Here is a 48,310-nt window from a genome sequence, read left to right on the forward strand (position 1 = left end):
TCAACGCCCAAAGCCAGCTCTACCAAACCAAGCGCGACCTGGCCCAGGCCCGCTACAACGTGCTGCTGGGCGGGCTCAAGCTGCGCCAGGCGGCAGGCACGCTGTCGCAGCAGGATATCGAAGCGGTCAACGCACTGCTGGTCAAGTAACGCTGGCGTTGCACCCCGTGCCGGGGTGCATCCCGTGTAATGAATTGCTGAAGCCTAGTGCAGGCCCCCCTCGGGCTGCACCATGGCCACAATCGCGCGGGCCGTGGCCTGCGCGGCACCCCGGTGTGTGGCGGCAAACCGGGTGGCGCGCTCACAGGCCTCCTGGTGCGCGTGGGCATCCTGCGCCAGCGCCGTGGCCTGCGCCATCCCTTGCGCCAGATCGGGCACCCGCTGTGCCGCCCCTGCCTTGCAGGCCAGTTCGGCCGCCTCGGCAAAGTTGAAGGTGTGGGGGCCCAGCACCACGGGGCAACCGCAGGCGGCGGCCTCGATCAGGTTCTGGCCGCCCAGCGGGGCAAAGCTCCCACCCAGCAAGGCCACATCGGCCAGGCCGTAGTACAGCGCCATCTCACCGAGCGAGTCTCCCAGCCACACGTCAGCAGCCGCAGGTGCTGCCGCCCAGGTGCTGCGGCGCGACACCGACAAGCCCGCGCGCTGCAGCAGCTGATGCACCTCGTCAAACCGCTGCGGATGGCGCGGCACGATGAGCCATTGCACGGCGGGCAGCGGCAGGTCAGACGCTTCACTATTGATAGCATCATCAGCATGATTTATTTGCGCCAGCGGCACTTTTGACCATATTTTCTGGATCTGCTCCAGCCACATGGCCTCTTCGCCCTCGCGGCTGCTGGCCAGCAAGACCACCGGGCGGCCCGTGCGGGCGCGCCACTCGCGGCCCCGCTCCAGCAACTGCGCATCGGGCACCACGTCGAACTTGAGGTTGCCCAGCACACCACGCACTGGCGCGCCGATGTCTGCCAGCCGTGTGGCGTCCTCCTGCGCTTGGGCCCAGACGGCCGTCAGCCCGCCATAGGCTGGCCGCGCCAGGGGCGACAGGCGCTTTGCCTTGCGCAGCGATGTCTCGTTGAGCCGCGCGTTGGCCAGTACCAGCGGAATGCCCCGTTGCTGGCAGCCCGCCACCAGGTTGGGCCACACCTCGGTTTCCATCAGGATGCCGATGGCCGGACGGAACTTGCGCAAAAACCGCCCCACGGCGCCGGGTGTGTCCCAGGGCTGCCACACCTGCACATCGCCGGGTAACAGCAGCTTTTCGCCCTCAGACCGACCTGTGGCCGTACCGTGGGTGAGCAACAGGCGCACACCCGGCAACTGCTCGCGCAACTGGGCCAGCAAGATGGCGGCTGCCCGGGTTTCGCCCAGCGACACGGCATGCACCCACACAAACCGGCCCAGCGGGTCAGTGCTGCTATGGGGCATGAGGCTGTCGATGGGGGCCGGGTATCGGCCAAAACGCTCGCCCACCGCGTAGGCGTACCCAGGCTCGGCCACCGCACGGCGGCGCAGCTTGCGGCGCAGCAGCGGCTGCGCACACCAGGTCAGCAGCGAATACAGGGCCCGCGCGGCGTTCATGCAGGCACAGGCAGGCTCAGCACACCACCCGCCCAGCCGCTGTCGCTGCGCGCCGCCCAGACGATGCAGGGCGCGCCATCGGGCGCAGCCACCACACAGCGGCCACCGGGCGCCCAGAAAGCGCTGCGCCCCGCACTCACGTAGCCGCCTGACGTGCCGCTGTAGTTGGCCGCAAGCACCGCCATGTCATGGTCGCGCGCATAGCCTTCCAACATCGCCGATTCCGCAGCGTAGGCCTTTTCAGAAATCAGCACACCGGCTGCATACAACGCGGCGCCAGCCCCCCGGGCGGCTTGTGCATGCTCGGGGTGGGTGATGTCGGCGCACACGGCCAGTGCCGTGGGCTCGCCCGCCACCAGTTGTACCTGCGCGTCCTGTGTGCCCGCACTGGCAAATTTTTCTTCACTGCCGTGCAAGTGGCGCTTGCGGTACAGCGCCACGCTGCCATCAGCCCCCAGCAGCCAGGCACCAATGGCGGGCAGTGCGCCCTGCTCCACGGGTTCAGCCGGAGCACCCACCACCAGGGCCATGCCATGGCTTTGTGCGGCCTGACTCAGAGCCGCCAGCGCGGGGTGGTCGGCTGTCAACACATGGTTGGCCATCAGCGTCGGCTCATATCCGATGAGCGACAGCTCCGGGAACTGCAGCAGTTGCACGCCCTGGTGGGCAGCCGCCCGCGCGCACGCCAGGTGCATTTGCAGATTGCGCTGCATGTCGCCAGGCGCCGACGGCGTCTGGGCGGCGGCTACGCGCAGGGGTGTGGAGAGCGAGAGCATCGTTCAGACAGTCCGCAATCAGTGGCTGGCTGCGCCCACATGGGCGTCGGGCTTAACCCGGTGCAGCAGCGCCAGCATGGCGGCCTCAATGCGGGCCAGAGCCTCGGGGGTATGGCCTTCAAAACGCAGCACCAGCACCGGCGTGGTATTGCTGGCGCGGATGAGGCCAAAGCCGTCCGGCCAGTCCACGCGCAGGCCGTCGATACTGCTGATGGCGGCAGGCGCGGCAAAGGTGTCTGCGGCCAGGGCCTGCAGCTGCGCCGTCAGGCGGTGCGGCTCGCCCTCGGTGCAGGCCACGTTCAGCTCGGGGGTGGAAAAGCTGGTGGGCAGCGCGTTCAGCACGGCGCTCGGGTCGCTGCTGCGGCTCAGAATCTCCAGCAGGCGGCAGCCTGCATAGGTGCCGTCGTCAAAACCGTACCAGCGCTCCTTGAAGAAGATGTGGCCGCTCATCTCGCCGCCCAGCGGAGAGTTGGTCTCCTTCATGCGGGCCTTGATGAGCGAGTGGCCGGTCTTGAACATCACCGGCACGCCACCGGCCGCCGCAATGGCGGGCGCCAGGCGCTGGGTGCATTTCACGTCGAAAATGATCTCGCCACCGGGCACGCGCGACAGCACGTCCTGGGCAAACAACATCATCTGGCGATCAGGAAAGATGTTGGTGCCGTCCTTGGTCACGATGCCCAGACGGTCGCCGTCGCCGTCAAACGCCAGGCCCAGTTCGGCATCGCTGGCCTTCAGGGCATCGATCAGATCGCGCAGGTTCTCGGGCTTGCTCGGGTCGGGGTGGTGGTTGGGAAAGTTGCCATCCACCTCCGAGAACAGCTCAATCACCTCGCAGCCCAGCGCACGGAAGATGGCAGGGGCCGAGGCCCCGGCAATGCCGTTGCCGCAGTCCACCACAATCTTGATCGGTCGGGCCAGCTTCACGTCGCCCACGATGCGTTCGCGGTACGCAGGCAGCACATCCACATGGCGCACCGAACCGCCGGACAGCAGTTGCCAGCTTTCCTGCTCCATGGTGCGTCGCAGGGCCTGGATCTCATCGCCATAGATGGCGCGGCCGTTCAGCACCATCTTGAAGCCGTTGTAGTCCTTGGGGTTGTGGCTGCCGGTGACCTGGATACCACTGGTGCACAGCGTGCTGGCTGCAAAGTACAAAAGGGGCGTGGTGACCAGGCCCACATCGATCACCTCGATGCCCGCCTCCACCAGCCCCCGGATCAGCGCCGCCGACATGGCGGGGCCCGACAGGCGGCCATCACGCCCCACCGCCACGGTGGTCTGCCCTTCGGCGCGTGCTGCCGTGCCAAAGGCCCGGCCCAAACCCAGGGCCACGTCTTCGTTCAGGGTGGACGGCACGATGCCGCGGATGTCATAGGCTTTGAAGATGGCGGGGGTCGGTTGCACGCAGGGGGGCCTTTCACGATGGGGTTGAAAAGTCCGCTGCATTGTAGGCGGCGCCCTTGGGGTGTTTGCCAGTCGATGCCTCAGGCGTGCGCCCTGCCCTTGCCAAAGGCACAGGTCCGAAAACGGCCAGTGGCACAGAGTCAGACTCCTATGATCTGGCCCATGACCCTGACCGCACCACCCTCGCCCACCACTGCCGATGCGGCGTCCGACGAAGGCCGCTACCTGGCGCTGCAGGCGCGCGATGCGCGGTTTGACGGGCATTTTTTTACCGGGGTGACCTCCACCGGCATCTACTGCCGCCCCGTTTGTGCCGTGCGCGCGCCCCGGCGCGAGAACTGCCGCTTTTTTGCGCTGGCGGCACAGGCCGAAAGCGCGGGGTTTCGCCCCTGCCTGCGCTGCCGCCCCGAGCTGGCCCCCCAGGCGATGGTGTGGTCGGTGCAGGACGCCAGCGGCATTCTGGTGCAGCAGGCCGTGCGCCTGCTCGATGCGCCCGACCTCTGGCCCACACCGGCCGCGCCTGGCGAAGGCAGCGCCACCGTGGCCCGGTTGGCCGAGCGCCTGGGCGTGAGCGACCGGCACCTGCGCCGCATTTTTGAGGCGGCCCTGGGTGTATCGCCGCTGCAATACCTGCAGACGCGGCGGCTGCTCACGGCCAAACAACTGCTCACCGACACCACCATGCCCGTGACACAGGTGGCACTGGCGAGTGGGTTTGCCAGTGTGCGGCGCTTCAATGCCGCCTTTGTGGGGCACTATGGCCTCAACCCCACGCAGCTGCGGCGCAACGGTGCAGGCAGCGCCGCAGCGGGCAAGGGGCGCACCAGCGCCGTGCGCCTGGCTTGGCGCCCGCCGCTGGATGTGGCTGCGCTGCTGGCCTTTTTTGAAAAGCGGCAGTTCCACGGTGTGGAGTGCGTCATGCATGGCGCGGACGGCCCCGGCCTGCGTCGCACCGTGCGGCTGCCCAGCGCTTGCACCGGCCTGCCGCAAGAGACCACCGGCTGGCTGAGTGCCCGTTTTGACCTGGCGCGCCACCAGGTGCTGCTGCAGACCAGTGACAGCCTGTACCCCGTGCTGCCGCTCGTCATCCGGCGCGTGCGCGCCATGCTGGACCTGGACGCCGACCCCACGGCCATCAACACCGTGCTGCACCCGCATTTCCCGGAGGGTGACGGCCTGCGTGTGCCCGGGGCGTTTGACGGTTTTGAGCTGGCCGTGCGCGCCGTGCTGGGCCAGCAGATCACCGTGGCAGCCGCCCGCACGCTGGGCCAGCGGCTGGTGGAGCGACTGGGCGAGCCCATCGCCACGCCCTGGCCCGAGCTGCACCGGCTGTTCCCCACCGCCGCCACCCTGGCCCGCGCCGATGGCGACACGCTGGGGCAGTTGGGCATCGTGCGCCAGCGGCAGGCGGCCATTGTGGCGCTGGCCCGCGCGGTGGACAGCGGCGCCCTGGCCCTGCATGCAGGCGCCGACGTGCCCAGCACCACCGCCGCCCTGTGCGCCCTGCCCGGCATTGGCGACTGGACGGCGCAGTACATCGCCATGCGGGTGCTGCGCTGGCCCGACGCCTTCCCGGCCGGAGACGTGGCGCTGCACAAGGCTCTGGGGGTGCAGCAGCACAAAAACCCGGCACGCGCGGCGCAAGAGGCCTCGCAAGCCTGGCGCCCCTGGCGCAGCTATGCGGTGCTGCGCGCCTGGGCCACCGGTGGCACCGGTAGTAGTGGCGTGGCGCCCACCCGGTCTTCCGAGATGCATCCACTACCAAAACAATAGCAACCTAGGAAATCAGTACCTGCGCTTGGTGCTGATTTCATTCAAAACCGACATCCCCATCTCTGGAGACCTCCCAGCATGCAGTTTCACCCCCTCACCGTGCAGGCACGGGCCGACACCCCGCTGGGGCCGGTGCGCCTGGCCGCCTCACCCGCCGGCCTGTCGGGCGTCTGGTTTGAAGGCCAACGCCACGAGCCCACCGCCTTGCTGTACGGCCCCGGTGCCTGGGCCTCGGGGCCGTGCAACCACCCTGTGCTGCAAGAGGCAGCGCACCAGCTGCAGCAGTACCTGGGCGGGCAACGCCAACATTTCGACCTGCCTCTGGACCTGTCGGGCGGCACGGCCTTTCAGCAATCGGTGTGGCGTGCGCTGCTGCAGATTGGCCGGGGCCAGACCACCAGCTATGGCACGCTGGGCCGCCAGCTGGGCAACCCCAGCGCCGTGCGGGCCGTGGGCGCCGCCGTGGGTCGCAACCCACTGAGCGTGGTGGTGCCTTGCCACCGTGTGCTGGGTGCCGACGGCAGTCTGACCGGCTATGCAGGCGGCCTCGACCGCAAGAGGGATTTGCTGACGCTGGAGAATGCACCCCTTTTTGCCACCGCAGCCCACCCCATGAAAGCCACCGCATGAACAGCCCCGCCACCCGGCCCGTCTCCACCTGGATCGGCGAATTCATCCTGCTGGCAGCACTTTGGGGCGCGTCGTTCCTGTTCATGCGCCTGGGGGCGTCCGACTTTGGCCCCTTGCCCACCGCCGGGCTGCGGGTGGCGTTGGCCACCGTGTTCCTGTGGCCCATCATGCTGCGCCAGGGCCACTGGCCCGCGCTGCGCCAGCACTGGCGGCCCATCCTGTTTGCGGGCGTCATCAACTCGGCGATTCCGTTTTCGCTGTTCTCCTGGGCGGTGCTGCACATTGCCACGGGCCTGACCTCAATCCTCAACGCCACAGTGCCTCTGTTTGGTGCGCTGGTGGCCTGGGTGTGGCTGGGCGACCGCATCAACCGCCTGCGCTGGGTGGGCCTGGCGCTGGGTTTTGTGGGCGTGGCCCTGCTGGCCTGGCGCGCGCCCGCAGGCACCGGGTTCAAGACCGACCACGCCCACTGGGCCATTGCAGCGTGCCTGCTGGCGTCGGCGTTCTATGGCGTGTCAGCCAGTTTCGCGCGGCGCCACCTCACGGGCCTGCCGCCACTGGCCACGGCTGCAGGCAGCCAGCTGGGTGCCGCGCTCGGCCTGGCCCTGCCCACGCTGTGGCTGTGGCCGGCCCAGATGCCGGGCCCGCGCGCCTGGGGGGCCATCGTGGCGATTGCCGTGCTGTGCACCGGCATTGCCTACATCCTGTACTTTCGCCTCATCGAACACGCGGGCCCCAGCCGCGCGCTGGCCGTCACCTTCATCACCCCGGTGTTCGCCGTTCTGTATGGAACGCTGTTTCTTGGCGAGACCATCACCCCCTGGATGATGGGCTGCGCACTGGTCATCGTGTGCGGCACGATGTTGTCAACCGGGCTTATCAGGACGGGGCGCGCCGCCGCCGCGCCGCCAGAACGGGCCTAAACTTGACACATGGTTTTTTTATCGGGTGCATGCCTTCTGACCACATGCGGCGCAGGTCGAGACATGACCTCGCTCCCGATTCCGGCCCACGCCCCCGTACCGCCAGACCGCAAAGCCGCCGCAGCCCCCCGTCCAGCCCAGGCCAACCAAGGAAAACGCCATGGGTAACAACACGCTGCTGGCAGGCACCGCAGTCATGCTGCTGCTGCTCGTGCCGGTCTGGCTCTCGCCGCAGGAGTCTCTGCACCCGTCCCGACGCACCCTGATTCTGCTGGGCGTGGCCGGGGGCATTGTCTCCATTGCCGCCTTCCAGGCCCTGCGCTGGAACGCGCCGGAGCTGAACATCGTGGCCTACCCCACCGCCACGGCCTTCATGGCGCTGTTTTTTGGTGTGCCCGCTGCGGCCATCACCGCCCTGCTGACCTTGCAAGCGGCGCTATGGACGGACACTTCGGTCGCCTGGCCCGCCATCGCCGTGTTGGGCAGCGCGCTCGCGGCGGGCTGGGGTTGGCGCAAGCTCGGCGCACGCTGGCGTTGGGCCGAATGGGCCCCGCTGGCCGGCCTGACCATCACGCTGCCGCTGGCAGTCTCGCTGGCCATGTGGGCCGCCAGCACTGGGGCAGAAAGCGCCAGCAACCTGCACTGGCACCACGGCGCCGGGGTGATGATGCTCGGCATAGGCTGGCTGGTGATTGCCAGCAGAGCCCGCGCTGAATTGGCGCGCAGCGAGATCCAGCAGACGCTGGGCGAGCAGGAGCGCCAGTTACGCCTTGCGCTGGATGCTCTTGGCGGTGGCCGCTGGGAATGGGATGTGGCCACGCGCCGTTTTACCTGCGAAGGCCGCTTTTACGAGGCCTACGGCATCACCAACGCAGACGCACAGTCCCCCGACCTGTGGCAACGCTGGTACGCCCGGCGCCACCCACAAGACGCCGAGCGCAATGCGGCCAAACTGGCACGCTCCATGGACGGGCTGGAGGAAAACTACGAGGCCGAATTCCGCGTGATGGATACCCAGGGCCAGTGGCGCTGGCTGCTGTCGCGCGGCACCGTCGCGCGTCGCGATGCCCAGGGCCACCCGGCCAGCCTGATCGGCATGGACCTGGACATCACCGCCCACCGCGAGGTCGAAGAGGCCCTGCAGTCGGCCGAGACCAAATACACCACCTTCTACCAAACGCTGCCCGACCCGGCGGGCATCACCCGCATTGCCGACGGGCGCTACATTGACGTGAACCCGGCGTTCTGCGAGCTGCTGGGGTATGCGCGAGAAGATGTGCTGGGCCGCACCTCATCCGAGCTGCACATCTGGGCCAATGAACAGGAGCGCAAGCGGCTGGTGGAAACCTACCAGCGCGACGGCAAGGTGGACCGGCTGCCCCTGATGGCGCAAAGCAAGGGTGTGCGCGTTCCGGGCCTGATGTCGGCACGCTCTGTGCTTGTCAATGGCGAAAACTGCTTTGTTTTCGTTTTCCACGACATGACCGAAGCCCAACGCACCAGCGACGAACTTCGGGCGCTCTATAACCAGCTGCAGCAAGCCGGCCGACTGGCCCGGCTGGGCGCATGGGAAGACGAGCGTGGCCGGGGCCTGGTGTACTGGTCGGACATGTGTTTTGACATTCACGGCCTGCCTCCCAACCAGCCCCCGCCCAGCGACTACATCAACCGCCACGTTGCTCCACAGTACCGCGAGCCGCTGCGCGAAAAATTCCGCCAGAGCATCCGTTCGCGCACCGAATGGAGCATGGAGATGGAGGTCTATCACGCCGATGGCCACTTGCTGTGGGTGCGCGCGCGCGGTGAGCCTGTGATCGAGAACGGCCGTGTGGTCAGGGTGCGCGGCGTGATGCAGGACATTGACGAGGCCAAGCGCGCCGAGCAGCGCCTGCGCCAGTCCGAAGAGCGCTTCTCGCGCATCTTCCAGCTCATGCCCTACCCCATGGGCCTGTCGCACCGCAGCGACGGCCGCTATGTGGACATCAACCCCGCCTGGGTAGAGATGCTGGGCATCCCCCGCGAAGAGGCCATTGGCCGCACCGCCGTGGAGTTGGGCATCTTCATGGCCGAAGACCGCCAGCGGCTCATGGACCAGGTCCGCCTCGCCGGGCAGCTCAGCGACTACGAAGTGACCCTGAACGTGCGCAACGGCCCCCGGCGCACCGTGCTGCAATCGATGCGCGCCACCGAGTTCGATGGCGAGCCCTGCTGGCTGTTCTCGGTGCACGACATCACCGACCGCAAGCGCAACGAGGTGCAGGTACGCGAGCGCGAGGCACTGCTTTCGCTCACCATCTCCGCCGCATCGCTGGGCCTGTGGGACTGGGACCTGCAGACGGGCCTGGTGACGGGCGACCGCCGCTGGCGTGCCATGCGAGGACTGCCGACGACGGGCGACACCTCGGCCGCCGTGCAATGGACGACCGCCGTCGCGCCCGACGATATCGACCGCATCACCACCGAGCTAGCGCGCCATACCTCCCACCTGGGCACCCCGTTCGACGCTACCTGGCGGCTGAACCAGCCCTCCGAGCCTGTGCGCTGGGTGCGCAACCTGGGCAAGATCGTGGGCTTTGATGAGCAAGGCCACCCGGCACGCATGCTGGGCGTGGCCATTGACGTGACCCCACAGCGCGAGCAGGAGGTGATGCTGCAGCGTCTGGCGCTGTACGACGCACTCACCGGCCTGCCCAACCGGGTACTGCTGGCGCGCAAGCTGCAGGAATGCATGGCCCAGGCCCGCGACACCGGCAAACAGCTGGGTGTGGCCTATCTCGACCTGGACGGCTTCAAGCCCGTCAATGACCGCCTGGGCCACGGCGCGGGTGACCGCCTGCTGGTCGTGGTGGCCGCGCGACTCACCCGCGCGCTGCAGCCGCTGGACACCGTGGCACGCCTGGGGGGCGACGAGTTCGTGATCCTCATGCCCGGCCTGAGCTCAGTGAACGACTGCGAACGCGCGCTGGAACGCGTGATGGAAAGCGTCTCGGCCCCCTACATGCTCGACATGGAACGCGTGGTCGTCACCGCCAGCATTGGCTACACCATCTTTCCGCAGGACGACGCCGACGCCGACACCCTGCTGCGCCATGCCGACCAGGCCATGTACGCCGCCAAGCAGGCTGGACGCAACCGCTTCCACCAGTTCGACGCCGCCCAGGAGCGCGCCATGCAACTGCTGCGCGCCCAGGGGCACTACCTGCGCGAGGCCCTGGCCCAGTCTCAGTTCACGCTGTACCTGCAGCCCAAGGTGGACATGCGCAGCGGTACCGTGGTGGGCGCCGAAGTGCTCTCGCGCTGGCGGCACCCCGAGCGGGGCCTGGTGCCGCCCAGTGAGTTCTTGCCGCTGCTGGAAGGCACCGAGCTGGAGATCGGCTTTGGCGAATGGGTGGCCGAGGCCGCGCTCACGGTGCTGGAGCAGTTGCAGGACCGGGGCATGCCCATGCCGCTGAGCATCAACATTGCTGCCCAGCACCTGCAACAACCCGGTTTTGCCGACTGGGTGGCCCAGTGCCTGAAGCGCCACCCCCGGGTGCCTGCGCACCTGGTCGAGATCGAGATCACCGAAAGCGCCGCCCTGTACGACTTGAGCGCCGTGGCCGACACCCTGAACGCCTTGCGCACCATGGGCGTGACCGTGGCGCTGGACGACTTCGGCACAGGTTATTCGTCGCTGACCTACCTGCGCCGCCTGCCCATGGACACGCTCAAGATCGACCAGAGTTTTGTGCACGGCATGATGGGCGATCCCGGCGACTTGGCCATCGTGCAGGGCGTGATCGGCCTGGCGCGCTCTTTCGGTTACCGCGTGATCGCCGAAGGGGTGGAAACCGTCGAACAAGGGCAGATGTTGCTGCAACTGGGCTGCCTGCAGGCGCAGGGCTACTGCATAGCCCGGCCTATGTCGCTGGATGACTTCATCGACTGGACGCCCACATGGCGGCCGCCTGCGGGGTGGCAACGGAACCGGCCCGTGTAGGTGGCAAAGAAGTGCGGATCTCCCGGATCGCAAGAATGCCAAGACGGAAGGAACAAATGGCGGATCTGTTTTCTGAGTACGTCCCACCCCACATCCTCAAACAGCTGGCGCATCCGCCAGCACCCGAGGGGCGTTTGTCCCGTGGACCCGTCGAATTCATTTTTGTGATGGCGCAGGGCCATGGCGACCACGACACGGCCGAACTCATCGGTGTCATCGCAGCCGATGCGAGCCATGCGGGTTGGATGGTCCAGGCCCTTCTGTGCAATCTGGTGGTGCTGGTTCGCGGCACAGTGCCGCAGCGCGAATCGCAGGTGCTGGAGCGCACGGCGCTGGTTCGCCAGCTCCTGGGCACTTACGCACCCAGAATCAAGGCCGTTCATGGCGCTGAACAGGCCTCGTTTGGAAACATTGGAAGCAGCGCCCGCAGGACCCACGGCGTGCTGCTGCCGTCTTTTTCTGACGCCATGGGCCAGCTTCTATCGCTCCCGCTGGGGCAGTCTCACGATCTAGGGGGCTGTGAGGCGGCAGCGCAAGAGCCCGCGCCGCGTGCGGGCCGCAGCCCCCGCTGACTCAACCCACCAGGTCCTTCACCTGCTGCAGCGCCGCCGGGTCTTCCATCGTTGTCAGGTCGCCTGGATCGCGCCGCTCGGCCACGGCTTGCAGTGCGCGGCGCAGCAGTTTGCCGCTGCGGGTCTTGGGCAGCACGGTGACGAAGTACACGCGCGACGGGCGGGCCACGGCGCCCAACTGGTGGTCCACCTGTTTCATCACCTCGCCTTCGAGCTTCAGGCGCGCAGCATCGTCCGTCAGGCCCGAAGCATCGCGCGCCACGGCAAAGGCCATGGCCACCTGGCCCTTCAGGCTGTCGGCCACACCCACCACGGCCACTTCGGCGATATTGGGGTGGGAGGCAATACTTTCCTCAATCTCGCGCGTGCCCAGGCGGTGACCGGCCACGTTGATCACATCGTCGGTGCGGCCCAGGATGAAGTGGTAGCCGTCAGCGTCGCGGATGCCCCAGTCAAACGTGCTGTAGATCAGGCGGCCGGGGATACTCTTCCAGTAGGTGTTCACAAAACGCGCGTCGTCGCGCCACACCGTCTGCATGCAGCCGGGGGGCAGCGGGCCTTCGATGGCGACCACGCCCTTCTGGTTGGGGCCGGTCAGTTCTTCACCGGTGGCCTCATCGATCAGCTTCACGCCGTAGCCGTACATGGCCTTGCCGGGGCTGCCAAAACGTGTGGTTTGCGGCTCCACGCCGTTGGCCAGGGTCAGGATAGGCCAACCGGTTTCGGTCTGCCAGTAGTTGTCGATGATGGGTACGGCCAGCGCGTCGCTGATCCACTGGGCCGTGGGTTCGTCCAGCGGCTCGCCCGCCAGCCACAGGGCCTTGAGGCTTTTGACGTTGTATTTGGCCAGGTAGGCCGGGTCTTGTTTCTTGAGCACCCGCACCGCCGTGGGGGCCGAGAACATGTGCGTGACCTTGTACTTTTCCACAATGCTCCACCACACACCCGCGTCGGGCCGGGTAGGCAGGCCTTCGTACATGATGGTGGTCATGCCGGCAATCAGCGGCCCGTAGACGATGTAGCTGTGCCCCACCACCCAGCCGATGTCGCTGGTCGCAAAGTACACATCCCCCGCCTTGGCGTCAAAAATGTGCTTCATGCTGGCGGCCAGCGCCACGGTGTAGCCGCCCGTGTCGCGCTGCACACCCTTGGGCTTGCCCGTGGTGCCGCTGGTGTACAGGGTGTAGCTGGGGTGGGTAGACTCCACCCATTCGCAGGGCACCACGGTGTTCAGGTGCTGCTCGCGCAGGGGAGCCCATTCGTGGTCGCGGCCTGCCTGCAGGGGCATGGGGGCCAGGCCCCGGTTCACCATCAACACGGCGGCGGGCTTGTGTTGGGACAGCGCAATGGCCTCGTCCAGCAGAGGCTTGTAGGGCACCACCTTGCCGCCGCGCGAGCCCGCGTCGGCGCTGACCACGGCCACGGGTTCGGCGTCTTCGATGCGCGAGGCCAGCGAGCCCGAGGCAAACCCGCCAAACACCACCGAATGCAGCGCGCCAATGCGCACACAGGCCAGCATGGCAAACGCGGCCTCGGCAATCATGGGCATGTAGATGAGCACGCGGTCGCCCTTCTTCACGCCCAGCGCCAACAGCACCGCTGCCATGCGCTGTACCTCGGCGTGCAGCTCGGCAAAACTGTAGCTGCGCTCGGTATCGGTTTCGGTGGAGATCGCCACCAGCGCCGCCTGGCTGGCGCGCGTGGCCAGGTGCCGGTCTACCGCGTTGTGGCACAGGTTGGTGGTGCCGCCCACAAACCATTTGGCAAACGGCGGGTTGCTGTAGTCGCACACCTGCTGGGGAGGCGTCTTCCAGTCGATCAGCTGGGCCTGCTGGCTCCAGAAGGCGTCGCGGTGGTCGATGGACTGGCGGTAGAAATCGGCGTATGCGGTCATTTGGGTTGTCTCCTCGGCATCTCTCTCGCCCTGCCAGGACAGCAGGTTTTGAATTCATAATTATTCATAACGGGCTTGCGGCAAACTGACGCAGCAAACCCTCTGCCTCATCGTCCATGGTTCCGGGTAGCGCAGGCATATTGATATGTCGGCAAACGTCATACCGGCCTGTCACACTCCCGGACCATGCACCCAGCGCCGTCCTCTGCTCCCACGCCCGTCCCGTTCCGCGAGGCCTTTCTTTTCTGGCTCAAGCTCGGCTTCATCAGCTTTGGCGGGCCTGCTGGCCAGATCGCCATCATGCATGCCGAGCTGGTGGAGCGGCGCCGCTGGATCAGCGAAAACCGCTTTCTGCACGCGCTCAACTACTGCATGCTGTTGCCCGGCCCCGAGGCGCAGCAACTGGCCACCTACATTGGCTGGCTCATGCACCGCACCTGGGGTGGCATCGTGGCGGGGGCGCTGTTTGTGTTGCCTTCGCTGTTCATTCTGATCGGGCTGTCGTGGGTATATCTGCGGTTTGGTGATGTGCCTGTGGTGGCGGGCATCTTCTATGGCATCAAGCCCGCCGTAACGGCGCTGGTGCTGCACGCCGCGCACCGCATTGGCACCCGCGCGCTCAAAAACGGCTGGATGTGGGGCATTGCTGCCGCGTCGTTTGTGGCCATCTTTGCGTTCGACACGCCCTTCCCGGCCATCGTGCTGGCAGCCGGGCTCATCGGCTACTTTGGCGCGCAGCGCTGGCCCGCCGTGTTTGCGCTGGGGGGCGGCCATGCCAACGCACACAAGGGCTATGGCCCGGCGCTGATCGACGACCACACGCCAACGCCCGCCCATGCGCGGTTTTCGCGCAGCCATCTGGTCAAAGTTCTGGCGGCTGGTCTGGCGCTGTGGCTCGCCGCCATGGGCGTGCTGGTGGCCACCCAGGGCTGGCAGGGCACGCTCACGCAGATGGGCTGGTTCTTCACCAAGGCGGCCCTGCTCACCTTTGGGGGCGCCTATGCCGTGCTGCCCTACGTGTACCAGGGCGCGGTGGAGCACTACCAGTGGCTCAGCGGCCCGCAAATGATTGACGGCCTGGCACTGGGCGAGACCACGCCCGGCCCTCTGATCATGGTGGTGGCGTTTGTGGGTTTTGTGGGCGGTTGGCTGCAGCAGGTGTGGGGGGCGGACGCACTGTTTGCAGGCGCTGCAGCGGCGGCTACAGTGGTGACTTTTGTGACCTTCTTGCCCTCGTTCATCTTCATTCTGGCGGGTGGTCCGCTGGTGGAGGCCACGCACGGCAAGCTCGGTTTTACCGCGCCACTGTCAGCCATCACCGCCGCCGTGGTGGGCGTGATCCTGAACCTGGCCCTGTTTTTTGCCTACCACCTGCTGTGGCCGCAGGGTTTTGGCGGCCGCTTCGATGCTGTGTCGGCAGTGATCGCGGCGGGTGCGCTGGTGGCGCTGTTCCGCTTCAAACTGGGCGTCATGCCGCTGCTGGGCGTGTGTGCGTTGGCGGGTCTGGCGGTCAAGCTGGCGGTGCCTTATTTCACCTGACCGCATTTACTACCATTTTGATAGCTGCCAGCGCTTTACGGATAAGCGCTAGCGGCCAAAAAGACTCAAATCCAGGTTACTTGATCAGCCCGAGCACATCCTTGAACGCCGGGTGCTCACAACTGCCCAGCCATTCAAACGCCACCATTTCGGTGGTCACCAGCTCGGCGCCCGCACCGGCCAGGCGGTCGAAGGCGGCGTCGCGGTTGCGTTCGGTGCGAGAGCCGCAGGCGTCGGTCACCACCCACACTTCAAACTCGTCTTCCAGCAAGTCGAGTGCGGTCTGCAGCAGGCAGACATGGGCTTCGCAACCGGCAATGACGATGGTGCCGCGCTCTGCCGCCAGCGGGGCAGGCTTTTGCAGGTGCTTGGGCAGGCTGCGCGCGTTGCCGCCCTGGGGCTTGGCCGGTGGGCGCAGCCATTCGCCCAGGCCCTCTTCGGCGGCGCTGAAGTGCATCTTGGCCAGGGTCTTCTGGCACAGGGCGCGCAGAGCGGCGTCGTTGGCGCCCAGTCGCGAGGGGTTTTGCTCGGTGCCCCACACGGGCACGTCCAGCATGCGCGCGATCTCGGCCAGGCGGCGGGCGTTGGCCAGCACGGCGGGGCCTTCGTGGATGGCGGGCATCAGGCGCTCCTGGTAGTCAACCAGGACGAGTTGGGATTCGGTGGCGTCAAGCAGCATGGTGGGACCGTTTCTGTGTTCGTTGAATCGCTGTGCGGGCGCAGCGTTGGGGGCAATGGCGCATTGTCGCAGCCCTGCGCCCGGGGTTTTCAGCCGCGAAGCACGGACTGCAGCGCCTTGGCCAGCGGCTCTGCCATGGGCACCGCGTTGCTGGGGTGAGGAATGCAGTCCGTGCTCCAGACCTCGCCCACACCCGCGTCGCGCAGTACCTGCAGCGCATCGCCCGCAAACAGCGCGTGCGTCACGGCCACATCCACCGATGCAGCACCCGCCTGCAGCAGCAGCCGCGCGGCCAATGCCAGCGTGCAGCCGGTGCTGGCCATATCGTCCAGCAGCACCACCGCCCTCCCCTGGGCGTTGAGTGCGGGCAGTTCAATCGCCACATCGCGGTCGCCATGGCGCACCTTGGTGCAGACGGCATGGTCAAAGCCGTGGCGGGCGGCGGCCTGGGCGATCCACTGGGCGGATTCGCCGTCCGGCCCTACCAGCAGCGCATTCGGCCGGCGCTCAGCGATCAGGTCGGCCAACGGCTCGGCGCCGCTGAGCACCACGGTCTGCGGCACGGGGATGGCCTGCTCCAGCCGGTCAATGCGGTGCAGGTGCGGGTCCACAGTGATCACTGCGTCAAACAGCCCGGCCAGGAACCCGCCCACCACCTGCTGGCTCACGGCCTCGCCGGGGTAGAAGGCAATGTCCTGCCGCATATAGGCCAGGTACGGCGCTACCAGCGTGAGCTGCTGCACGCCCAGGCTGCGGGCCGTGCGCGCGGCCAGCAGCAGCTCCACCAGCTTTTCGTTGGGCTGGTGCAGGCTGCGCAGCAGCACGGCGTGTCTTGGCAGGCGCCCTGCGGCATCCACGGGCAGGCGCAGCTTGAGTTCTCCGTCAGGGAAACGGTGACGTTCGATGGCCTGGGCGTTGAGGCCCGCAGCCTGCGCCAGGCGCAGCGCAGGCGCAGCTTCGTCGTCGAAATACAGCAACCAGGTGGCTTCAGGCGGGGCCATGGTCAAAACTCCACAAACACACGCGGCACCTCGTCGGCCGTGCCCAAGCGGTAGCCGCTGCCCTGCTCACACGCATGGCGCGCAAACTCCAGGTCGGCCGGGTAGCTGGCGTGCACGCGGTACAGCAAGTCCCCGGCAGCCACGGTGTCGCCCAGCTTGTGCATCAAGTCCACCCCGGCGCCCGGCACCTTGGGGGCCCCTGCCAGTCGGGCCACGCGGGCGATCTGGTAGTTGTCGATGCCCGCCACCACGCCGCTGGAGGGCGCCACCACGTCGAGCGTGAGGGCTCCTAGCGCCGGGTGGTTGTGGTCAAACCCCGTGCTTCCCTGGGCGGCGATGATGGCGTTCATGCGCGCCAGCGCCCGGCCAGAGTCGAGGATGTCGCGCGCAATGGCATAGCCGTCGCCGCCACGCACATCGGGGTCGCATTCAATCAGGCGCCCGGCCAGGCGTAGCGCCTTTTGGCGCAGGTCGTCCGGCGCACGTGGGTCGTTTTGCAGCACGCGCATCACGTCGCGTGCCTCCAGCACCGGGCCCACACCGTTGCCCACGGGCTGGCGGCCGTCGGTGATGACCACGTCCAGCGACAGGCCCATGCGCCGCGCCACATATTCAAACAGGCGACGCAGGCGCTGCGCCTCGGGCATGGATCGCACCTTAGCCGTGGGGCCGATGGGAATGTCCAGCACCAGGTGTGTGGCGCCCGCCGCCACCTTTTTGGACAGGATGGACGCCACCATCTGCCCGGCCGAGTCGATCGACAGAGGCCGTTCCACCGAGATCAGCACATCGTCGGCGGGCGACAGGTTGGCCGTGCCGCCCCAGGCCAGGCAGCCCCGGTAATCGCGCACGATGTCGGCCAGCTGCTCCAGCGGCAGCTCCACCTTGGCCAGCACCTCCATGGTGTCGGCCGTGCCAGCGGGGGATGTGATGGCGCGCGACGATGTCTTGGGGCACAACATGCCGTGCGCTGCGACGATGGGCACGACCAGCATGGTGGTTCGGTTGCCCGGAATGCCGCCAATGCAGTGTTTGTCGACCACCAGCGGCTCGTGCCAGTCCAGGCGCCTGCCGCTGGTCACCATGGCATCGGTCAGGAAGAAAACCTCCTCGCGGTCCAGCTCGCTCTGGTGGCAGGCCACCACAAAGGCCGTGAGTTCGATCTTGGAATAGCGGTGGTCGGCAATGTCCCGCACGATGGCGCCAAAGTCCTCGCGCGTGAGGCGTTCGCTGGCAATCTTGCGAAACAGCGCACCCATGGACTCGGGCGGCTCGGCCTGCGCCACCGACACGGTGTGGCCATTCTCCACAGCCAGTTGCGCAAACGCATCTTCCGACAGGCCCAGCTCGTGGCAACCCACGATGGCAGGGTCGTCCACCACGTTCACCGTGGCCAGGATGCGGCGGCCATTGGCGCGCACTTCGATCTTGGACAGGGCCTGGAAGCCCTCGGCCCGGTACACGGCGCAGTCGCGGTTCAGGTAAGCGACGTTTTCGCGCCAGGTGTCGATGGCGACGCGGCGCAGGGCCAGCTGGGACCGGGGCGGCGTGCCCGCCGGGTCCACGGGGGCTGCGTGCGCGCCAGCGTCGGGCACGGGAGGTACAGAGATGGCGGCAGGGGAAGGGGAAGTCGGCTCGGCGTGCATCGCACCAGCCTATACCGAAAATGTCCGCCCACACTCCGGGATCTCCCCGTGCGTCGGCGTGGCAGTGCAAATCTCTCGGCTTGCTTGACTTGCGTCAATTAAAACCTGTCACATCGCACCGGGTTGCAGTCGCAGCAAACGCCCCTGCGGGCTGTCCGTCAGCAGGTACAGCAGGCCATCCGGCCCCTGTCGCACATCCCGGATGCGCTCGCCATTGCCCTGCAACAGCCGTTCCTCTTTTTGTATCTTGCCGCCAGCCACCTCCAACCGGTGCAGGGTGCCGAACTTGAGCGATCCGACAAACAAGCTGCCCCGCCACGCCGAGCCATAACGCGTGCTGGTCAAAAACGCCATCCCTGAGGGGGCGATGGACGGCGTCCAATGGTGCAGCGGCTGCTCCATGCCCGCGCGGGCTGTGCCCTCGCCCATCTTTCCGCCGCCGTAGTTCTCGCCATAGGTAATGACGGGCCAGCCGTAGTTGCGCCCCGGCTGGGGCAGATTGATTTCGTCACCGCCCTGCGGGCCATGTTCGTGTATCCACAGTTTGCCGTCGGGGCCGATCGTGGCGCCCTGGGGGTTGCGGTGGCCGTAGCTCCAGATCTCGGGCAAGGCGCCGGGTTGCTTGGCATACGGGTTGTCGGGCGGTACGGCCCCGTCGGGGGTGATGCGAATGACCTTGCCGTGGTGGTTGTCGAGCTTTTGGGCATCGTCCTTGCGGTGGTAGCGCTCGCCCAGCGCCACAAACAGGTTGCCGTCGCTGGCCTGGGCTATGCGGCAGCCAAAATGCAGCGCGCTCTCCACCTTGGGCCGCTGGCTGAAGATGACGCGCACCTCCTGCAGGCTGCTGGCGTCGGCCGACAGGGTGGCGCGCGCCACCGCCGTGCTGTTGCCTGCCGCGCCACCCGATGCGGGCTCGGCAAAACAGAAGTAGATGCGGCGGTTGCGGGCAAAGTCGTTGTCGGTCACCACGTCCAGCAGGCCGCCCTGCCCGCCTGCCGCCACTTGCGGCACTCCCGCCAGCGCAGGCCTCACCTGTCCCGTCGCGCTGACCACGCGCAGGCGGCCCGGCCGCTCGGTCACCAAAAACTGGCCGCCCGGCAAAAAAGCCACCGCCCACGGATGGACCAGGCCGCTGGCTACGGGCACCAGCGACACGGCGGGTGCGGGCGCGGGTGCGCTTTGGGCCTGGGTCACTGCGTGCGCACCAGACACTATCAAAAATATAGCTAACAGCGCTTTGTGCACTAGCGCCACCTGCCGATTTGGTGTCCAACCCATGCTGTCAAGCTCCTCATGGCCCGTGGCCTTGCATCCGGTGGCACCAGGGGCGGTGCAAAGCCGGTCTGGCGCGCATCTTGCATGCTGCTTTCGCACGAGAAAACGCCGGGCCAATCGATTTATCTGAATCAAATCAACAGCTTGCAAAAACGCTTATTTTTTATAAATAACCATACCGTGTTACCCTTCGCCCCCATGTCCAGATGGTTTTGCATCCTCATCCTTGCCTGCGCCACCGCTGCGCACGCTGCGCCCCAGGGCACCAATTCTGACGATATGGACCGCTTGCTCGCGGACAAAGGGCTGCTCACCCGACTCGAAGACGTGAGCCACAAGGTGGCTGACAAGGCCCAGACCGTGGCAGGCCGCGCGGGTGATCTGGTGGTCAACGCCATGGGCTTTTTGGGCGTGCCCTACAAGCGTGGCGGCAACAGTGCAGAGACCGGCTTTGACTGCAGCGGCTTTGTGCGCGCGATCTACGAGCAGACCGTGGGCCTTCTCCTGCCCCGCCGTGCCGATCAGCAGGCAGCCGCCACCCAGGTCATCGACAAAAAAGAACTGCAACCCGGCGATCTGGTGTTCTTCAACACCATGCGCCGCAATTTCAGCCACGTGGGCATCTACGTGGGGGACGGCAAGTTCATCCACTCGCCCCGCAGCGGCTCCGAGATCCGCGTGGAAGACATGGGCGTGGCCTACTGGGCCCGCCGCTTCAACGGCGCACGCCGTGTGACGCCGGGTGAGGGTGTCGACAGCGCCCAGGCAGCCCAGACGCAGAAATAAACCGGTGATCACTGGGGGCTCCGCGCCCCCATTTGAATCAGGGCTTGATCACATACTCCGTCTCGGTGCTGCGAATCGGGCCGCCGCTGATATTGACCGGACCCGCCGACGGGTCGCCCCGCAACAGGGCCTTGGCGGCTGTCATATCGGCTTGGTAACGAGCCCGGGCCTCGGACTCGCAGGCCTTGCGCTCCACGCCGGGCATTGCCCGGCACTCTTCCAGACTCACCTTGAGCCCGCCCCCCGCTTCGCGGATGGCCGACTGGTAACGTTGTTGCGGCGTGGTGTCGGGCACCGCACCGCGCGCCAGGGATGCGTCGTCGCTTTGAGCGTGTGCGGCGGTGGGCAGCACCAGCGCACCGCCCAAGGCCAGCGCTGCAACCAGAAGGCCTGCAGGTCGTGCGAAGAAACGGTTCCACGTGTGTCGCTGCGGCCTGGGGGCCGTAGCAGCGGAAAGGGTCATCAATGGGGTAATTGGGGCCGTGAACATTTTGGGTACACCTTTCTGTCTGTGATTGCGTAGGCTGCGCTGGCAGTGCGAGGCGCATTGCGCACACCGGGCCAGCCCATGGGATGAACCACTTTAGTCCTGCATCGCACCCGCATCGCGCCAGCATGTGCCGCGCTACCATGTCGGACACCACCCACAGGGCGTTGCCATGCACCACACCTCCGCACAGCCAACCGACGCCACGACAGCGCACGACAAGGGCTATCTCAGGCGCCTGCTGTCAGAGCGCAACCAAACCCCCACCAGCGACACTGGGGCAATTGACGCAGCCATTGAACAGGCGTTTGTGCGCAGTGTCGCCATCCTGGTGCTGGACATGTGCGGCTTCTCGCGCATCACCCAGCGCCACGGCATCATTCATTTTCTGGCGATGATCCACCAGATGGAGCAGGCAGCACGCCCGGCCATCGAAGGCAATGGCGGCGAGGTCATCAAGCAGGAGGCCGACAACCTGTTTGCAGTGTTCGCCACGCCCGAGCAGGCCCTGGAGGCTGCCCTGGACACCCTGCGCGCCCTGAGCGCCATGAACACCGTGCTGCCGCCCGAGCGGGCGCTGAACGTGAGCGCAGGCATTGGCTTTGGCCCCACCCTGGTGATTGCACGCGAAGACCTGTTTGGCCCGGAGATGAACTGCGCTTGCAAGCTGGGCGAAGACATTGCCGCGGCCAACGAGATCCTGCTCACCCAAGCCGCCTGCGCCAGCCTGCCTGCGGGCCGCTATGTCTGTGCCCGCACCGACCACCAGATATCAGGGATGGACCTGCAGGCGCACCGGTTTGAGCGATGCCTTTTTGAGCGCCCCTTGCACCCACTGGTCGCTGACAGAGGGCATTGTCCGACAGCCATTTGACTGTCTAATCTGTAAGGTGGCTTTATCGTTTAAATCAACTACGAAGGGAAATAACATGTTGTCATTGCTGGGGATGCTGCTGATTGGTTTGGTGGTGGGGTTGATCGCCCGTGCCGTCAAGCCCGGAGACGACAAACTGGGCTGGATCATGACGGCGCTGCTGGGTGTAGCAGGCTCGTTTTTGGCCAGCTATGTGGGCATTGCAATGGGCTGGTATGCGCAGGGTGACAGCGCTGGCTGGATTGCCTCGGTGGTGGGCGCTATCGCTCTGCTGGTGGTGTACAGCCTGGTCAAAGGCAAATCCTGATCGGCGCCTGCGCCCGCAGAACCGTCCGCCACCTGTTTGTTGACGTTTGTTGACGTTTGTTGAATCACACACTGTCACCATCATGCCCACCTCATTGCAAATGGCCGCTGGAGACCCTGAGCTGGCTGCGGCCGTGCGCCGCGCGCGCAAGCTGCTGCACCGGCGTGCCGTGGTGGCGGCGGCGGCCAGCGTGGTGCCCGTGCCAGGGCTGGACTGGGCCGTCGATGCCGCCCTGCTCTCCCGCCTGATCCCACAGATCAATACCGAATTCGGCCTATCGGCCGAACAGATCGACCAGTTGGATCCGAAAAAGCGGGAGCAGGTGCAAAAGGCGGTGGGCCTGGTGGGGTCTGTGCTCATCGGCAAGCTGATCACCCGCGAACTGGTCATCCGCGCCACGCAAACGGTGGGTTTGCGCCTGAGCACCAAGCAAGTGGCCAAATATGTACCTCTGGCGGGCCAGGCCATTGCGGCCACCATTGGCTACGCCACGCTGCGCTATCTGGGCGAGCAGCATCTGCGCGACTGCATCCGCGTGGTGCAACAGGCTCAGCTGCGATTGCCGCCACCGATGGCCCCTTCAGTGGTCAGGCACTGACCCATAAAGATGAGGCGGCTGACAGCAAAAAGGGCCCAATAGGCCCTTTTTGCTTCGTTGCGGCGCTTTGCCGACTGCACGTCAGCTGGCTGAGCAGACAAAACTGCTGGCATCTTCCACGCTGCCCGAGCCCTTGTACTTGGCAAACTGCGGGTAGGGGCACAGGGGCCGCGTGCGGTTGGGAAAGTCGGTGTTGGTGGGCAGCGCCTTGGCCGCAATGCTCTGCGGGGCGACGCCCTTCTCCACCCAATCCACCATGGTCTGGATCGAGTCGAAGTTGTCGGTGGCCGGGCCACCCGAGCAGTGGTTCATGCCGGGCACCAGGAAGGTCCGCGCAAAGTTCTGCGTGGCCGCCACACCGCCGTTATTGGCAGACAGCCGCTCGTAGTAGTCCCCCGTGTCAAACGCCGAGAAGATCGGGTCGGACATGCCGTGGATGAACAACAGCTTGCCGCCGCGCTGCTTGTAAGCCGCCAATTTGTCGTCGGCATAGGTGTCGTAGATGGCCGAATACGCCGCCATGCGTGCAGGGTCGGTGTCAAAGTTGAAGGCCAGCGGGTTGAACGAAAGGTCAGGCGGCGTGAAGAACTCATTGACCAGCGCATCCACCATCAGCGTGATGTAGCGCGCATCGGGCGTGGCGGTGGTCGAGTTGCCCAACGTCCACGACCGCCAGCCGGGCGCCGCCAGCCCGGCATCCCAAGGCTGGCCGGTGTACAGCGCCTTGCCCGCAGAGTTGCGAGGGCCAGCGAAAACGCTCTTGAGCGCGCCCACCTGGGCGGACGACAGGCAACTGTCGGTCTTGCCGCCACTGCATTGCAGCACGGAGGGGTCAAACGCCTTGCAGGCGTTGACGTTCTGGGCCAGGCCGTCCACCACGCCGTCGGCGGCGTCGCAACTGGCATTGACGGCGTTGGCCACCAGCTTCAGGTCGGTGCTGCTGAAGGCCTTCGAGAGAATGCGGTTGCCAGTGGCGTCTTGTGGCGCAATAGTGTTGAACTGAATGGTGTTCCACATGGCGGCCACGGTGGCGCCGCTGGACACCCGCATGGCGGGGGCCCCGGCGGTGATGCCGTCGAAATAGTCCGGGAACCGCTGCGAAAACATCATGCCCTGGCGCCCGCCGCCCGAGCAGCCCGAGAAGTACGAGTAGTCCGGCTTGCGGCCATAGCGCGTGCTGATGAGCGACTTGGAGGCCACGGCCGTCTTGTCGTAAGCGTTGTAGGCATGGTCGATGCGCGCCTGCGGGTCTGCCCCGAAGCTGGCGCTGGTGCCTGTGTGGCCCGCATCGGTGGACACCACCGCAAAGCCCTGCCCCAGGGGCGACGGTGTGCCACCCGAAATGCTGGAGCTAAGCGAGGTGTCGCGCAGGATGCCGTCGTTGCCGCCCCCGCCGATGAACAGAAAGCGCCCGTTCCAGCGGTCGGGCAGGCTCAACTGAAAACCGATCGCATAGTTCTTGCCATCCACACCCACACGCGGGTTGATGGCGCCCGTAACCACGCAATGCCCTGGCAAAAAGTCGCCCGTGGCAGCACCGCCGGGGCGGCGTGTGCCGGGTGGCACATAGCTGGTGCTCAGCGTGGTGCTGCTGAGCTGTGCGTTGGTGCTCAAGGCAGCACAGGCCGCCGCCGGGTTGGCACTCTCGGTCGCCAGCACGGCGTTGCCGCCGCCGCAGGCGCTGAGCAACAGCGGTAGCAGCATCGCGGCAGGCAGCGCGGCACGATGTACGGTAGGGGTATCCAATGGCAGAGATGGCATGGTGGGTCTCCTGGGTTGATCGTTCTTGTGGGGGGCTAAGCAATGGGCCCAGCGCTGCCCTGCGACAGCCGCTTGGGTGTCGCTGAGCGGGTAGTGCTGCGTTCCTCAGGGGGGGCGAAGGGCGCTACCCCTCCCGCATTGCCCAGCAATGCGAGCGAAGGGGAAGCCCCCCGGCGCTGCCGGGGTTTTTGCGAATCAGTCGGCCTTGAAGCCCGTGGCGGCCACGGCCTTGCCCCAGGTCACCGTGTCGGCCGCGATGATGCGGGCGAACTCTTCGCGGGTGGTGCCCGTCACGCGAAAGCCCGCCTCTTCGAGCTTGGCCTTGCCTTCGGGCGATTGCACGGCCTTCATCACATCGGCCTGCAGGCGCGCCAGGATGTCGGGCGGCGTCTTGCCGGGCGCCACGATGCCGAACCACGAGTTGAACTCCAGGCTGGGGTAGCCCTGCTCCTTGATGGTGGGCACATCGGGCAGCGCGTTGGACCGGGTGCCGCCTGTGGTGCCCAGCGCCGCCAGCTTGCCCGCCTTCACGTTGGGCGCTGCCAGGCCCACGCTGGCAAACACACCCTGCACATCGCCACTGAACAGGCCGCCCAGTGCATCGGTGGTGTTTTTGTAGTGCACGGGCTCGGGTTTGAGCTTGACGGCCTCGCCAAACATGAAGGCGCCAAAGTGCCCCGGCGTACCCGCGCCAAAAGTGGCCAGGAACAGGCCCTTTTGCTGCTGGGTCCAGGCCACGAAGTCCTTCACATTGCGTGACGGCACCTTTTGCGGGTTGACCAGCAACGCAAAGTCGGCGGTGACCACCTGGCTGACGGGTGCAAAGTCTTTTTGCGGGTCATAAGGCAGCTTGTTGTAGCTGCTGGGGGCAATGCTGAGCTGGCCGGTTTCGCCCAGCATCAGCGTGTAGCCATCGGGGGTGGCGCGCGCGGCCTCGGTCGCGGCGATCAGGCCGCCGGCTCCGGGCTTGTTGTCCACGATCACGCCCAGGTTGCCCCAGCCCTCCGACAGCTTTTGCGCCAGCAGCCGCGCCACGATGTCAGGCCCCGTGCCCGCCGGAAAGCCCACGATGATGCGCACCGGTTTGTTGGGGTAGCCCGCCGTCTGCGCCAGCGCGCCGGTCGCTGGCGCGAGGCCCGCCACCACCGTGGCCGCCAGGCAGACGCTGCGCAGGGCATGGCGACGAGAGAACCTGCGAGAGAGACTGCGGGTGAGTGTGGAAAAAGAGGTCATGGCAAGGTCTCCAGGGTGTTGTTGTGTGCTGTCGGTCATCAAGAAAAAAGAAATGCAGGGCTGCGGCGCGGCTACATCAGCTCCCAGAAGCGCATGGCCACGGCGTCGGGAAATCGCGCCCCGGTGCCCGTGAACATGCGCTCCCCAACCCAGCGCAGAGCGGGCGACGCCGTTTCGAACTGGGGGCTGCAGCGAAAGTAGATCTGCGCCGGGTCCACCACTTCGCCACGCAGCAGGCGGGCCATCAGCTCGGGCGGACCAGACCGCACAGCGCGGTTCTGCACGTAAACCAGGTCACCACCGTCCGTCTCCAGCGTGTAGCGGGCATCCAGCTCGGCCAGGGTGTCGCTCACGATGAGCTGAAAGTCCGCCCCACCCGGCATCACCCTCGCCTGCCAGCCATCGCCTTTGGCCAGCCCGCCCGTGATGGGGATCAGTCGCCGCAGGCCGTGCACGGTACGGCCTACCTCTTGCGGCGCGCCCACCTCCACGCGCAAATCGGCAAAAAATCTCAAGCGGGGTTCCATCAAGGGCACGGGTTCGGTCATGGGCTTCATCTTTCGGGTGTCTGACAAGGGGCGGCGAACACAAGGGCTGCATTCGGGCTGCACGCGCCCACCGGCTTGCGTTGGTTGCACCTAGCGTAAATCCCGTGGTGCTTGACCCGTGTCATCCCTGAAGATGACAGCAATGACCAAGCCCACCCGGCACAACCCGCGCAACCCATGAGGCACTGGCTCCCTGCAAGCACCCTCGGAGGCGGCGTCGCGCCCACCCCCAACCTCACGGGCTCTGCCTTGGGCGCCATGGTTCACCAACTGGGCGATGACGGGTTTGCCTGCGGCATGCTGCAAGAACTGGCGCCTGTGCTGCCCGCCGCATCGTGGTCGGTGTACCGCACGGGGAACCATTGCAAACCCACGCTGTTCATGTCGGCCAGCCACGGCATTCCTGACACCACGCAGGACTGCTGGTGGGCCTACCTGTCGGGCCCCTACCGCACCGACCGCACCTGGGGGCGCTCGCTGGACGAAGCCGCGCCCCCCGAATCACCCACCCAGTTGTGCCACTTGACGGCACGCGAGGTGGACGCAGAACACCGCGCCCGCGTGTACGAGGCCCATGGCGTGGCAGAGCGGGTGTCGGTGGTCGAACACGAGAGCGATGGCTCCGTCTTTGCCGTCAACTTCTACCGCCATCAGCACCAAACGCCGTTCCAGGACCGGCAGATCAGCGACTTTGAAGGCATGGCCCCGGTGCTGCTGGCGCTGACCCGCAAACACATCGCCCTGGCCCAGCGCCCTGGCGCACTGCCGCTGCCCCTCCCGGCAACAACACACGCGGCGCAATCTCTGCTGTCCCACAGCCTGCCCGCGCTGCGCGAGCGCCTGCTGCGCGCCCACGCGGGGCTGACCGAGCGCGAGCTGGACGTATGCGCCCGCCTGCTGCAAGGCATGACCCAGGAGGGCATTGCCTGCGACCTGGGCCTGAGCCTGCCCACCGTCAAGACCTACCGCAACCGCGCGTTCAGCCGCATGGGCATTCACTTTCGCAACGAGCTGTTTGCCCAAGTATTGAGCATGTGAGGCCCACTGAGCGCGGCGCTTGGTGAGCCCCTGGGATGCTTCATCCCCCCTTAATGTTGGCCGCGTCCAATGCAGTTTGTGGGCAGTCAGTCCACATGCTCCAAATCAATGACACCAACATTCACCATGAAACTGCATATCGCCGCCCTTGTTCTCGCCCTTGGTTCTACCGCTGCATTTGCGGGCCCCTCCTGCAATGTTCCAGAAGAAAAATGGATGAAAGAGGCCGATTTCAAGACCGGGCTCGAAAAACAGGGCTACCAGATCCGGACCTTCAAGGTCAGCAAAGGCAAGTGCTACGAAATCTATGGCCTGGACAAAGCGAGCAAGAAGGTAGAGATCTATTTCGACCCCGCCACCGGCGCTGAAATCGAGCGCAAGTAAGCCTCAGCCAGCGCCCCAATCCCAGTCCTGCCTCTCGCCAGCACCCCGAGTTGTCCATGAAACCTGTCCCTCTCCACCCCCCTTTTGCCGCCACCAAGGTGTGGGACCCGTTTGTCCGCATTTTTCACTGGAGCCTGGTGAGCTGCGTGATCCTGAACCAGTTTGTACTGGAGCCTGGAGAAACAGCGCACGAGTGGGTGGGCTACACCGCCAGCGCCCTGGTCCTGGCACGCCTGCTCTGGGGCTTTGTAGGCAGCCGGCACGCGCGGTTCAGCGATTTTTTCCCCACCCCTCACAAGCTGGCAAGGCACCTGGGTGCGTTTCGCAATGGCGAGCATCCGGTCTACCTGGGCCACAACCCCCTCGGGGCGCTGATGATGCTGGCCTTGATGGCCATCGTTCTGGCCCTGGGCATGACGGGGTGGCTGCAAACCACCGACACATTCTTCGGCGAAGAATGGCTGATGGAGTTGCACGAAGTGCTGGCCAATGGACTGCTGTTGGCGGCTGGGCTGCACGCTGCGGCGGCCATCGTGATGGGACGGCTGGAGCGGGTGCGCCTGGTGCGGGCCATGGTCACCGGTACCAAGCAGCACTTTTGAGGGACCGGGCTCATATGCGACTGTTGCTGCTGGAAGACGATCAAACCTTGGGCGAAGGGTTGCGGGACTTCCTGCAGCACGACGGCTATCTGGTGGACTGGTGTACCACCCTGGGGCAGGCCCGGGGCCTGGTGACGGAGCCCTACGACGCTTGGCTGCTGGACTGGAACCTGCCCGATGGCTCCGCGCTGGACTGGCTGCGCAGCCTGCGGGCCAAGGGAGCCAAAACACCGGCCCTGGTACTCACTGCGCGCGACATGCTCAGTGACCGCATCCATGGCCTCGACAGCGGGGCCGACGATTTCCTGGTCAAGCCCTTTGCACCCGAGGAGCTGTGCGCCCGGCTGCGCGCACTGTCCCGCCGCATGGCAGGTGGCGCGCCCTGCAAGACGTTTGGCGCGGTGGATGTGCTGCTGGCCGACAAAGAAGTGCGGCTGCACGGCCAACGGGTGGAACTGACCGCCCGTGAATGGGCGGTGCTGGAGGCGCTGGTGTTGCGCGCGGGGCGCTCGGTGTCGGCGTCTGACCTGGAAGCCCTGGTGCTGGGGCTGGACAGCGAACTGGCCAGCAACGCGCTGCAGGTGCACATCTTCCATCTGCGCAGCAAACTGGGCAAGGGCCTGATCCAGACGGTGCGCGGCATGGGCTACCGCATCGAGGCACCGCCGATCAAGCCAGTTTCCGCACCGGTTTTCCAAGGGTAGGCACATGGACCTGCGCATGACCCACCCCAAACCACCGTCCATCCGGGGGCGGCTCGTCCAATCGCTGCTGTGGATCTCCATCGCATTCGGCCTGTTGACCTCTGTGGTGGTCTGGTACGTGATCGCCCATGAGATGAGCGAACTCATGGACCAGGAACTGCGCGAGGCCGCCGAGATTTTCCACAGTGTTATGGCCATCCAGCCCGATCTGGGCACCAACGGCCAAAGCGCCACCAAACACTTTGACTACGAGGAACACCTGGTCTGGCAAGTGGTGGACGCACCTTCAGGCCGCGTCCAAAGCCGCTCACACAAGGCCCCCGAGCAGGCCTTGCAGAGCGCGCCTACCGAGGTGATCGCTTGGACGCAAGACGGACAATGGCGCACGTTCACGTCGGTTTTCAGCCAGCGCCCCGAGCAGTTTCTGGTAGTGGCACAAAGCCGCAAAGAGCGGGACGAAGTGAATGGCGAAGTGGTTTGGTACACGCTGATGGCCGCGCTGTCCATGAGCCTGCTGTCGGCCCTGCTGATGAACTGGCGGATTCGGCAGGAGCTTCGCCCGCTGGCAGCTCTGGGCCAAGGCGTACAACACTACGACCCCCTTCGCCCCGACACCGCGCCCAAGACCGCACCGAGGCAGGAGCTGCTCCCCATCGAGCAGGCTATTGGCGACCTGGGGCACCGGCTGGCGCAGCGGATCATCAGCGAACGCGCGTTCACCTCCCATGCGGCCCACGCCCTGCGCACACCCGTGGCGGGCATCGACGTGCAACTGGCCCTGGCGATCCAGGAGGCGCCCGAATCGATCCGACCGCGTCTGGTACGCGCACGAAACGCTGCGGGCCGACTGGGCCGGGTCATGCAGGCGCTGCTGATGATGTTTCGCAGCGGCATGGAGCCACAGCGCCAGGAGGTTGACCTGCGTCAGCTCATCGATGCGCTGGCGTTTCATGACATGGCCATCGCCATCCACCAGACCACCCCGGTGAACGCCGACCCTGATCTGCTGGCCGCAGCGTTGCTGAACCTGCTGGACAACTCGCACCGTTTCAACGCCCACCAGGTCACCATCACTGCGCTGCAGGAGGGCGCAGACACCGTGTTGCGCGTTCAGGACGACGGCGATGGCTGCCAACCCCACACCAAAGCCCGTTTGCAGCAATCGCTGCAGCAGCAGGCCTATGGCGAAGGCAGCGCCATGCGCGGCCTGGGGTTGGTGCTGGCGGACCTGGTAGCCCGTGCACACGGTGGCTACACCCTGCTGCCAGACTGTGCAACGGGCTTTTCCATTGAGCTGCACTGGCCTGCCGCCCCACCGGCTTCTGCCGCCTGACGGTGCACCAGCCCCTCCAAGATCCCTTGAAATGACCATGAAGAGAAACTCATGAAACGCGCGCCAAAACCGACCAAACCCTTGCAGGTTGCGCCGCTGTGTATCGCACTGTCCAGCCTGGCGGGCGCGCTGCACGTTCATGCAGAAGCGCCCATGCACACCGACGACGCGGGCACGCTGACCCAAGGCGCCATGAAGCTTGAAGGCGTCTTCAGCCGCGACGACAAGACCCGAGGTGCCGAGCTGCTCTTTGGCGCTGGCGTTGCCCCCCAGCTGGAGATGGAGGTGTCGCTGGCGCATGCCAAAGACACGGCCATGAACCCTTCCACCACCGTCCACAGGCGTGGCTGGGGGGTGAAGTGGGTGCCCATCCAGAACGAAACAGGCTGGTCGGTGGGTGCGCGGTTCGACATGGGCCACTCCCGCGTTCGCGACCACGCCACCCCACAGCGCTTTACCGACCGCGAAACCGCCCTCACAGCGTTGGCCAGCTACCGGCTGGCCAACGCACAGGTGTTGCACCTCAATGCAGGCCACAAAATCTTCAGGGCACAAGGCACCCGCCACCGCGCGGCCACCTGGGCCATGGGGTATGAAATCCCGCTCACCGAACCACTGCAACTCACGTCCGAGGTCTACGGCGAACAAAGGTCGCGCCCGGACAAGGCCGTGGGCTTGCGCTATGCGATCACCGACGGGCTGAAGGCATCTGCCGCCGTGGGCCGCGGCAATGGGCGCACGTTCAGCCAGGTGGGCATGGCCTGGGAGTTTTAGGCGCCGTCCGGGACGCGGCCGCCACGGCACAATCGGCGGCCTATGTCTGCACCCGGTGCCCGCCCCACAGAACCCACCCCGCCCCGCTCTGACCGAGCGGCGTTGGTACAGGCCTGGGTGCAGGCCCTGCGTACCCAGGCCGGGCCCGCCCAGTTGCAGGCGCTGGCGCCCCTGAGCGATGCGGAAGCCGCGCGCGTGATGGCGCTGCTGCGCAACGAGGCGCCTCATGTTTCGCCCCGCCCCGACTACCCTGCACCTGAAAGCGCCCACAGCCCTGGCATAACCACCGGCCACTTCCGCCCCCGCATCACCCTGATGACCCTGGGCCGGGGCGACGGCCTGCTGGGCATGGCGCCCCAGGGCAAGCTGGGCCCGCGCGGCGACAGCGTGACGCTGGTGCAGATGGACTGGACCTACCGCACTGACGATGGCGTCCACTGGCAGACGCCCGCGCCCACCTCCATCCTCAACGCGCGCCCCGCCCCGGTGCAAGACCTGTTCGACACGGGCGGCCCGGTGGTACGCATGCAGCGCAACCTGGCGGCTGAATCCGACGCCATGGACCGCGTGTGGGACCTGGGACTGATCCCCGTGGACGCCAACAAGCTGCAATGGCGCCACCGCGCCGCAGCCACCACGCTGGGCCCCGTGTGGACCCTGGCGCAGGAGGCGCACTTTGGCGACTTCTGGGCCGAGCAAATCCCCCAGCTACGCGCCGAGGGCTGGAGCGTGGTGGTGCACCCCGGCTTTGCGCACGAAAGCGTGCCCGTGTTGCGCTGGAAGCTGCACATCGCCCCCGACACCGGCGAGCTGCTGGGCAAGGAAGTGGACGGCCCGCTGGCCGCGCGCGAACGCCCCGTGCAAAAGCTCATGCTGCCCGAGCGCGAAGGCGCCTGGCTGCTGAGCCTGGGCATCGAGATCGACGGCGAAACGCTGGACCTGGCCCCCATGCTGGCCGACCTGTTGCGTCGCGACGTGCGCTGGCTCAACGCCCGGCAGATGGCCGCCATTGACGACATCGCCATCATTTCGCTGCGCGCCCCGGGCGGCAAGCGTATCGATGCGCCTGCCGGGCCGCTCAAGGCCATCATCGGCGCGATGGTGGACCTGCTGACCGACCCGACCCGTAACCAGCGCAAGGACGGCGATCCGCTGCACCTGGGCGCGTGGGAGGCCCGCCGCATCGAAGCCCTGCGCGCCGGGCTGGTGTTGGCCCACCGCGTGGGTACGGTCAATGGTTGGAACAACGACTGGCAATTGCAGGGCGATGCGGGGCTGGCGCAGTTGACCAAGCGCCTGCGCACCATCGGCACGCCCCAGCCGGTGGCTGCACCGCAGGGACTTCAGGTGCAACTGCGCCCCTATCAACTGGAGGGCCTGGCCTGGCTGCAGTACCTGCGCGCGCAGGGCCTGGGCGGCATATTGGCCGACGACATGGGCCTGGGTAAAACCGCGCAGGCGCTGGCCCATGTGCTGGCCGAAAAGGAGGCCGGGCGGCTGAAGCGCCCAGCGCTGGTGGTGCTGCCCACCTCGTTGCTCTTCAACTGGCAGGCCGAGGCCGCGCGCATGGCGCCCAGCCTGCGGGTGCTGGCCCTGCATGGCGCAGGCCGTGGCCAGCGCTACCTGCACATGGCCGACCACGACCTGGTGCTGACCACCTACCCGCTGCTGTGGCGCGATGTGGAGGCGCTGGCCGCGCAGCCGTTCCATCTGCTGATCCTGGACGAGGCCCAGATGGTGAAAAACGCAGGCAGCCGGAGCGCCCGTGCACTGCGCAAGCTGCAGGCCCCGCACCTGCTGTGCCTGACGGGCACACCGCTCGAAAACCACCTGGGCGAGCTGTGGGCGCAGTTCGACTTTTTGATGCCCGGCTTTCTGGGCGATGTGCGCAGCTTCAATGCCCGCTGGCGCAAGCCCATCGAGGAAAACGGCGAAACCCTGCGCGCCCAGTTGCTGTCGCAGCGCGTGCGCCCCTTCATCCTGCGCCGCCGCAAGCAGGACGTGGCGACAGAACTGCCACCGCGCACCGAAGTCATCCAGCGCGTGCAACTGCAAGGCAAACAGCGCGAGCTGTACGAGGCCGTGCGCACCACGGCCGACAAGCAGGTGCGCCGCGCGCTGGAGCGCCAGAGCTTTGACGGCGCGCAGATCACCATCCTCGACGCCCTGCTCAAGCTGCGCCAGGTCTGCTGCGACCCGCGCCTCGTCAAAGGGACCACGAAGACTGCGCAAACGATGGAGCGCGCCAAACTCGAACTGCTGGCCGACCTACTGCCCGCCCTGGTCGATGAAGGCCGCCGCGTGCTGGTGTTCTCGCAGTTCACCGAAATGCTGGGCCTGGCAGCCGAGATGCTCGACACCCTGGCCCTGCCCTACCTCACCCTCACGGGCCAGACACCGCCCCGCCAGCGTGGCGCGGTGGTGCGGCAGTTCCAGGCGCAGGACGAGACCAGCGCCCCCATCCTGCTCGTCAGCCTCAAGGCCGGTGGCCTGGGCCTCAACTTGACGGCCGCCGACACCGTGGTCCACCTCGACCCCTGGTGGAACCCTGCCGTGGAAGAACAGGCCACCGCCCGCGCCCACCGCATCGGGCAGGACCAGCCGGTGTTTGTCTACAAGCTGGTGGTGGAAGGCAGCATCGAAGAGCGCATGCTGGAGCTGCAAGCCCGCAAGGCTGCCTTGGCCCAGGGCGTGCTGGGCCACGACGCAGAGGGCGCGGTCAAGTTCAGCGAGGCCGACCTGCACGCCCTGCTGGCGCCTTTGAGCGAGCCAGCCAACAACCCGCTGGGCATACCGGGCGAAGACGCGCTGCGCTGGGGCGGCACCGGCAAGCGGCGGCCCCGGCCCCTGCAGCCGCCTGAACTTTAGTTTTTGAGCCTTTTTGGCCTGTAGCGCATATGAATCATGCGCCGACAGCTATCAATAAATGAGCAAATAGTTGAAAAAGGGCCCGCGTGTAAAAAGCGCAGAATTCAAAAGCAAGCTTCGGAGTGCGCCCCACGGCCTCCGTCCCTAGAGTGCATGGCATCGCAACCCACCTTGTGAGCCATGCACCATGATGAATCTGAACGCTCTTCCCCACAGCGCCATGCCGACCCGCTATATCCCCTCTACCAAGGCCGCGCAGGCCGCCGCCACCCAGGCCGACCCGCGCTGGGCCGCAGTGGTGGCACGCAGCGCGGCGTCGGATGAAACCTTCTGGTATTCGGTGCAGACCACGGGCGTGTACTGCCGCCCCAGTTGCGCGTCGCGCACGCCCCGGCCCGAGAACGTGCGTTTTCATGCCAGTTGCGATGATGCCGAGCGCGCCGGGTTTCGCCCCTGCCAGCGTTGCAAGCCACGCCAGGCCACCCCGTTGTCGCACCATGCGGCATGGGTCACCGAGGCCTGCCGCATCATCGAGACAGCCTCGCCCGGAGAAGCCCCCACGCTCGATGCACTCGCTGCCCGGCTGGGGCTGAGTGCCTCGCACCTGCACCGCGTCTTCAAGCAGGCCACGGGCCTCACGCCCAAGGCCTACGCGGTGGCCCAGCGTGCCCACCGGCTGCGCAGCGCGCTCGACAGCCAGCCCACGGCCTCGGTGACCGATGCCATCTACGGCGCGGGCTACCAGTCCAGCAGCCGGTTTTATGAACAGTCGGCCCAGGTGCTGGGCATGCGGCCCAGCCACTACCGGGCACGCGGTGCAACGCAGGACATTCGCTTTGCCATCGGCCAGTGCTCGCTGGGTGCCATTCTGGTGGCGCAGAGCGACCGGGGCATCTGCGCGATTCTGCTGGGTGACGACCCCGAGGCGCTGCTGCGCGAGCTGCAGGACCGGTTTGCGCAGGCCCACCTGATCGGCGGCGATGCCGCGTTTGAAGCCCTGGTGGCGCAGGTGGTGGCGTTTGTCGAGGCGCCGAGCCTGGGGCTGAACCTGCCGCTGGATGTGCGTGGCACTGCGTTCCAGCAGCGGGTGTGGCGGGTGCTGCAGGCCATCCCGGTCGGGCAGACCGCCAGCTATGCCGAGGTAGCCCAGCGCATCGGTGCCCCAGCCGCCGTGCGTGCTGTGGCGCAGGCCTGTGCGGCCAACGCGCTGGCGGTGGCCATCCCTTGCCACCGGGTGGTGAAAAGCGATGGTGCGCTGTCGGGCTACCGCTGGGGCGTGGAGCGCAAACGGGCACTATTGACGCGCGAATCCGCCACGGAAACCACCCAACCGCTGGTGGAGAAGGTTGCATGAGCGCGGCGGCACTTTCCACCCCATCCACCACCACAGATGGGGTTTGGACCCAGCGCGCGGCCGCCATCGACTGGCATGCCGCCACCGAGGCCCTGCACCAGCAAGGCAACGCGGTGCTGCCCCACCTGCTGAGCGCTCCCGAATGCACCGCGCTGGCCCGGATGTACGGCAACGCGGATGAGGCCACCTTTCGCAGCCGTGTAGTGATGCAACGCCATGGGTTTGGCCAGGGGGAATACCGGTATTTCAGCTACCCGCTTCCCACCCTGGTGGCCGCGCTGCGCGATTCGCTGTACCCGCATCTGGCCCCCATAGCCAACCAGTGGAATACGGCCATGGATATTGACGTGCGCTACCCCGCTCGGCATGCCGACTTCATTGCCCGCTGCCACGCCGCCGGCCAGGTGCGCCCCACCCCGCTGCTGCTGCAGTACACCGCTGGCGACTACAACTGCCTGCACCAGGACCTGTATGGCGAGCATGTCTTCCCGCTGCAGGTGGCCGTCCTGCTGTCGGAGCCCGGCAGCGACTTCACAGGGGGCGAATTTGTGCTGACTGAGCAGCGCCCCCGCATGCAGTCGCGGGCCGAGGTGGTGCCGCTGCGCCAGGGTGATGCCGTGGTGTTTGCCGTGCACCACCGCCCGGTGCAAGGCGCGCGCGGGCCTTACCGTGTGCAGATGCGCCATGGTGTGAGCCGGTTGCGCAACGGGCAGCGGCACACGCTGGGCATCATCTTTCATGATGCTGAATGATGCTCCGAGTGTTACTGGCATGAGCCTCAGCCTGTTCGACGACCCGCCCCAGCCCGCCCAGCCGCCCGAAGTGCTGGAGCCCGGCGCCATGGTGCTGCGCGGTTTTGCGCTAAGGCAGGCCGCAGACTTGCTGGCTGCTGTGCAGCAGATCACATCCCAGGCGCCCTTCAGGCATCTCGTCACGCCCGGTGGCCTGCGCATGTCGGTGGCCATGACCAATTGCGGCGAGCTAGGCTGGGTCAGTGACCGCAGCGGTTACCGCTATGACCCCATCGACCCCGACAGCGGCCAGGCCTGGCCCGCCATGCCGCCGCTGTTTCACCAACTGGCGCTCGACGCTGCGCAAGCAGCGGGCTTCTCCGGCTTTGCGCCCGATGCCTGCTTGGTCAACCGCTATGCGCCCGGCACGCGGCTGTCGCTGCATCAGGACCGCGACGAAGGCAACTATGCGCACCCCATCGTGTCGGTGTCGCTGGGTATTCCAGCCCTGTTCCTGTGGGGCGGCGCGCAGCGGGCTGACAAAACCCGGCGCATTGCGTTGCTGCATGGCGATGTAGTGGTCTGGGGCGGGCCCGCGCGGTTGCGCTTTCATGGGGTGCTGCCTTTGCCAGAGGCACGCCACCCGCTGACGAGTACGTCCCGCATCAACCTCACCTTTCGCAAGGCGGGTTGATCGCCTGACTTGCGCGGTGTTACCGGTGCCAGCGCGAGGCATGGGCCACACGCTGAGCAGCACCATGCCCACCCCACTGGGCACACCGCAATGCGCCCAGCCAGCGTCGCCCCCCTCTGGGAGATCACAAACAGGCTCTGACAGAATGCGCCCATGGCCTCTGCCCCATACCCCTCACGCCCCTCGCCGGTTCACGCTGCCGTCCCCACGGGCCGCCCCGCCCAGTTCTGGCTCATGAAATCCGAGCCCGAGGAATGCTCCATCGACGACGCCCTGGCCGCATCCAATGCCACAGTGCCCTGGACTGGCGTGCGCAACTACCAGGCCCGCAACTTCATGCGCGATGCGATGCAGGTGGGCGACGGGGTGTTGTTCTACCACTCGAGTTGCCCCGAACCCGGCATTGCAGGCCTGGCCCGCGTGGCCAGTGGCACCCGCGCCGACCCCACGCAGTTCGACCCCGCGTCGCCCTATCACGACCCCAAGTCCACCCCGGATACCCCCCGCTGGCTGCTGCTGGATGTGCAGGCGCTGCGCAAAACACGGCTCATCAGCCTGGCCGAGCTGCGCGCACACCCGGCTCTGGCCGACATGCGGGTGCTGCAAAAAGGCAGCCGCCTGTCCATCACACCGGTAGAGCCGTCGGAGTGGGCATACATCACCGCGGTGTTGATGCAGGGCGGCTGACACCCGTGTCCACCGGCCCGGCCCGCAGCCGTCAAAAGACAGTCACAAGCTGCGCTCGGCCGACACATGCCCCTTGTGGGCGTACATGGCCTGGTCTGCCGCACGCAACAGCTCGAACGGCGCGGTGCCGTCGCGCGGGTAAAGGGCATGTCCCACAGCGGCCGACACACTCACCACGCGACCGTTGCCCAGGTCAATGGGCTGCTCGATGGCCGCCATCACGCGACGCAGCGCCAGGTCCACCTCGGCCGGGTCTTTCACGGCGGTGAGCACCAGCACAAACTCGTCCCCCCCGATGCGTGCCGCCGTGTCGTTGCCACGCACCTGTTCCAGCAAACGACGGCCCGTGACCTTGAGCACCTCGTCGCCCATGTCATGCCCGTAGCGGTCGTTGATGGGCTTGAAGCCGTTGAGGTCGAGATAACACACCGCCACCTGAGTCTGGGTGCGATCGCTCAGGGCAAAGGCCTGGCCCAACCGGTCTGCCAATAGCAGCCGGTTGGGCAAGAGTGTGAGCCCGTCGTGGAAGGCAATGTGTTCCACCTGCTCCTGGTACTGCTTCATGGCCGTGATGTCCTGCATGAGCCACAACGACTCGCCCCGCCCCTCCAGCAACACGCCATTGACGTCGATCCACACCACCTCGCCCGTCACCTTGCGCATGCGGTGCTGCTGCCGGTAGTGCTGGCCGGAGGCCAGCACCGCGTAGGCGTCGCGGCCAAAGGTCAAGAAGTCCTCGCGGCTCGCGTACATCTCTTCGGTCAGCCGGCCCTGCAATGCGCCAGGCTCATAACCAAAGATGCGCTCCAGCGCCGGGTTGCGCCAGACGATGACGCGGTCCTTGACCTTGGCGATGCCGATCAGGTCGTTGTCCAGCATCGCCTGCTGCTCCAGGTTCAGGGTGTGCAGTTGCTGGCGCGTGGCATGCAGCTCGCTCACGTCGTACATGATGGAGCGGCTCATCACGTACTCGCCCTGCGCATTGAGGATGGCGGTGGACGATACGCTCACCCGCCGCTGGCCGCCCCCACGGCCACACAGGTTGAACTCGATGGGCCCGATCTTCCCCGTCTGCAAAAACACCGGGAAACACTGGGCAAACAACACCTTGCCTTCGTCGTCAAAAAAGTCTGCAGGGCCCAGCTTGCCAATCACCTCTTCGCGCGGCAGGCCCAGCCACTGCAAGGTGAGCAGGTTCAGGTGCACATATTTGCCCTGACGGTCCAGCGCGTAGTACCCGCAGGGCGCATGGTCGTACAGGTCCTGAAACTGTTCGGAGGCCCGTGCCAGCTCGGACTCAAGCTGGCGGCGCTCGGTGACATCACGGCCCACCGACTGCCATTCCACCAACCGGCCATCGTCGTCAAACAATGCGCGGTTGCTGAACTGACACCAGCGGATGGTTCCATCGCCCGCCACGACGCGGTTCTCGATCACCACCAGCGGCTGCGCCGGGCTGGCACCCTGCAGCGCCTGTGTGACACCGGGCAGGTCGTCGCGGTGCACGACGGGCGCCCACACTTTGCCCACCACATCCTGGCGGCGCAGGTCAAACAGCCTGCAGAACGCCTCGTTCACAAAGGTCATGCGGTTGCTGGCGTCAAACCGGCAAATGATCTCGGTCTGGTCCTCCAGTATCGACAGATACCGCTGCTCGCTCTGGTGCAGGGCCACGGTGCGTTCGGCCACGCGCTGCTCCAGCTCGGCGTTGGCGCTTTGCAATGCCGCGCGCCCCTCCAACAAGCCTTGCGCCATGTTCTGCAGCGCCGAACGCAGGTGCTGGAACTCCACCGTCTTCATCTCAAAGTCGAGCGCAGCCACCTGTCCAGTCGCCTGCACCTGGCGCGCCGCCTCGGCCAGTCGCTCCACCGGCTGGCTGAATCGCCGCGCCACCCAGTAGGCCAACCCGGCCAGCAAGGCAGCCATCAGCCCCAGCAACAGCGCCAACAGGGTGTGCAGCCGGTTGATGGGCTGCAGCGCCATCTCCAGTGGCTGCCGCGCGACCAACAACCAGCCCAGGTCGGTAGCGGTCTGGGCGCGCACCGACACCACCGCCGTGAGGTAGGGCGGCGTGGACGCGTCGCCCCACGACATCACACGGAACGCGCCCGGCTCGGGCAGGACGGGCAAGGCCGCACGGGGCTGCGCCACTGCGCCGTCGGTGCTGATGATGCCGTCCTGGTTGAGCAGCATGACCTCCAGGCCACTGGACAGCGGCGTGGCAGGGCTCGAACGGTGGATGATGTCCTGCACCCAGGCCCAGTTCACGTGCGCGGCAATCACCCCCTTGAACACGGAGTCCTGCCCACGCACGGGCGAGGCGTAGTCCATGAAACGCAACGGAACCTGGCTGCCCGGTGCACGCAACAACTGGTCCAGCAGCACGGCATCATGCGCATCGCCCACGTAGGGGCCCCTCCCGCCTGCGCCGAACCACGGCCGCTGCGACACGTCCTGACCCTGTAGCAGATTGCCGGTAGCTACTTGCACCACGCCCTGCGTATCGGTCACGCCGATCCACGAATAAAAAGGGTACGACTGCCGGATTTGTTCCAGGTGGGCCTGCAACTGGGGGGCATAGCCGCCGTCCCGCGTCAACATGGGCAAGTGGCTCAGCAGCGCAACTTCACGCTCGCGCTCATGCATGCCCTGGGCCAGCGCCAGCGCAATCGGCTGGCTGGAGTTCATGAGTGACTGCCCGCTGAGGTCTGTGAGCTGCCGGGTCAGCAGCTCATCAGCCAACAACCCCACTGCCAGGCCCGTGGCCACCGCCGTGCCACCAAACAGCAGGGTCAGCCGCGAACGTGTGGTCTGCAGCCAACGGGACACGGAGGAAGTGAAACGCATGAATACGGGCGGTGCGGAGTGCGAAGGGCCCATTCTGGCAGCGAACCGAGGCCGCAACAGGGGGTTCGCACACCCCTGCGCGGGGAGAAACCCGCATCCGTCTATGCTGGCGCCATGCGCACCGCCAAAACTTTGCTGATCGTTTACCACTCACACACCGGCGGCACCCGCCAGATGGTGGACGCTGCCTGCGTCGGCGCTGCAGCGGCCGACAGTGGTGTGGTGGTGCGACTGCTGGCCGCGCCCCACGCCCAAGCCGCAGACGTGCTGGCAGCTGACGGCTACCTATTTGCCACGCCTGAAAACCTGGCGGCTGTCAGCGGCCTGCTCAAGGACTTTTTTGACCGCACCTACTACAGCGCGCTCGACCACATCAACGGCCGTCCCTACGCCACCCTGGTCTGCGCAGGCAGCGACGGAACCAACGCCGCCCGCCAAATCGCACGCATCGCCACCGGATGGCGCCTCAAGGCCGTGGCGGACCCGCTCATCGTCTGCACCCACGCGCAAACACCCGAGGCCATCCTGACCCCCAAGCAGATTGAACCGGACGACCTGGAGCGCTGCCGGGCGCTGGGTGAAGCCATGGCGGCGGGGTTGGGGATGGGAGTGTTTTAAGACGCCGTTCTGGATGAAGCAAGCGCTCCAGGCCAAGTTTTCGAGGCGCGCAGACAACCTGCCGCCGAGCAAACCCCTAGACCGGATCGCGGTGAACAGCAGCCGCCGCCCGGGCTTGCGCGTGCAACTTGGCCAGGAAAGCCCTGTCAAGCCATAACCACAACATGACTGGAGCCAGTGCAGTGAATATGAACAGGTTGAAATGATAGAAAAACGCCACCCCATCGGCGACCCACTCCGGCGCGCGGGTCTGAGCTAAAACTTCGGGACCGGCCCTGTTGAAGACATCGTTGCACCATTGCAAACCAACGTTGATTGCCTGGATGGGCAGCATGGCTAAAGAACCGATGAGCAGCTTGGTCCCCCAGCCTTTTGGCAGCGACGCTATCACCAATGCCCAAAAAATCACGATGCCGTAACCCCAGAGACGGTAATCCACCATCGGTGCGAGCTTGCCTGAACGGTATTGGCCGTTTTGTACAGAAACCACCTTGAGCGCGGTGTTCAATACACCCACCGACTCCTTGGTGTCATAACTTTGCACCCATGGGAAAGTCATGGTGGCGGCCTCGCCAGCCATGAAAAACACGGGCTTGGCGAGCTGCGGCGCGAAGTAGTACCACACCGGCATGAGACACAGCAGGCTGACGATAGCCGCCAGCAGGAAACGCCCGACCGAACTAAGCTGCATGGTTGACCGCAGGTGAAGACGAAGGTTGTTGTTTGGCGATCCAGCGGATCCACAGCATCCAGACCACGAGCACATCCAGCATGATGAGCGCCTGCCAGAGGTACAAGTGGGCGAACTCAAACACCGTCATGTTCCACTTGCCCAGGTAATACAGGCTGATGATGCGCAACAGATTGACGACCTGCACGGCCGCAATGCCTATCCCAATGCCGACAAGCTTGTGTTTCCACCGGGACGGAAAGGCCATCATGCCTGCGATCAGGATGATCGCTGCTTCCACACCATTGCAGCCTGCCTCTATGGACACCGCAAATCCCGTGGCCTTACTCATGAGGATGCGGCCATGGTGCACCACATCTGCGTCGAGCGGACTCATCAGCGCCGCGCTGGCACTGGCCAGGAGGCCGGTCCAGGGTTGAATGGCAACGCGTTGCACATCGTCGAGCATGTCAATGCGAAAAAGAACCGCCAAGACTGCGAGAAAAATGAGAAAAAATCTGACCATGGAAAGATAAGAGCAAGCCAACAAAGCGCTCACCGTTCATGCGGCGGCGGCAACAGAGCGGATGCAGAAATTCAGGATGTGCCGGTGCAATACAAACGGCGATAAACAGAATATCAGAAGCACCCTAAAAACGTAGCCACTATTTGCGCAAGCGCAGTTGATTCAGCAGCGCCTTCACGTGCAGTTTTCAGTTCAGAAATTTTTAAACGTCAAGGCTGAGACATTGGCAGGTGCGGAGCGGCATACACCAGCACCTTCAGCGCCCGCTGCGGGTCCACATCGTCAAACACCGCCGGGTTTTGCACGCGTTCGACAAAACGCAGCTCGGGCGCCAGCTCTTGCATCTGGTCCTGCAAAAAGGCCAAGCCCAGCTCGGGCGCATTGAGGCACAGCAGTGCATGGCCGCCGGGGGCCAGCAGGTCGGGCAGGCGGCGCATCAGGCGGGCGTAGTCCTTGGTGGCCACGAAGCTGCCCTTTTGGTAGCTGGGCGGGTCCACGATGACCAGGCCGTAGGGGCCGCTGCGGTTGATCTTGCCCCAGCTGCTGAAGATGTCGTGCGGCAAGAAGGTGGCGCCCGAGGTGATGCCGTTGAGCTGGTGGTTTTGCTGACCGATGCCGATGGCGCCGTGGCTCATGTCCACATTGACCACCTGCCTGGCGCCCGCCTGCAGCGCCACCACCGAAAACGCGCAGGTGTAGGCAAACAGGTTCAGCACTTTGAGGCCATAGCGGTCGGCACTGCGCGCGGCAACGTAGTCATGCACCCACCGGCGGCCCGCCGCCATGTCCAGGAACAGGCCGTGGTTCTGGCTGCGCAGCACGTGTACGCGGTAGCGCAAACCCGCTTCGGTGACCACATGCGGGTCAGGCACGGCGCCTGCCATCAGGCGCGTTTCGCTGCGGCCCTCGATGCGTAACGCCTCGCCCCGGTGCTGGAATACCCAGTGAAGCGCTTCGCCCGCCGAGGCGATCTGCCCCCAGCGGGCCTGCAGCGCGGCGCCCACGGTGGACAGTTCCTCTTCGGTGGCGGGCGCAAAACTGGTCAGCACAAACACGGGCGGGTAGGCATCCAGCACCCACTGCTCCGCACCTGGATGCAACCCGCCCCGGCCATGGAAGATGCGCCGCGCATCGGTGGGCAGGGTCATGGCGGCAATGGCGTCGAGCAGGGCTTGCATGCAGAAAAAGGCTTCCAGTGAGAGCGAAAGGGATAAAAACGGCACCATGCGCTAGTCGGCCATGGCTGAGTAGCTATTTATTTAATAGCACCCGGGGATTATCGCAGGCAGCCTGGCGCAGCACTGCTGACACCAGCGACACCAGGGGCTCAGGCGATGCCGCGCAGCGCCAAGGCCACATGCTGCAGCAGCATGATGGTCTTGCCGTCTTGAATCGTGCCGCTGGCAATGCCCGCCAGGGCGTCGACCAGCGGCATCTCGATGACCTCGATGTCCTCGCCCTCGTTCACCAGACCGCCTCCGGCCCGCACGCGGTCCTGCGGCTCGTACTCGGCAATGAAGAAGTGCAGCTTTTCCGTGACGGAGCCTGGGCTCATGTACGCCTCGAACACCTTGCGGGGCTGGCGCACGCGGTAGCCGGTTTCCTCCTCGGCCTCGCGGCGGATGCAGGTTTCGGGGTCGTCCCCGTCGAGCAGGCCCGCGCAGGCTTCGACCAGCAGGCCATCGGCGCACCCGTTGAGAAAAGCCGGCAGGCGGAACTGGCGCGTGAGCACCACGGTGCTCCGATGCGGGTCAAACAACAGCAGCGCCGCGCCGTTGCCCCGGTCATAGGCCTCGCGGGTCAGCGTCTGCCATTGGCCGTCGCGCCGGCGCAGCGAGCAGGTGACCTTGCGCAGCACGTACCAATGGTCTGACAGCACTTGCACATCCAGCAGCTTCACATGCTCGGTGCGGGCGTTCAGCTCGGCAACGGGTACATCGGGCACGGGGCGGCTCATGCGAGAAGCCCCTCAAGCTCGCTTTGAAGGTGGCGCGCGGAAAGCGTCGGCAGGGAAGCTTGTTTATCAAGTGGTAAGTACATGGTTTTGACAATCTCCATTTGCGCAATATCATGCACAAACATGCAATTTCGCGCAATCACCATCTATCGCCTTCCATGCTGACCACCCAACGCAAACAGCTCCTGCTCGGCCGCCTGCGGCAGGACGGCCAGATCGTGGCCAAGGCTTTCAGCGAGGAGCTGGGCATTTCGGAAGACACCGTGCGGCGCGACCTGCGCGAACTGGCCGCCGAAGGCCGCTTGCAGCGTGTGCATGGCGGCGCCCTGCCCGCCTCGGCCGCCGTGGGCAATCTGCAGGCGCGCGAGCAACTGGCCCCCGAGGACAAACGCGCCCTGGGTCGCGCCGGGGCCGCTCTGGTGTTGCCCGGCCAGGTGGTGATCCTGGACGGAGGCACCACCTCGCTACAGGTGGTGCAGCACCTGCCATTGGACTTGCGCGCCACCGTGGTCACGCACAGCCCAGCAGTGGCCGTGGCGCTGGCCGGGCACACGCAGATCGAGGTACTGATGCTGGGCGGCCGGTTGTTCCGCCATTCCATGGTGAACGTGGGCGCAAGTGTGGTGGAGGCCGCAGCCCAGCTGCGGGCCGACCTGTACCTGATGGGCGTGACCGGCGTGCATGCCGAGGCAGGCCTGACCACGGGAGACTTTGAAGAAGCCGCCGTCAAGCGCGCCCTGCACCAGCGCGCCGCAGAGACAGTGGTGCTGGCATCGCTCGACAAGCTGGGTGCCGCCTCGCCGTTCAGCGTGGCCCCCTTGCGCGAACTGGCCGCGCTGGTGGTGCCCGCCGCCACGCCGCAGGCGCTGCGCAAGCAGCTGCGGGCGGGTGGAGCCAAGGTGGAGGTCGCTGCGGGTTGATCAGCGCAGCCCAGCCTCCGCGCCTTGGCGCAGGTGCGCGACCAGCGCCGCTGCAAACCCGGACAGCACCGCGTCTTTGCGCACACAGATTTGCAGATCGCGCTGCGCCCAGGGCTCGTCCAGCTCGACCACCACCGGGGGCTCGGTCAGCCCCGCCACCTGCAGGGCCGCGCCACGGGGCACCAGGCCAATGCCTACGCCCGCGCCCACCATGCGGCACACAGCCTCGAAGCTGCGGACCTGGATGCGCACGTCCAGGTGCCGCCCCAGCGCGGCGGCCGCGTTCATCGTGAAGGTATGGATGGCCGAGCCCGCGTGCAGCATGACAAAGGCATGGTCCAGCACTTCGGCAAACCCCACGTGGTCGCGCCCCGCCAGCGCATGGCCTGCGGGCACGATGAGCACCAGGCGGTCCTGCCGGTAGGGCACCAGATCCACCCCCGCGCCCGTGCCGCTGTCGGCTAGCACGCCCACCTCAATCTCGCCATTGGCCACGGCCACCACGATCTCCGCGCTGGTGCGCTCCTCCAGGCTCACGCTGACCTGGGGGTGCCGCTTCAAAAACCCGGCCAGGTCGTCGGGCAGAAAGGTGTGGGTTGCGTGTGTATTGGCCCACAGGCTCACATGGCCGCGAATGCCGGTGGCAAACGGCGAGAGGTTGGCGTGCATCTGCTCGATGCTGGCCAGCACCTGGCGGGCGTTGCGCAGCAGGGCCTCACCCGCACGCGTCAGTGCCAAGCCCCGCGTCTGGCGGTCGAACAGCGAGGTGTTCAGCGCCTCCTCCAGCCGCCGCAGTCGGTGGCTGGCCGACGACGGCGCCAGGTAGGCACGCGCAGCGCCGCGCGTGAGATTGCGCTCTTCGGCAATGGCGACAAAAAGGCGCAGGTCGGTCAGGTCGTAGTGCAAGGCGGGCTCCTTGCGTTCGTCAAATACGAATGCATGGTTGCAGGATCAGCAATTGTGCCCCGCAACATACAAGAGCAGGATGCCCACCCTATCGACAAAAAGCACACAAATCGTTCGGCTTGACCGCACGAAATGCATTACCCCACCACATGCCCTGGAAAAACTGGTCCTCCGAACGCCTTGGTCTTGCCCTCGCCATCCTGGCGGCGCTGGGCTTCTCCTTCAAAGCCATCTTTGTGAAGCTGGCCTACGCCGTCCCCCAGGCCGTGCCGGTGGATTCCGTCACCCTGCTGTGCCTGCGCATGGCGTTTTCCGTGCCCGTGTTCGCCTGGGTGGGCTGGCGCGCCAGCCGCACCCTGGCCCCGCTGGCCGGGCGCGACTGGCTGGCCATCATGGCTCTGGGCCTGCTGGGCTACTACGGCGCAAGCATCCTCGACTTCATCGGCCTGCAGTACATCACCGCCAGCCTGGAGCGGCTGATCCTTTTCACCTACCCCACACTCACCATCCTGATCGGCGTGCTGTTCATGGGCAAACGGGCATCCCGGCGCGAGATGGGGGCGCTGCTGCTGTCCTACGCGGGCATTGGCCTGGCCTTTGCGCACGACCTGCATGTGGCGGGCGACACGCAGGCCGTGCTGATCGGGGCGGGCTTCGTGTTCGGCTCGGCCGTCTCGTATGCGTTCTACCAGGCGGGCAGCGAGCCCGCCATCCGGCGCATGGGCGCGGCCCGCTTTACGGCGTTGGCGATGCTGGTCTCCACCGGTGCCACGCTGCTGCATTTTGTGGTGTCGCAGCCTGCTAGCGCACTGGTGCAGCCCGCCCCGGTCTATCTGCATGCGCTGGGCATGGCCGTCTTCTCGACCGTGCTGCCCGTGTTCATGACCTCGGCCGCCATCCGCCGCATTGGGGCTACCAAGACCGCGCTCGTCGGCACACTGGGGCCCATCCTCACCATCTTTTTTGGCGTCTGGCTGCTGGATGAGCCGTTGACCTGGTGGCAGATGGGCGGCGCAGCGCTGGTGCTGGCGGGGGTGATGCTGATCAGCAAACGGGGCGCCCCGGCGGTGCGCCGCCCGTCAGAGGGAGCGTCTTCACCCGCATCCGTTGAACCCGGCGCCAGATCGGCCTGACCCCGCGCGGTGGTGGGCCCCAAGGGGGTGGTGCAAACATCTCTCCAGCCATTGCCTATGCCGCAAACATGGCGCCCACCTGCGGCAACCAGGCTTGGCGTTTGGTATCGGTGGCGTGGCTGACGGGCGACAAGGCCACCCATTGCACCTTGCGCACGCCACATTTGCGCAGCGTGCCTCGCACCAGGGCGCGCTGCACAGCGCCGCCATACAGCCAGCGGTAAGCACACTTGGGCGTGTTCATCGTGGTCACGATCACCGCGCGCTCGATAGGGGTCAAACGGCCCTCGACACCGCGTTTTGAGGGTTTGTAGGCCCAACCGTTGGTGAAGACCTTGTCGAGAAAGCCCTTGAGCAGCGCGGGCATCGCCTCCCACCAGATCGGAAAGATAAAGACGAGTTGCTGGGCCACATCGATGCCCATCTGGCCGAACGGCACGGCCGAGTCCGCGCTACCAGGCACGCATACACGGCTAGGTCAGCACCCCGCATGACGGGGTCAAAAGCTGGAGGAGCAGAACCCGGTGCCGAGTGCCGCGCTGGCTAGGGGCTACCGATTTGTGCACCCGCGACTGAACGGCGCTGGCTGAGCTTGCAGGGACGCAAACCTACGCAACAAGATTCGGCGAAGAAACACTAAAAACAGGTTCTAGCGCTTATTAGCAAAGCGCCAATAGCTATAAATACAGTAGCATCCTCGAGTCGCTGTGTCTGCTGTGCAGCGAATGCCGACATGCGCTCTGCGTCGTTGAACGCGTACTATCGGCCAGAAGCGGACACAGGAAGCTAAGACTAGCGGTCACTCAAAGTCGGTCAGGTAGTAAACGAGGCTTCTAGGCCCTATCTACTCAACTCTCTCGCCTCTCCCATATTTCGTGATCGACATAAGAGAAAGTCACACCTGCACGACCAGTCTTTGGTGAAGGCATGAACTGGTATTTCACGACCCGGCCGGATGACCAATAGGTCGAAAAGCTCAAACGGTTTTGCTCTGGACTCCAACGTACGTCAGACACTTCGGGGACCTCCCCGTCGTACTTGTCCGAAACAGCAACATCCGGTTTTCCGTCATGGAAATCAATCTGAATCTCGATATCAGAAAAGCCGTCACAGCACTTCCAAATCCCGACCAATGGGTGACGGGTGTTGAGGTCAAGGATGTTGGTCATGATCTTGTTAGTGCCAGTGCAAACGTGAGCAGCAGTGCCAGTCGAACATTGACCAGGGGCTGGAGCTGGTTCCATTAGAAGCCAGCTGTGGATAACTATAGGTTGGATGCTTCGGTAGGTCCTCCTTTTT

General features: G+C 65.9%; 45 protein-coding genes (1 of these 45 running past the window's edge). 25 read left to right on the plus strand and 20 right to left on the minus strand.

The features are described 5' to 3' along the window. Window positions 1-149, plus strand: the 3' end of a protein-coding gene (locus OIN59_RS22155) for a TolC family outer membrane protein (RefSeq protein ID WP_274113929.1). 1,186 nt of this gene lie to the left of the window's left edge; 149 of the gene's 1,335 nt are visible here — the last part of the coding sequence; its start codon lies beyond the left edge, outside the window; its stop codon occupies window positions 147-149. A gap of 54 nt (window positions 150-203) precedes the next feature. Here OIN59_RS22155 and OIN59_RS22160 read toward each other — a convergent pair whose 3' ends face one another. From OIN59_RS22160 to OIN59_RS22170, 3 genes are read right to left on the minus strand one after another with little or no spacing between them, the layout of a single operon-like run. After that, the gene (locus OIN59_RS22160) at window positions 204-1,577 is read right to left on the minus strand and encodes a 3-deoxy-D-manno-octulosonic acid transferase (protein WP_274113931.1); all 1,374 of its coding nucleotides are present in this window, start codon (window positions 1,575-1,577) and stop codon (window positions 204-206) included. After that, window positions 1,574-2,353: a carbon-nitrogen hydrolase family protein gene (locus tag OIN59_RS22165; RefSeq protein ID WP_274113933.1), complete on the minus strand. Its 780-nt coding sequence runs from the start codon at window positions 2,351-2,353 to the stop codon at window positions 1,574-1,576. Before OIN59_RS22165 ends, OIN59_RS22160 begins: the two co-directional genes overlap by 4 nt. An 18-nt stretch (window positions 2,354-2,371) precedes the next feature. Further along, on the minus strand, window positions 2,372-3,760 hold the full coding sequence (locus OIN59_RS22170; protein ID WP_274113935.1) for a phosphomannomutase/phosphoglucomutase: 1,389 nt from the start codon (window positions 3,758-3,760) through the stop codon (window positions 2,372-2,374). Window positions 3,761-3,922: 162 nt separating this feature from the next. On the opposite strand from OIN59_RS22170, the gene OIN59_RS22175 reads away from it, so the two are divergent. The 5 genes from OIN59_RS22175 (at window position 3,923) to OIN59_RS22195 (ending at window position 11,637) form a co-directional block, all read left to right on the plus strand. After that, window positions 3,923-5,533, plus strand: a complete 1,611-nt coding sequence (locus OIN59_RS22175) for a DNA-3-methyladenine glycosylase 2 family protein (RefSeq protein WP_274113937.1) — start codon at window positions 3,923-3,925, stop codon at window positions 5,531-5,533. Window positions 5,534-5,611: 78 nt separating this feature from the next. Then, complete coding sequence (locus OIN59_RS22180) at window positions 5,612-6,163, plus strand: methylated-DNA--[protein]-cysteine S-methyltransferase (RefSeq protein ID WP_274113939.1); 552 nt, start codon at window positions 5,612-5,614, stop codon at window positions 6,161-6,163. Next, a complete protein-coding gene (locus OIN59_RS22185; protein WP_274113941.1) occupies window positions 6,160-7,086 on the plus strand; it encodes a DMT family transporter in 927 nt (308 codons plus the stop codon). Before OIN59_RS22180 ends, OIN59_RS22185 begins: the two co-directional genes overlap by 4 nt. Window positions 7,087-7,246: 160 nt before the next feature. Next, entirely contained in the window at window positions 7,247-11,065 is a 3,819-nt protein-coding gene (locus OIN59_RS22190; RefSeq protein WP_274113943.1) for an EAL domain-containing protein, read from the plus strand. A gap of 56 nt (window positions 11,066-11,121) precedes the next feature. Further along, entirely contained in the window at window positions 11,122-11,637 is a 516-nt protein-coding gene (locus OIN59_RS22195) for a hypothetical protein (RefSeq protein WP_274113945.1), read from the plus strand. A gap of 1 nt (window position 11,638) precedes the next feature. Here the strand turns inward: OIN59_RS22195 and OIN59_RS22200 are convergent, their stop codons facing one another. Beyond that, window positions 11,639-13,573 carry a propionate--CoA ligase gene (locus OIN59_RS22200; protein ID WP_274114016.1) on the minus strand — a complete coding sequence of 645 codons (1,935 nt, stop codon included), beginning with the start codon at window positions 13,571-13,573 and terminating at the stop codon, window positions 11,639-11,641. 144 nt (window positions 13,574-13,717) lie between these two features. On the opposite strand from OIN59_RS22200, the gene chrA reads away from it, so the two are divergent. After that, the gene (chrA, locus tag OIN59_RS22205) at window positions 13,718-15,070 is read left to right on the plus strand and encodes a chromate efflux transporter (RefSeq protein WP_274113947.1); all 1,353 of its coding nucleotides are present in this window, start codon (window positions 13,718-13,720) and stop codon (window positions 15,068-15,070) included. 76 nt (window positions 15,071-15,146) lie between these two features. Here the strand turns inward: chrA and OIN59_RS22210 are convergent, their stop codons facing one another. From OIN59_RS22210 to OIN59_RS22225, 4 genes are all read right to left on the minus strand, one after another. Beyond that, on the minus strand, window positions 15,147-15,749 hold the full coding sequence (locus OIN59_RS22210; RefSeq protein ID WP_274113949.1) for an isochorismatase family protein: 603 nt from the start codon (window positions 15,747-15,749) through the stop codon (window positions 15,147-15,149). An 89-nt stretch (window positions 15,750-15,838) separates the two neighbouring features. Then, window positions 15,839-16,750, minus strand: a complete 912-nt coding sequence (locus tag OIN59_RS22215) for a ribose-phosphate diphosphokinase (RefSeq protein ID WP_274113951.1) — start codon at window positions 16,748-16,750, stop codon at window positions 15,839-15,841. Between the two features lie 2 nt (window positions 16,751-16,752). Beyond that, window positions 16,753-18,282: a thymidine phosphorylase family protein gene (locus tag OIN59_RS22220; RefSeq protein WP_274114018.1), complete on the minus strand. Its 1,530-nt coding sequence runs from the start codon at window positions 18,280-18,282 to the stop codon at window positions 16,753-16,755. A gap of 222 nt (window positions 18,283-18,504) precedes the next feature. Further along, window positions 18,505-19,674 carry a PQQ-dependent sugar dehydrogenase gene (locus OIN59_RS22225; protein ID WP_407655132.1) on the minus strand — a complete coding sequence of 390 codons (1,170 nt, stop codon included), beginning with the start codon at window positions 19,672-19,674 and terminating at the stop codon, window positions 18,505-18,507. A 195-nt stretch (window positions 19,675-19,869) separates the two neighbouring features. On the opposite strand from OIN59_RS22225, the gene OIN59_RS22230 reads away from it, so the two are divergent. Further along, a complete protein-coding gene (locus OIN59_RS22230; RefSeq protein WP_274113955.1) occupies window positions 19,870-20,457 on the plus strand; it encodes a C40 family peptidase in 588 nt (195 codons plus the stop codon). Window positions 20,458-20,494: 37 nt separating this feature from the next. Here the strand turns inward: OIN59_RS22230 and OIN59_RS22235 are convergent, their stop codons facing one another. Then, the gene (locus tag OIN59_RS22235) at window positions 20,495-20,920 is read right to left on the minus strand and encodes a hypothetical protein (protein WP_274113957.1); all 426 of its coding nucleotides are present in this window, start codon (window positions 20,918-20,920) and stop codon (window positions 20,495-20,497) included. A gap of 196 nt (window positions 20,921-21,116) precedes the next feature. Here OIN59_RS22235 and OIN59_RS22240 point away from each other — a divergent pair, with 196 nt between their 5' ends. From OIN59_RS22240 to OIN59_RS22250, 3 genes are all read left to right on the plus strand, one after another. Then, window positions 21,117-21,818, plus strand: coding sequence for an adenylate/guanylate cyclase domain-containing protein (locus tag OIN59_RS22240; RefSeq protein WP_274113959.1), 702 nt, complete (start codon window positions 21,117-21,119; stop codon window positions 21,816-21,818). 55 nt (window positions 21,819-21,873) lie between these two features. Next, entirely contained in the window at window positions 21,874-22,125 is a 252-nt protein-coding gene (locus tag OIN59_RS22245; RefSeq protein ID WP_274113961.1) for a GlsB/YeaQ/YmgE family stress response membrane protein, read from the plus strand. Window positions 22,126-22,207: 82 nt separating this feature from the next. Continuing rightward, complete coding sequence (locus tag OIN59_RS22250; RefSeq protein WP_274113963.1) at window positions 22,208-22,723, plus strand: hypothetical protein; 516 nt, start codon at window positions 22,208-22,210, stop codon at window positions 22,721-22,723. Window positions 22,724-22,804: 81 nt separating this feature from the next. Here OIN59_RS22250 and OIN59_RS22255 read toward each other — a convergent pair whose 3' ends face one another. The 3 genes from OIN59_RS22255 to OIN59_RS22265 all read right to left on the minus strand — a co-directional run bounded on the left by OIN59_RS22255 (window position 22,805) and on the right by OIN59_RS22265 (window position 26,265). Further along, window positions 22,805-24,484: a DUF6351 family protein gene (locus OIN59_RS22255; protein ID WP_274113965.1), complete on the minus strand. Its 1,680-nt coding sequence runs from the start codon at window positions 24,482-24,484 to the stop codon at window positions 22,805-22,807. A 195-nt stretch (window positions 24,485-24,679) separates the two neighbouring features. Beyond that, window positions 24,680-25,717 carry a Bug family tripartite tricarboxylate transporter substrate binding protein gene (locus OIN59_RS22260; protein ID WP_274113967.1) on the minus strand — a complete coding sequence of 346 codons (1,038 nt, stop codon included), beginning with the start codon at window positions 25,715-25,717 and terminating at the stop codon, window positions 24,680-24,682. 71 nt (window positions 25,718-25,788) lie between these two features. Then, window positions 25,789-26,265 (minus strand): DUF3237 domain-containing protein, encoded by a 477-nt coding sequence (locus OIN59_RS22265; RefSeq protein ID WP_274113969.1) that lies wholly within the window; start codon window positions 26,263-26,265, stop codon window positions 25,789-25,791. Between the two features lie 177 nt (window positions 26,266-26,442). Here OIN59_RS22265 and OIN59_RS22270 point away from each other — a divergent pair, with 177 nt between their 5' ends. The 11 genes from OIN59_RS22270 to OIN59_RS22320 all read left to right on the plus strand — a co-directional run bounded on the left by OIN59_RS22270 (window position 26,443) and on the right by OIN59_RS22320 (window position 37,434). Next, on the plus strand, window positions 26,443-27,303 hold the full coding sequence (locus tag OIN59_RS22270; protein WP_274113971.1) for a helix-turn-helix transcriptional regulator: 861 nt from the start codon (window positions 26,443-26,445) through the stop codon (window positions 27,301-27,303). Window positions 27,304-27,429: 126 nt separating this feature from the next. Continuing rightward, complete coding sequence (locus tag OIN59_RS22275) at window positions 27,430-27,687, plus strand: PepSY domain-containing protein (protein WP_274113972.1); 258 nt, start codon at window positions 27,430-27,432, stop codon at window positions 27,685-27,687. 56 nt (window positions 27,688-27,743) lie between these two features. Beyond that, the gene (locus OIN59_RS22280) at window positions 27,744-28,289 is read left to right on the plus strand and encodes a cytochrome b/b6 domain-containing protein (RefSeq protein ID WP_274113973.1); all 546 of its coding nucleotides are present in this window, start codon (window positions 27,744-27,746) and stop codon (window positions 28,287-28,289) included. A gap of 14 nt (window positions 28,290-28,303) precedes the next feature. Then, window positions 28,304-28,993: a response regulator gene (locus OIN59_RS22285; RefSeq protein ID WP_274113975.1), complete on the plus strand. Its 690-nt coding sequence runs from the start codon at window positions 28,304-28,306 to the stop codon at window positions 28,991-28,993. 16 nt (window positions 28,994-29,009) lie between these two features. Further along, entirely contained in the window at window positions 29,010-30,326 is a 1,317-nt protein-coding gene (locus OIN59_RS22290; protein ID WP_274113977.1) for a sensor histidine kinase, read from the plus strand. Between the two features lie 51 nt (window positions 30,327-30,377). Further along, window positions 30,378-31,100 (plus strand): hypothetical protein, encoded by a 723-nt coding sequence (locus OIN59_RS22295; RefSeq protein ID WP_274113979.1) that lies wholly within the window; start codon window positions 30,378-30,380, stop codon window positions 31,098-31,100. A 42-nt stretch (window positions 31,101-31,142) separates the two neighbouring features. After that, entirely contained in the window at window positions 31,143-33,968 is a 2,826-nt protein-coding gene (locus tag OIN59_RS22300) for a DEAD/DEAH box helicase (protein ID WP_274113981.1), read from the plus strand. A 220-nt stretch (window positions 33,969-34,188) separates the two neighbouring features. Next, a complete protein-coding gene (ada, locus tag OIN59_RS22305; protein ID WP_274114020.1) occupies window positions 34,189-35,322 on the plus strand; it encodes a bifunctional DNA-binding transcriptional regulator/O6-methylguanine-DNA methyltransferase Ada in 1,134 nt (377 codons plus the stop codon). After that, complete coding sequence (locus tag OIN59_RS22310) at window positions 35,319-36,074, plus strand: 2OG-Fe(II) oxygenase (RefSeq protein ID WP_274113983.1); 756 nt, start codon at window positions 35,319-35,321, stop codon at window positions 36,072-36,074. The genes ada and OIN59_RS22310 overlap by 4 nt, the downstream gene beginning before the upstream one ends. Before the next feature lie 19 nt (window positions 36,075-36,093). After that, complete coding sequence (gene alkB, locus OIN59_RS22315) at window positions 36,094-36,747, plus strand: DNA oxidative demethylase AlkB (RefSeq protein ID WP_274113985.1); 654 nt, start codon at window positions 36,094-36,096, stop codon at window positions 36,745-36,747. Between the two features lie 234 nt (window positions 36,748-36,981). Then, entirely contained in the window at window positions 36,982-37,434 is a 453-nt protein-coding gene (locus OIN59_RS22320) for an EVE domain-containing protein (protein WP_274114022.1), read from the plus strand. 42 nt (window positions 37,435-37,476) lie between these two features. Here OIN59_RS22320 and OIN59_RS22325 read toward each other — a convergent pair whose 3' ends face one another. Continuing rightward, complete coding sequence (locus OIN59_RS22325; RefSeq protein ID WP_274113986.1) at window positions 37,477-40,281, minus strand: sensor domain-containing diguanylate cyclase; 2,805 nt, start codon at window positions 40,279-40,281, stop codon at window positions 37,477-37,479. A 114-nt stretch (window positions 40,282-40,395) separates the two neighbouring features. Here OIN59_RS22325 and OIN59_RS22330 point away from each other — a divergent pair, with 114 nt between their 5' ends. Next, window positions 40,396-40,899, plus strand: a complete 504-nt coding sequence (locus OIN59_RS22330) for a flavodoxin family protein (RefSeq protein WP_274113988.1) — start codon at window positions 40,396-40,398, stop codon at window positions 40,897-40,899. Window positions 40,900-40,975: 76 nt separating this feature from the next. On the opposite strand, the gene OIN59_RS22335 is transcribed toward OIN59_RS22330, so the two are convergent. From OIN59_RS22335 to OIN59_RS22350, 4 genes are all read right to left on the minus strand, one after another. Beyond that, window positions 40,976-41,590, minus strand: a complete 615-nt coding sequence (locus OIN59_RS22335; protein WP_274113990.1) for an exosortase H-associated membrane protein — start codon at window positions 41,588-41,590, stop codon at window positions 40,976-40,978. Next, window positions 41,580-42,095: an exosortase H gene (gene xrtH, locus OIN59_RS22340; RefSeq protein WP_328517992.1), complete on the minus strand. Its 516-nt coding sequence runs from the start codon at window positions 42,093-42,095 to the stop codon at window positions 41,580-41,582. The genes OIN59_RS22335 and xrtH overlap by 11 nt, the downstream gene beginning before the upstream one ends. A 209-nt stretch (window positions 42,096-42,304) precedes the next feature. After that, window positions 42,305-43,273 carry a class I SAM-dependent methyltransferase gene (locus OIN59_RS22345; RefSeq protein WP_274113994.1) on the minus strand — a complete coding sequence of 323 codons (969 nt, stop codon included), beginning with the start codon at window positions 43,271-43,273 and terminating at the stop codon, window positions 42,305-42,307. A 149-nt stretch (window positions 43,274-43,422) separates the two neighbouring features. Continuing rightward, window positions 43,423-44,052, minus strand: coding sequence for an NUDIX domain-containing protein (locus OIN59_RS22350; protein WP_274113996.1), 630 nt, complete (start codon window positions 44,050-44,052; stop codon window positions 43,423-43,425). Between the two features lie 158 nt (window positions 44,053-44,210). On the opposite strand from OIN59_RS22350, the gene OIN59_RS22355 reads away from it, so the two are divergent. Continuing rightward, window positions 44,211-44,972, plus strand: a complete 762-nt coding sequence (locus tag OIN59_RS22355) for a DeoR/GlpR family DNA-binding transcription regulator (RefSeq protein WP_274113998.1) — start codon at window positions 44,211-44,213, stop codon at window positions 44,970-44,972. Here OIN59_RS22355 and OIN59_RS22360 read toward each other — a convergent pair whose 3' ends face one another. Next, entirely contained in the window at window positions 44,973-45,878 is a 906-nt protein-coding gene (locus OIN59_RS22360) for a LysR family transcriptional regulator (protein ID WP_274114000.1), read from the minus strand. A 149-nt stretch (window positions 45,879-46,027) separates the two neighbouring features. Here OIN59_RS22360 and OIN59_RS22365 point away from each other — a divergent pair, with 149 nt between their 5' ends. Beyond that, complete coding sequence (locus OIN59_RS22365) at window positions 46,028-47,011, plus strand: DMT family transporter (protein WP_274114002.1); 984 nt, start codon at window positions 46,028-46,030, stop codon at window positions 47,009-47,011. Window positions 47,012-47,066: 55 nt separating this feature from the next. Here OIN59_RS22365 and OIN59_RS22370 read toward each other — a convergent pair whose 3' ends face one another. Both OIN59_RS22370 and OIN59_RS22375 read right to left on the minus strand, forming a co-directional pair. Next, window positions 47,067-47,474, minus strand: a complete 408-nt coding sequence (locus tag OIN59_RS22370) for an NAD(P)H-dependent oxidoreductase (protein ID WP_274114004.1) — start codon at window positions 47,472-47,474, stop codon at window positions 47,067-47,069. A 385-nt stretch (window positions 47,475-47,859) separates the two neighbouring features. After that, window positions 47,860-48,180: a hypothetical protein gene (locus tag OIN59_RS22375; protein ID WP_274114006.1), complete on the minus strand. Its 321-nt coding sequence runs from the start codon at window positions 48,178-48,180 to the stop codon at window positions 47,860-47,862. Window positions 48,181-48,310: the final 130 nt, after the last annotated feature.

This window comes from Acidovorax benzenivorans, from assembly GCF_028680575.1.
Taxonomy (GTDB): domain Bacteria; phylum Pseudomonadota; class Gammaproteobacteria; order Burkholderiales; family Burkholderiaceae_C; genus Acidovorax; species Acidovorax benzenivorans.

Excerpts from the sequence above, each read along its gene's own strand:
- OIN59_RS22355 (WP_274113998.1), top strand. The coding sequence starts at position 44,211 with ATGCTGACCACCCAACGCAAACAGCTCCTGCTCGGCCGCCTGCGGCAG.
- OIN59_RS22310 (WP_274113983.1), top strand. The coding sequence starts at position 35,319 with ATGAGCGCGGCGGCACTTTCCACCCCATCCACCACCACAGATGGGGTT.
- OIN59_RS22180 (WP_274113939.1), top strand. The coding sequence starts at position 5,612 with ATGCAGTTTCACCCCCTCACCGTGCAGGCACGGGCCGACACCCCGCTG.
- OIN59_RS22265 (WP_274113969.1), bottom strand. The coding sequence starts at position 26,265 with ATGACCGAACCCGTGCCCTTGATGGAACCCCGCTTGAGATTTTTTGCC.
- OIN59_RS22215 (WP_274113951.1), bottom strand. The coding sequence starts at position 16,750 with ATGGCCCCGCCTGAAGCCACCTGGTTGCTGTATTTCGACGACGAAGCT.
- OIN59_RS22255 (WP_274113965.1), bottom strand. The coding sequence starts at position 24,484 with ATGCCATCTCTGCCATTGGATACCCCTACCGTACATCGTGCCGCGCTG.
- OIN59_RS22250 (WP_274113963.1), top strand. The coding sequence starts at position 22,208 with ATGCCCACCTCATTGCAAATGGCCGCTGGAGACCCTGAGCTGGCTGCG.
- OIN59_RS22165 (WP_274113933.1), bottom strand. The coding sequence starts at position 2,353 with ATGCTCTCGCTCTCCACACCCCTGCGCGTAGCCGCCGCCCAGACGCCG.
- xrtH (WP_328517992.1), bottom strand. The coding sequence starts at position 42,095 with ATGGTCAGATTTTTTCTCATTTTTCTCGCAGTCTTGGCGGTTCTTTTT.
- OIN59_RS22320 (WP_274114022.1), top strand. The coding sequence starts at position 36,982 with ATGAAATCCGAGCCCGAGGAATGCTCCATCGACGACGCCCTGGCCGCA.
- OIN59_RS22235 (WP_274113957.1), bottom strand. The coding sequence starts at position 20,920 with ATGACCCTTTCCGCTGCTACGGCCCCCAGGCCGCAGCGACACACGTGG.
- OIN59_RS22195 (WP_274113945.1), top strand. The coding sequence starts at position 11,122 with ATGGCGGATCTGTTTTCTGAGTACGTCCCACCCCACATCCTCAAACAG.
- OIN59_RS22185 (WP_274113941.1), top strand. The coding sequence starts at position 6,160 with ATGAACAGCCCCGCCACCCGGCCCGTCTCCACCTGGATCGGCGAATTC.
- OIN59_RS22275 (WP_274113972.1), top strand. The coding sequence starts at position 27,430 with ATGAAACTGCATATCGCCGCCCTTGTTCTCGCCCTTGGTTCTACCGCT.
- OIN59_RS22300 (WP_274113981.1), top strand. The coding sequence starts at position 31,143 with ATGTCTGCACCCGGTGCCCGCCCCACAGAACCCACCCCGCCCCGCTCT.
- chrA (WP_274113947.1), top strand. The coding sequence starts at position 13,718 with ATGCACCCAGCGCCGTCCTCTGCTCCCACGCCCGTCCCGTTCCGCGAG.
- OIN59_RS22280 (WP_274113973.1), top strand. The coding sequence starts at position 27,744 with ATGAAACCTGTCCCTCTCCACCCCCCTTTTGCCGCCACCAAGGTGTGG.
- OIN59_RS22330 (WP_274113988.1), top strand. The coding sequence starts at position 40,396 with ATGCGCACCGCCAAAACTTTGCTGATCGTTTACCACTCACACACCGGC.
- OIN59_RS22285 (WP_274113975.1), top strand. The coding sequence starts at position 28,304 with ATGCGACTGTTGCTGCTGGAAGACGATCAAACCTTGGGCGAAGGGTTG.
- OIN59_RS22350 (WP_274113996.1), bottom strand. The coding sequence starts at position 44,052 with ATGAGCCGCCCCGTGCCCGATGTACCCGTTGCCGAGCTGAACGCCCGC.
- OIN59_RS22295 (WP_274113979.1), top strand. The coding sequence starts at position 30,378 with ATGAAACGCGCGCCAAAACCGACCAAACCCTTGCAGGTTGCGCCGCTG.
- OIN59_RS22160 (WP_274113931.1), bottom strand. The coding sequence starts at position 1,577 with ATGAACGCCGCGCGGGCCCTGTATTCGCTGCTGACCTGGTGTGCGCAG.
- OIN59_RS22240 (WP_274113959.1), top strand. The coding sequence starts at position 21,117 with ATGCACCACACCTCCGCACAGCCAACCGACGCCACGACAGCGCACGAC.
- OIN59_RS22260 (WP_274113967.1), bottom strand. The coding sequence starts at position 25,717 with ATGACCTCTTTTTCCACACTCACCCGCAGTCTCTCTCGCAGGTTCTCT.
- OIN59_RS22290 (WP_274113977.1), top strand. The coding sequence starts at position 29,010 with ATGACCCACCCCAAACCACCGTCCATCCGGGGGCGGCTCGTCCAATCG.
- alkB (WP_274113985.1), top strand. The coding sequence starts at position 36,094 with ATGAGCCTCAGCCTGTTCGACGACCCGCCCCAGCCCGCCCAGCCGCCC.
- OIN59_RS22225 (WP_407655132.1), bottom strand. The coding sequence starts at position 19,674 with ATGGGTTGGACACCAAATCGGCAGGTGGCGCTAGTGCACAAAGCGCTG.
- OIN59_RS22270 (WP_274113971.1), top strand. The coding sequence starts at position 26,443 with ATGAGGCACTGGCTCCCTGCAAGCACCCTCGGAGGCGGCGTCGCGCCC.
- OIN59_RS22375 (WP_274114006.1), bottom strand. The coding sequence starts at position 48,180 with ATGACCAACATCCTTGACCTCAACACCCGTCACCCATTGGTCGGGATT.
- OIN59_RS22325 (WP_274113986.1), bottom strand. The coding sequence starts at position 40,281 with ATGCGTTTCACTTCCTCCGTGTCCCGTTGGCTGCAGACCACACGTTCG.
- OIN59_RS22175 (WP_274113937.1), top strand. The coding sequence starts at position 3,923 with ATGACCCTGACCGCACCACCCTCGCCCACCACTGCCGATGCGGCGTCC.
- OIN59_RS22245 (WP_274113961.1), top strand. The coding sequence starts at position 21,874 with ATGTTGTCATTGCTGGGGATGCTGCTGATTGGTTTGGTGGTGGGGTTG.
- OIN59_RS22230 (WP_274113955.1), top strand. The coding sequence starts at position 19,870 with ATGTCCAGATGGTTTTGCATCCTCATCCTTGCCTGCGCCACCGCTGCG.
- OIN59_RS22345 (WP_274113994.1), bottom strand. The coding sequence starts at position 43,273 with ATGCAAGCCCTGCTCGACGCCATTGCCGCCATGACCCTGCCCACCGAT.
- OIN59_RS22335 (WP_274113990.1), bottom strand. The coding sequence starts at position 41,590 with ATGCAGCTTAGTTCGGTCGGGCGTTTCCTGCTGGCGGCTATCGTCAGC.
- OIN59_RS22210 (WP_274113949.1), bottom strand. The coding sequence starts at position 15,749 with ATGCTGCTTGACGCCACCGAATCCCAACTCGTCCTGGTTGACTACCAG.
- ada (WP_274114020.1), top strand. The coding sequence starts at position 34,189 with ATGCCGACCCGCTATATCCCCTCTACCAAGGCCGCGCAGGCCGCCGCC.
- OIN59_RS22365 (WP_274114002.1), top strand. The coding sequence starts at position 46,028 with ATGCCCTGGAAAAACTGGTCCTCCGAACGCCTTGGTCTTGCCCTCGCC.
- OIN59_RS22190 (WP_274113943.1), top strand. The coding sequence starts at position 7,247 with ATGGGTAACAACACGCTGCTGGCAGGCACCGCAGTCATGCTGCTGCTG.